Annotated in this window: 47 protein-coding genes and 1 tRNA gene; 35 read left to right on the forward strand and 13 right to left on the reverse strand. The window is 47.5% G+C overall.

What is annotated here, in order from left to right; all coding sequences use genetic code 11:
- The first annotated feature begins 74 nt into the window (after positions 1-74).
- The 6 genes from J7L64_09155 (at position 75) to J7L64_09180 (ending at position 4,260) form a co-directional block, all read left to right on the forward strand.
- The gene (locus tag J7L64_09155) at positions 75-863 is read left to right on the forward strand and encodes a hypothetical protein (protein ID MCD6452509.1); all 789 of its coding nucleotides are present in this window, start codon (positions 75-77) and stop codon (positions 861-863) included.
- Positions 864-889: 26 nt separating this feature from the next.
- Positions 890-1,324, forward strand: a complete 435-nt coding sequence (locus J7L64_09160; GenBank protein MCD6452510.1) for a hypothetical protein — start codon at positions 890-892, stop codon at positions 1,322-1,324.
- A 7-nt stretch (positions 1,325-1,331) separates the two neighbouring features.
- The gene (locus tag J7L64_09165) at positions 1,332-1,823 is read left to right on the forward strand and encodes a carboxypeptidase regulatory-like domain-containing protein (GenBank protein MCD6452511.1); all 492 of its coding nucleotides are present in this window, start codon (positions 1,332-1,334) and stop codon (positions 1,821-1,823) included.
- A 95-nt stretch (positions 1,824-1,918) separates the two neighbouring features.
- Positions 1,919-2,506 (forward strand): hypothetical protein, encoded by a 588-nt coding sequence (locus tag J7L64_09170; protein ID MCD6452512.1) that lies wholly within the window; start codon positions 1,919-1,921, stop codon positions 2,504-2,506.
- A gap of 14 nt (positions 2,507-2,520) precedes the next feature.
- Positions 2,521-3,216, forward strand: a complete 696-nt coding sequence (locus J7L64_09175; protein MCD6452513.1) for a hypothetical protein — start codon at positions 2,521-2,523, stop codon at positions 3,214-3,216.
- Between the two features lie 165 nt (positions 3,217-3,381).
- Entirely contained in the window at positions 3,382-4,260 is an 879-nt protein-coding gene (locus J7L64_09180; GenBank protein ID MCD6452514.1) for a cation transporter, read from the forward strand.
- On the opposite strand, the gene J7L64_09185 is transcribed toward J7L64_09180, so the two are convergent.
- On the reverse strand, positions 4,261-4,752 hold the full coding sequence (locus J7L64_09185; protein ID MCD6452515.1) for a flavin reductase family protein: 492 nt from the start codon (positions 4,750-4,752) through the stop codon (positions 4,261-4,263). It lies immediately after the preceding gene.
- 166 nt (positions 4,753-4,918) lie between these two features.
- On the opposite strand from J7L64_09185, the gene J7L64_09190 reads away from it, so the two are divergent.
- Positions 4,919-5,458, forward strand: a complete 540-nt coding sequence (locus tag J7L64_09190; GenBank protein ID MCD6452516.1) for a macro domain-containing protein — start codon at positions 4,919-4,921, stop codon at positions 5,456-5,458.
- Complete coding sequence (locus J7L64_09195) at positions 5,455-6,498, forward strand: NDP-sugar synthase (protein MCD6452517.1); 1,044 nt, start codon at positions 5,455-5,457, stop codon at positions 6,496-6,498. Before J7L64_09190 ends, J7L64_09195 begins: the two co-directional genes overlap by 4 nt.
- Before the next feature lie 73 nt (positions 6,499-6,571).
- Here J7L64_09195 and J7L64_09200 read toward each other — a convergent pair whose 3' ends face one another.
- The 3 genes from J7L64_09200 to J7L64_09210 form a co-directional block, all read right to left on the reverse strand.
- Positions 6,572-7,684 carry a tetratricopeptide repeat protein gene (locus J7L64_09200; GenBank protein MCD6452518.1) on the reverse strand — a complete coding sequence of 371 codons (1,113 nt, stop codon included), beginning with the start codon at positions 7,682-7,684 and terminating at the stop codon, positions 6,572-6,574.
- Between the two features lie 212 nt (positions 7,685-7,896).
- On the reverse strand, positions 7,897-8,379 hold the full coding sequence (locus J7L64_09205; GenBank protein MCD6452519.1) for a tetratricopeptide repeat protein: 483 nt from the start codon (positions 8,377-8,379) through the stop codon (positions 7,897-7,899).
- 70 nt (positions 8,380-8,449) lie between these two features.
- Positions 8,450-8,845, reverse strand: coding sequence for a hypothetical protein (locus tag J7L64_09210; protein ID MCD6452520.1), 396 nt, complete (start codon positions 8,843-8,845; stop codon positions 8,450-8,452).
- 468 nt (positions 8,846-9,313) lie between these two features.
- Between J7L64_09210 and J7L64_09215 the strand changes: the two genes are divergently transcribed.
- Genes J7L64_09215 through hypE form a run of 10 tightly spaced genes read left to right on the forward strand, consistent with a single transcriptional unit; the run spans position 9,314 to position 18,952 of the window.
- Entirely contained in the window at positions 9,314-10,339 is a 1,026-nt protein-coding gene (locus J7L64_09215; protein ID MCD6452521.1) for a 4Fe-4S dicluster domain-containing protein, read from the forward strand.
- Positions 10,339-11,178 carry an FAD/NAD(P)-binding protein gene (locus J7L64_09220; GenBank protein MCD6452522.1) on the forward strand — a complete coding sequence of 280 codons (840 nt, stop codon included), beginning with the start codon at positions 10,339-10,341 and terminating at the stop codon, positions 11,176-11,178. Before J7L64_09215 ends, J7L64_09220 begins: the two co-directional genes overlap by 1 nt.
- A complete protein-coding gene (locus tag J7L64_09225; GenBank protein ID MCD6452523.1) occupies positions 11,175-11,927 on the forward strand; it encodes an NADH:ubiquinone oxidoreductase in 753 nt (250 codons plus the stop codon). Before J7L64_09220 ends, J7L64_09225 begins: the two co-directional genes overlap by 4 nt.
- Positions 11,911-13,209: a Ni/Fe hydrogenase subunit alpha gene (locus J7L64_09230; protein MCD6452524.1), complete on the forward strand. Its 1,299-nt coding sequence runs from the start codon at positions 11,911-11,913 to the stop codon at positions 13,207-13,209. The genes J7L64_09225 and J7L64_09230 overlap by 17 nt, the downstream gene beginning before the upstream one ends.
- Positions 13,210-13,217: 8 nt before the next feature.
- Positions 13,218-13,712 carry a HyaD/HybD family hydrogenase maturation endopeptidase gene (locus J7L64_09235; GenBank protein ID MCD6452525.1) on the forward strand — a complete coding sequence of 165 codons (495 nt, stop codon included), beginning with the start codon at positions 13,218-13,220 and terminating at the stop codon, positions 13,710-13,712.
- Between the two features lie 3 nt (positions 13,713-13,715).
- On the forward strand, positions 13,716-14,378 hold the full coding sequence (gene hypB, locus J7L64_09240) for a hydrogenase nickel incorporation protein HypB (protein ID MCD6452526.1): 663 nt from the start codon (positions 13,716-13,718) through the stop codon (positions 14,376-14,378).
- Positions 14,375-16,651, forward strand: coding sequence for a carbamoyltransferase HypF (hypF, locus tag J7L64_09245; protein ID MCD6452527.1), 2,277 nt, complete (start codon positions 14,375-14,377; stop codon positions 16,649-16,651). Before hypB ends, hypF begins: the two co-directional genes overlap by 4 nt.
- Complete coding sequence (locus tag J7L64_09250) at positions 16,642-16,854, forward strand: HypC/HybG/HupF family hydrogenase formation chaperone (GenBank protein MCD6452528.1); 213 nt, start codon at positions 16,642-16,644, stop codon at positions 16,852-16,854. The genes hypF and J7L64_09250 overlap by 10 nt, the downstream gene beginning before the upstream one ends.
- The gene (gene hypD, locus J7L64_09255) at positions 16,851-17,945 is read left to right on the forward strand and encodes a hydrogenase formation protein HypD (GenBank protein MCD6452529.1); all 1,095 of its coding nucleotides are present in this window, start codon (positions 16,851-16,853) and stop codon (positions 17,943-17,945) included. The genes J7L64_09250 and hypD overlap by 4 nt, the downstream gene beginning before the upstream one ends.
- On the forward strand, positions 17,942-18,952 hold the full coding sequence (hypE, locus tag J7L64_09260) for a hydrogenase expression/formation protein HypE (protein MCD6452530.1): 1,011 nt from the start codon (positions 17,942-17,944) through the stop codon (positions 18,950-18,952). The genes hypD and hypE overlap by 4 nt, the downstream gene beginning before the upstream one ends.
- Here the strand turns inward: hypE and recN are convergent.
- Together recN and J7L64_09270 are read right to left on the reverse strand one after the other, a co-directional pair.
- Positions 18,949-20,646: a DNA repair protein RecN gene (recN, locus tag J7L64_09265; GenBank protein MCD6452531.1), complete on the reverse strand. Its 1,698-nt coding sequence runs from the start codon at positions 20,644-20,646 to the stop codon at positions 18,949-18,951. The genes hypE and recN overlap by 4 nt on opposite strands.
- The gene (locus J7L64_09270) at positions 20,639-21,733 is read right to left on the reverse strand and encodes a threonine synthase (GenBank protein ID MCD6452532.1); all 1,095 of its coding nucleotides are present in this window, start codon (positions 21,731-21,733) and stop codon (positions 20,639-20,641) included. Before J7L64_09270 ends, recN begins: the two co-directional genes overlap by 8 nt.
- Before the next feature lie 118 nt (positions 21,734-21,851).
- Here J7L64_09270 and J7L64_09275 point away from each other — a divergent pair, with 118 nt between their 5' ends.
- The 3 genes from J7L64_09275 to J7L64_09285 are packed head-to-tail and all read left to right on the forward strand — an operon-like array spanning position 21,852 to position 29,173.
- Positions 21,852-25,151, forward strand: coding sequence for an ATP-dependent helicase (locus tag J7L64_09275; protein ID MCD6452533.1), 3,300 nt, complete (start codon positions 21,852-21,854; stop codon positions 25,149-25,151).
- Between the two features lie 24 nt (positions 25,152-25,175).
- Positions 25,176-28,175: an ATP-dependent helicase gene (locus J7L64_09280; protein ID MCD6452534.1), complete on the forward strand. Its 3,000-nt coding sequence runs from the start codon at positions 25,176-25,178 to the stop codon at positions 28,173-28,175.
- Entirely contained in the window at positions 28,172-29,173 is a 1,002-nt protein-coding gene (locus J7L64_09285; protein MCD6452535.1) for a PD-(D/E)XK nuclease family protein, read from the forward strand. The genes J7L64_09280 and J7L64_09285 overlap by 4 nt, the downstream gene beginning before the upstream one ends.
- A gap of 10 nt (positions 29,174-29,183) precedes the next feature.
- Here J7L64_09285 and J7L64_09290 read toward each other — a convergent pair whose 3' ends face one another.
- The gene (locus J7L64_09290; GenBank protein ID MCD6452536.1) at positions 29,184-30,320 is read right to left on the reverse strand and encodes a TonB family protein; all 1,137 of its coding nucleotides are present in this window, start codon (positions 30,318-30,320) and stop codon (positions 29,184-29,186) included.
- Between the two features lie 54 nt (positions 30,321-30,374).
- Here J7L64_09290 and J7L64_09295 point away from each other — a divergent pair, with 54 nt between their 5' ends.
- On the forward strand, positions 30,375-31,169 hold the full coding sequence (locus J7L64_09295; protein ID MCD6452537.1) for a sugar phosphate isomerase/epimerase: 795 nt from the start codon (positions 30,375-30,377) through the stop codon (positions 31,167-31,169).
- On the opposite strand, the gene J7L64_09300 is transcribed toward J7L64_09295, so the two are convergent.
- The gene (locus J7L64_09300) at positions 31,166-31,810 is read right to left on the reverse strand and encodes a lytic transglycosylase domain-containing protein (protein MCD6452538.1); all 645 of its coding nucleotides are present in this window, start codon (positions 31,808-31,810) and stop codon (positions 31,166-31,168) included. The genes J7L64_09295 and J7L64_09300 overlap by 4 nt on opposite strands.
- A 304-nt stretch (positions 31,811-32,114) precedes the next feature.
- On the opposite strand from J7L64_09300, the gene J7L64_09305 reads away from it, so the two are divergent.
- Positions 32,115-33,680, forward strand: a complete 1,566-nt coding sequence (locus J7L64_09305) for an OmpA family protein (GenBank protein ID MCD6452539.1) — start codon at positions 32,115-32,117, stop codon at positions 33,678-33,680.
- A gap of 43 nt (positions 33,681-33,723) precedes the next feature.
- On the opposite strand, the gene J7L64_09310 is transcribed toward J7L64_09305, so the two are convergent.
- Both J7L64_09310 and J7L64_09315 read right to left on the reverse strand, forming a co-directional pair.
- Positions 33,724-34,194: a DUF192 domain-containing protein gene (locus J7L64_09310; GenBank protein MCD6452540.1), complete on the reverse strand. Its 471-nt coding sequence runs from the start codon at positions 34,192-34,194 to the stop codon at positions 33,724-33,726.
- Complete coding sequence (locus J7L64_09315; GenBank protein MCD6452541.1) at positions 34,191-34,964, reverse strand: tetratricopeptide repeat protein; 774 nt, start codon at positions 34,962-34,964, stop codon at positions 34,191-34,193. The genes J7L64_09310 and J7L64_09315 overlap by 4 nt, the downstream gene beginning before the upstream one ends.
- A gap of 139 nt (positions 34,965-35,103) precedes the next feature.
- Between J7L64_09315 and gap the strand changes: the two genes are divergently transcribed.
- The 5 genes from gap (at position 35,104) to J7L64_09340 (ending at position 38,540) form a co-directional block, all read left to right on the forward strand.
- Positions 35,104-36,108, forward strand: coding sequence for a type I glyceraldehyde-3-phosphate dehydrogenase (gene gap, locus J7L64_09320; protein ID MCD6452542.1), 1,005 nt, complete (start codon positions 35,104-35,106; stop codon positions 36,106-36,108).
- A gap of 2 nt (positions 36,109-36,110) precedes the next feature.
- Entirely contained in the window at positions 36,111-37,295 is a 1,185-nt protein-coding gene (locus J7L64_09325) for a phosphoglycerate kinase (protein ID MCD6452543.1), read from the forward strand.
- On the forward strand, positions 37,295-38,059 hold the full coding sequence (locus tag J7L64_09330) for a triose-phosphate isomerase (protein MCD6452544.1): 765 nt from the start codon (positions 37,295-37,297) through the stop codon (positions 38,057-38,059). The genes J7L64_09325 and J7L64_09330 overlap by 1 nt, the downstream gene beginning before the upstream one ends.
- 55 nt (positions 38,060-38,114) lie before the next feature.
- The gene (secG, locus tag J7L64_09335) at positions 38,115-38,423 is read left to right on the forward strand and encodes a preprotein translocase subunit SecG (GenBank protein MCD6452545.1); all 309 of its coding nucleotides are present in this window, start codon (positions 38,115-38,117) and stop codon (positions 38,421-38,423) included.
- A 29-nt stretch (positions 38,424-38,452) separates the two neighbouring features.
- A tRNA-Leu gene (locus tag J7L64_09340) sits at positions 38,453-38,540 on the forward strand.
- Between the two features lie 35 nt (positions 38,541-38,575).
- On the opposite strand, the gene J7L64_09345 is transcribed toward J7L64_09340, so the two are convergent.
- Genes J7L64_09345 through J7L64_09355 form a run of 3 tightly spaced genes read right to left on the reverse strand, consistent with a single transcriptional unit; the run spans position 38,576 to position 42,523 of the window.
- On the reverse strand, positions 38,576-40,663 hold the full coding sequence (locus tag J7L64_09345; protein MCD6452546.1) for a protein kinase: 2,088 nt from the start codon (positions 40,661-40,663) through the stop codon (positions 38,576-38,578).
- Between the two features lie 14 nt (positions 40,664-40,677).
- Complete coding sequence (locus tag J7L64_09350; GenBank protein MCD6452547.1) at positions 40,678-41,457, reverse strand: Stp1/IreP family PP2C-type Ser/Thr phosphatase; 780 nt, start codon at positions 41,455-41,457, stop codon at positions 40,678-40,680.
- Positions 41,458-41,470: 13 nt separating this feature from the next.
- The gene (locus J7L64_09355; protein ID MCD6452548.1) at positions 41,471-42,523 is read right to left on the reverse strand and encodes an FHA domain-containing protein; all 1,053 of its coding nucleotides are present in this window, start codon (positions 42,521-42,523) and stop codon (positions 41,471-41,473) included.
- Positions 42,524-42,715: 192 nt separating this feature from the next.
- On the opposite strand from J7L64_09355, the gene J7L64_09360 reads away from it, so the two are divergent.
- The 7 genes from J7L64_09360 to J7L64_09390 all read left to right on the forward strand — a co-directional run.
- On the forward strand, positions 42,716-44,416 hold the full coding sequence (locus tag J7L64_09360; protein ID MCD6452549.1) for a D-aminoacylase: 1,701 nt from the start codon (positions 42,716-42,718) through the stop codon (positions 44,414-44,416).
- A 70-nt stretch (positions 44,417-44,486) separates the two neighbouring features.
- Positions 44,487-46,652: a carbohydrate binding family 9 domain-containing protein gene (locus J7L64_09365; GenBank protein ID MCD6452550.1), complete on the forward strand. Its 2,166-nt coding sequence runs from the start codon at positions 44,487-44,489 to the stop codon at positions 46,650-46,652.
- A gap of 134 nt (positions 46,653-46,786) precedes the next feature.
- Positions 46,787-48,370 carry a DEAD/DEAH box helicase gene (locus J7L64_09370; protein ID MCD6452551.1) on the forward strand — a complete coding sequence of 528 codons (1,584 nt, stop codon included), beginning with the start codon at positions 46,787-46,789 and terminating at the stop codon, positions 48,368-48,370.
- A gap of 3 nt (positions 48,371-48,373) precedes the next feature.
- Complete coding sequence (locus J7L64_09375; protein ID MCD6452552.1) at positions 48,374-50,935, forward strand: HD domain-containing protein; 2,562 nt, start codon at positions 48,374-48,376, stop codon at positions 50,933-50,935.
- Positions 50,928-51,728, forward strand: a complete 801-nt coding sequence (cas7d, locus tag J7L64_09380; protein ID MCD6452553.1) for a type I-D CRISPR-associated protein Cas7/Csc2 — start codon at positions 50,928-50,930, stop codon at positions 51,726-51,728. Before J7L64_09375 ends, cas7d begins: the two co-directional genes overlap by 8 nt.
- Positions 51,725-52,465: a type I-D CRISPR-associated protein Cas5/Csc1 gene (gene cas5d / locus J7L64_09385; GenBank protein ID MCD6452554.1), complete on the forward strand. Its 741-nt coding sequence runs from the start codon at positions 51,725-51,727 to the stop codon at positions 52,463-52,465. The genes cas7d and cas5d overlap by 4 nt, the downstream gene beginning before the upstream one ends.
- Positions 52,465-53,002 (forward strand): DNA repair protein (locus J7L64_09390; protein MCD6452555.1); only part of this gene is annotated, 538 nt, incomplete at its 3' end. The genes cas5d and J7L64_09390, both read left to right, overlap by 1 nt.

The following is a 53,002-nucleotide window of genomic DNA, read 5'->3' on the forward strand; positions in this document are numbered from 1 at the left end:
ACAAGAGATATAATATAATCACTCAAAGGGATAAAATTAAGGCTAATCCAATCTAATTAAAAGAAGTATTCAAAGTGAAAAAAGTATTGATTTTAGGAATTGGAGTAGGTATTTCAGTTATCTATTTGCTTATGCTTTCTGTTTCTCTGAAGCCTGCGCCACCTTCCGGAACTCAATATTACTGTGTGATTACCTATATTCTTCGCAACTATAGCAGAAGTATGAACACTTATGCAACCTATAACGGCGAAGAATTTGGCCCTACAAATCGTGAGTGCGGACCAAATATTCCGCCCCATTCACCTATTTGGACAAACTTTGCGGTAGATTCTAATTTGGGTAATTGCATCTCAGGACCTTATCAATTTTGGGGTTGGGTTAATCTTTGGGAGCCTGCCGAAGGATGGAATTGTTGTCATAAAAAGACGATACAGTATCAAGGACAACCTTATAACTACTTCAATAACCCTACCTCAGGACCTAACCCTTTCTCTCGTCAAGTAAGCGACAATTCTCCAGCTTATACCCGTGGTGGATATTGTACATATGCCAGTGGAGAAATCTGGGCATGGCTACATCCAAGCAGAGTTCCTCAAGGTTGCACGAATATAGTTTTTACCATCTCTGGCAACTTTATGGATATTTATGATGACGATTTCCCATTCAGATGGGAGCACATTCAAAGGCTGAACTACCCACCAATTAGTGTTACATTAACCGAGGGTCAATGGACCATTAAAAATCTCAAGGATGGCCCTTCAGCATGGTTGAATCCTGCTGAGCCTGTTGTATTGAATGCTAAGATAGGGTTGAAAGCTACTGTGGAATTGAGAATTGTCGAAGAAGGACATCCTTCGCCATAATCTAAAAACATTTTGGCGGATAAGGGATGGTTAACATGATGAAAGTAGAATCAAAATGTATGCTTGTTTTGGCTTTTGCGATTGTACTTTCCACCGCTCTCTTTTCTACGCCAGTCGGTGAGAAGAAGATAGTCTGGGGTTTTGTAAAGGATAAGGTTAGCCAGAAGTCGATAAAGGGCGCTAAAGTATCTATAATAAAGGGCAGTACCTTCGTTGAAGAAGGAAAGGAAAAACCACCAGTAACCACCGTTACCAAAGATAGCGGTGATTTTTATCTTGAGTACGATTACGATGACGCTATCTTGGTGGTTGATGCCGAAGGGTATGCTATTACGAGGAGGGCGTTAGTTTTTAATAAAGGGGAAGTTTTTAAATACAAAGAGATTGAGCTCTCTCCAGCTTCGACCGTAAGGGGTAGGATAATAGATAAAGATGCTAAAGCCCCGGTTATAAGGAGCTAAGGTTATAGTGGCGTTGATTTCCCCCTGTGAGGTGGAGTTGAAGACGATATTGACAGATATCGATGGTTTATATGAGGCAAGGAGGTTACCCGGGGGGAAGAAGTATGTGGTAGTTATGGCTCAGGGTTACAATATGGCAACCAAGGAATTTGAGTTGGAATGTGGCGAGGTTAGAACAGGGATTGATTTTGAATTGATAAAGGCGGGTAGTATTTCTGGCTATGTAGTTGATGATAATGGGGATCCGGTAAAGGGGGCTCGTGTAGAGATTGTTTATAAGGAGCCACTTCCTCCTTCTCCACTTAAATTCGATTTTTGGCACACTGGAACCATACAGACGCTGGATAAAGGATTTTTCTATGTGGGAAACATTCAGTCAAGAACGCATTTTGTACTCAAGGTGAGCCATAATGAGCATAAAACATTCGTCTCTCCACTCTTTAGTCTTAATCCTGGAGAGGAGGTAAAGGGGTTAAGGGTTGTATTGGAGGCTAAATAATGGGCTCTAGATTAAAGGGGCTGAGGCTTATCACTATCCTCCTTTCCCTTCTTTTGTTTGATGCCTTTACAGCTTTTGCAAAGGAAAAAGACCGGTTGAAACGGTTTGAGATCTCATTCTCTGGTGGTGCTTCTTATGCTACTTCCCGCACTGTATTCTTACTCGGAACCAGCTTTTCTTATTACCTTACTGATAAACTTGCTTTTTCTTTTGATCTTGGTGTAGCTTACCATATCCCTTATTTGGATTTCGCTGAGTTATTAAAAGTTCCCACGGGATATTCTGTCGCTATAACTGTTTATAGCCAATACCGGATATTTTCTTCTCTTGGCGCCGAGTACTCTTTTGATATCTCTCCAGAATTTAAGCCCTTTATTACCATTGGCGTAGGATGGTGCAGGGATTGTTTGAATTTTCACCTTGGAGCTTCCAAGTTGCAAGAAAACGGGACAGGATGGGAGGAGATTAATAGTATTCCCTTTTCACTTAATAAGGCGATAGTCTGTTCCGAAGGGGGAAACTGTAAGTATCGTAAGAGCGGATTTCCTCTTCTCCTTATCGGTGCTGGATTTAGACATCCCCTTGGAAGTAAAACTTCGTTTAAGGTAATGGCCCGAGCGTTGAATCCCGGGGGCGAATTTTCCACCTATCAACTCGTCATTAGTTGGGGTATTAGATTTTAATAAGAGGTGCTTAAATGAAAGAACAAAGCAGGTTATTAAGCAGGAGGTTGACCTCCTGCTCGTTAGGTGGTGTCTTAATAGTTTTTCTTTTTTCTTCGTCCTTGGCTTTTTCCTTTGATAAAGGAAGGAAGAACGAGGTAACCGCTTCTTTTGGACTGTTTTACGATGCGAGTTTAACCTTAAAACTTTTTACTCCCCAGGAAACGCGTCCTTCCTTCAGCGTCGGTTTTGAACGGAGGTTATCCAAACGCTATTCCATAGCGGTTTCGTTTATCTATGCTATTCCTTCGAGATGGCTTGACTATTTTGAAAATTCAATCGAAGCAAGTGAGAAGTTTTATTATGAGCTTGGGGGCTCTCGCGATTCTACTAAAATTTTGGAAGAGAGGAGCGCTTTTATTCTTGATGTTGGGTTTTATACCTACTTTAAATCCAGAAATAAGGGTGAGCTCTTTCTCTATTTTGGTAGTGGTATGATGCGGGTTATAGAACGTTACAGGTTTATCGATCACAAAGCTTCTCTCGATGAAAGGTTTTCCTTTTCAAAGCAGATTGGTACCGTTATAGATTTAGGCTTTGGCTATAAATATGAATTGGACGAGCGGTGTTCCGTGCGAGCAGAATGGCGGATGCATTCTTTTATTGCCCCTTTTGTAGGTGGTGACCCGTGGTATGATAATTTCTTTATCGGCTTAAGTTATCGGTTTTAGAAGGTTGTAAAGTATAATCTTTCTCTAAAAAGGATGAATTTATTCTGTTAACAGTGAAGAATATTCCTTAAATTTACACCTCGCCTATTGCTTCCTTTGAAATGCCGTGAGTTGAGCCAGGGGAGAAAGGATGGTAGTCTCTCTTCTAGTAAGAAGGGTTAAAAGGTGAGCAAACGGTTTACGGAGATAAAAAGGGTTCTTATTCTCATCCTTCTCCTCAACCTGGGTGTTTCTCTGGCTAAGCTCATCTACGGGTTCAGGAACGACATCTTGAGTATGGCTGCTGATGGTTTTCATTCTCTACTCGATGCCTCTTCCAATGTGATCGGGCTCATCGGGGTGACCTTGGCAGCTAAGCCTCCTGATAGCACCCATCCCTATGGACACAGGAAGTTTGAGACCTTCTCCGCTCTCGCCATTGCTTTTCTTATGGTGTTTGCCGGTTATGCAGTTTTAAGGGAGGCAGCTTCTCGATTTTTTAACCACCATCATGATCCCTCGGTTAGCTTAACAGGCTTCCTCGTTATGATAGTCACTTTAGTTATAAATTTCTTCGTCGCTCACTATGAACTTAAAAAAGGAAGAGAGTTAAAGAGTGAACTTCTAATAGCCGACTCCTATCATACCCGGAGTGATATCTATGCTTCCTTCGCGGTTATTGCCTCCCTCATTTCGGTCAAGCTTGGCTTCCCTCTGCTTGATGAGATTGTGGCTTTGTTCATCGTATTTCTCATAGGTAGAGCGGCTTTCAGCATAGTGCGAGAAGGAATTGATGTGCTATCCGATTCTTCTCGGATCGACCCCCAGGAGATTAGAAAGGTAGTGAACTCTACTCCTGGCGTTCTCTCCTGTCACCGAGTAAGAACGAGGGGGACCGCTGATTGCATTCAATTGGACCTTCACCTCGAGCTTGAAGGGGATTTAAATCTTGAAAGGGTGCATAGGATATCCCACCAAGTAGAGGAGAGGCTCCGGAGGCATTTCCCCGCTTTAAAGGATGTGGTGATACATCCCGAGCCCCCTCATGACGAGGCTGAGATCTGATCACGGATAATCGGCGATATATTTGCCGAGGGTGTAATACTTCCTATGGAAGTATACCAAGGGCTGTTTCTTCTCGTTCACCTCAACTCTCACTACCTCCCCGAAGAAGGCGGTATGATCTCCTATCGGTTCGTGGGAGATCATTCGGCACTCAAGAACAGCACGAGCCCCCACGATGATTGGTGCCTTCACCTTTATCCCATCCGCGGTTTCGAAGATATCCATCGTCATCTTATCCTGATCATGCCCGGAGATGGTTCCCGCTTTGGAGGCAAGCTTCTGTTGGTCATCAGCCAGGAGGCTGATGGTGAATTCATTTGCCTCAAGAAGAAGGTTGTGGGTAAATCGCTTGGGTGAGATGGCTACCATCACGATTGGAGGATCGAAAGAAACAGGGCTCATCCAGGCAACGGTCATTAGGTTTGAACGATCACCAGAGGTAACCCCTAATATCCCTACTGCGTCTACAAATTGTTTAAAATATTCCTTCATTTTGCCACTCCTGGTAGCTTTTTTTGTTCTTTTAGCCTATTTTACGGTAGAAGTTTGTGGCTTTGGCTCCTTCTTTAGGCTTCTTTTATTTTATCATATTTATTGGAAAAATGAAGGGATTTGTTAAAATATTTTTCCCCTTAGTTTAAAAATTATGGAGGAAACGATGAGAAAGAGGTTTGGAAGGATAGAGGTAGAGGTGATCAAAGGTGATATCACAGAGGTCAAGGCGGATGCCATCGTCAATGCGGCGAACAATCATCTGTTTATGGGTGCTGGAGTGGCAGGAGCGATCAAGAGAAAGGGGGGGAGGGTGATAGAGAAAGAGGCAGTAGCTCAGGGTCCTATCCCGATTGGGGAGGCGGTGGTGACCACGGCGGGAGACCTTCCCGCAAAGTGGGTCATCCACGCTGCGGGTATGGGGACGGATTTCAAAACCGATGCGGATAAGATATCGGCGAGTACCCGAAATAGCCTCCTTAGAGCCGAGGAGAAGAAGCTTACTTCAGTCGCCTTCCCTGCCATCGGTACTGGTGTTGGTGGCTTTCCTATGGATGAGTGCGCTCGAGTGATGCTTCGCCAGGTGTCGGAACACGGCGAGAGGGACGGTTCGGTTAAGAAGGTTATCTTCGTCCTCTATGATGAGCCGAGCTACCGCACCTTTCTCAGGGTATTTGAGGAAGAGTTCTCTGGAGAGGGCTCGTGAAGGGGATGATCTTGGCTGCGGGAAAGGGGCTTCGTCTCCGCCCGTTAACCCTGATGAAACCCAAGCCCGCCCTTCCCTTAGCCAGCATCCCTTTGATTCGCTATAGCCTTTCCTTTCTCTCCCGAAACGGGGTTTCCCAGGTGATGGTAAACCTGCATCACCTTCCGGAGGGAGTGAGGGAGGCGGTTGCTGGCGTTGATAGCCTTGAGGTTCATTTCTCTTTCGAAGATCAATTGCTGGGAACTGGGGGGGCACTCAAGAAGGTCGCCTCCTTTTTCGATGAGGGGACCTTTATCCTGATGAACGGGGATATCCTTGTCGATCTTGATATGAAGGAGGTTATTGAAGCACACAAAAAGAGAAAAGCCAAGGCGACGATGGTGCTCATTCCTCCGCCTCGGGACCATCGCTATAGCTTGGTCGAGATATCGGAAGATGGGTTTGTTCGTCGATTCCACCGGGGAGAAGGGAATAGGCGAAGGTCCTTTGTCTTTTCCGGAATCCATATCCTCGAGCCGGAGCTTCTTTCGCTTCTCCCCGATGGTCCTTCGGAGATAATTCCTTCCTTGTACCTTCCTCTCATCGAGCGAAAGGAGAGGGTTTTAGGTTATGTGTTGAACTGCTTTTGGCAGGAGATAGGAACCGCTAAACTTTTTCTCGATGCGAACCTTAAGTTGATTAGGTCGAAACTTCCTCCCTACATCAAGGAAATGGTGGATGAGGTGAACGAATTGTGGAAAGGAGGAGAACTCATTAAAGAACGAGAAGTTTATATCCCGCCCTCGGTAACGGTGGAAGGGGGAGCAGTGGTAGGGGGAGAAAGTATAATCGAGGAAGATGTTTTTCTTTCCAGGGTGGTGATAGGACGGGGAGTTCAGATAGGTGCCTCATCCTTTCTTGTTAACTCCGTTGTTTTTGATGGTTCAGTCATTCCTCCTGGGACAAAACTGAAGGATAAGGTTATCTTCCCTCCTCTTCCCCAGTCTTGCTCATACAAAGAAGTGGAGGAAGGGGAAGGTTTCTTTTCATCGCCTCTTTGATTGCGGTGTCAAGAACGGGATAAAAAAAACAAGAGGCATCAGCGATGCCCCTTGTTTAATTTTACCCAGTTTTCTACTTCTCGCCTATCATACTCTTCAGATTATCTATCTTCTGCTGTATCTGTTTTACGGTTGGTGAATTGGGGTTGAGGTCTATGTATTTCTGATAGTATTCTATAGATTTTTTAGCAGCTTCCTTGTCCTTTGATTTTGCGAACTTGTTACTATAAGCATCCCCAAGGGCGATGAAAGCGACGGAGGAATTCTTCTTGTCTGGATTGAGGGTGAGGTATTTCTCAAAATAGGTTATGGCGTTGTCCCAATCCTTAAGTTGGAAATAGGAAGAAGCAAGTTCTCTAACTGCATTAGCGTAATCCGGCTTCAGCTCCATCGCCTTCTTGAATTTTTCTGCCGCCTTATCGTAGATTTTGTTATTGTAGTAAGTAGCGCCGATATAATAGTAGAGTTGGGGATTGTTTGCTTGCATCTCTGCTGCTTTATTGAAATATTCTTCCGCCTTATCCTTGTCCCCCAGTTTTAGGGATACCTCTCCCATTATGAAGTAATCCTGATAGGTTATGTTCTTCGGCTTTAAGGAGAGAAACTTACCGTATGCCTCGTTTGATTCCTTCCACTGTTTTTTCAAATAATAACCTCTCCCGAGGAGGACATACGCCCCAGGATTGTTTGGCACCAATTGGATGTATTGGTTGAGCTTAGCGATAGCGTTATCGACATCCCTATTCCGGAATGCCTGGATCGCCTGTTCGAATAACTGCTTGGCATTGACCTTTTCCGCTTTCTTTAGAACAAAGTTTAAGGTATAGCGTCTTCGCCTTAGTTGTCCCTGGGCATCCATTCCCCCACCATAGATGCGGAGGTTCTGTGCCATTTGAGTCACATATCCTTTTTTGGAGCAAGAGATATTGTAAATCCCGGGGTCGAGGTTTAACCGGCTGTAGTTCCCCTTCTTGTCGCTTTTGGCTTGAAAGGTTACACCGTTATTTTTGTTTACGAAGGAAATTATCGCCCCAGGGATAGGTTTCCCTTTCTCATCGGTTACCTTACCGTGAATCGAAATCCCCGTTTCCTGGGTTTTTGCTGTGGTAGCGGTCCCGAGGATGAAACCGAAGAGAAAGATAAGAGTGACGCCAAAAAGTAGCTTCCTCGAAATCTTTTTACCCATAATTATACACTCCTCCATTCATAAGTTTACCTCGCCAAACACCATTATGTTACCCCTCTTTTTTGAAGAAAGCAACCACTTATTGACCAAAAAGTAAAGGTGTGCTCCCAACCGGAATAGGCTAAGATGAAAGAGAAAAAATCCCCCTCTCAGGGGAAACTCCTCTCCTCCACAGGGAATATCCTTTCCCCCCGGTTTTTTCTAATTGATTCCTACTTCTCTTTCTGGGGTGTAAGGTATTTCTCAAGTCCTTCAAGCTTCTTTTTTATCTCCGCCGCATTTATGGAGTTTTGATTGAGTTCGATATATTTCTGATAGTACTCAACTGCCTTTTCTGCTTCCATCCTGTCCTTAGATCTAAGGAACTTGTTATAATGAGCTTCCCCTAAGCCAAGCAATGCCATGGTGGAATTTGGGTGAGTTTTGAAGTATTTCTCAAAGTAAAGGATGGTGTTGTCCCAATCCCGTAACTGGAGGTAAGAGGAGGCGAGTCCCAAAAGCGCTTCAGGGTAGTTTGGTTTTATGGCAAGTGCCCTTTTGAAGCTTTCCACTGCTCTATTGTAGATCCTGCTGTTGTAGTAAGTGGCGCCGATGTAATAGCAAAATTGGGGATCGTTTGGCTTTGTTTCTACCGCTTTATTGAAGTATTCTTCCGCCCTATCTTTATACCCCAATTTAAGGGACACCTCTCCCATCACGAAGTAATCCTAGTAGGTTACATTTTTTGGTTTTAGGAAGAAGTATCTCTCATACGCTTTATTAGCTTTATCCCATTGTTTTTTTAATGTAGTACCCTCTCCCGAGGAGGAGATAAGCGCCTGGGTTATTCGGCACCAGTTGTTTGTATTGATTGAGTTTGGTAATAGCATCGTTAATATCGCCGTTTCGAAAACTCTGTACCGCCTTTTCGAGCAACCTGCTGGGCTCAACTCCTTCCGCTTTTCTCAAAGTGAAATTTACCTGGTAATTTCTTCTCCTTATCTCGGTATAACTCTTAAACCCTCCTTGTGGGGCATCATAGATCGAGCCATCACAGGCATGACGAGAATTGTCGATGAGCTTTACCCCTTGTTCGGCAAGTGGTGTGAAGTTCTCTCTTATCTCGGTGATATATCCCCTTTTGGAACAATATATATCATAAACGCCGGGTTCAAGGTTCATCAGATGGTATCTTCCCTTTGGATATTTTTTCTTTAACTCTCTCCACTTCCTATACCCTCCTTAGGCTTAGAAGGTTCCTTTGATTTGTATTTTATCTCTTATTAGTGAATAGTTAACCCCTTCTTCCCCTTAAGTGAACCGTAAAGAAGGGGGATATTTTGGGTTGACAGGGGGAGCTAACTCTGATATATTATTGCGTTTGTTAAATTGAAATTGATGAAAAGGTTCATTGAGGAGAGAGATGTTTCTTCGCCCTAAGGAACGAGGAAGACCAATGTTGATACCGTCTTCCTCCTCGTTTCTCGAGTAGGATGTAAGGCCCAAGGAATTTTTCTCCTTGGGTTTTATTATGTTTATAAGAAGCCTTACAGAGAAAGCTGGCTCTTATAGGTTAGGTTGAAGGGGGGTAGAAAGAGTAATTAGACAAAACAAAGCGACAATAGTTGACAACCTAAACGGAGAGGAGAAATGGAGAAGGTTATCGCGAAAAAAGATTGGCTTTCTTTCCTCGCCCACATAGGGAAGAAGCGGACATTGATCGGTCCGGTTAGTAAGGGAAACGATTTCGTCTTCGCCAAGGTCGATGATCCGGCGAAGATCACCCTTCCCTATGTTCCCACCACACTTCCTCCGCAGAAGGCCCTTGTTCCGCAGAAAGAGGCTTTGCTCAAATTCGAGTTGGGGAAGGAGCATAAGGTATTTGCTGAGGTAGAGGCAGAGCCACAGGTTCTGGTGGGGGTTCATCCTTGCGATATAAACGCTCTTTGGGTTATCGACCAGGCGTTCACCAAGGAGTATGTGGATTACAACTACCTCAAGCGGAAGGAGCTGACCACGATAATCGGGCTCAACTGCAACGAACCTTGTGATGATAAGAGCTTCTGCTACGATATGGGGAGTCTCAAGGCGGAGGAAAATTACGACATAATGCTTACCGACATTGGAGATAGCTATTTTATGGAGGTAGCTACTCCTAAGGGTGAGGAGCTTATTTCTGGCTTTTCCGGTGTAAAAGATCCAACCACTGCCGAGAAGGAGAGGCTTTCTGAAGTAGAGGAGGAAAAGAAGAAGAAGTTTAACTATCGGCTCAAGGTGAAGCGGGAAGAGATCCCCAGGCTCCTCGAACGTTCTTATTACAGCCTGATTTGGGACGCGCTCGGTGATAGATGCCTCGGCTGTGGTACTTGTACCCTTGTTTGCCCCACCTGTTATTGCTTCAACATCGAGGATAAGCTCGACATCACCTTGAAGACTGGCGAGAGGATAAGGGTTTGGGATTCCTGTCAGCTTGAGAGCTTTGCCAAGGTGGCTACTGGGGAAAACTTCCGGGAGAGCCGAGCAGCGAGACAGCGCCATCGCGTTTTCCGAAAGGGGAAGTATTTAGTAGAGAGATTCGGCAAATTTGGTTGCGTCGGCTGTGGGCGCTGCGTTCGTCAGTGTGTGGTAAACATCGATATCCGGGACATATTCAACCAACTGAAAGGAGTCAAATAATGGAGGCAAGGGATATCGCCACCAGATCCCTGTATATTCCCCAACCGGCGGAGATAATAAACACTAAAGAGCTTACCGAGTTCGAGAAGCTCTTTGAGATAAGGTTTATCGATGGTCATGAACTTGGCCACAAACCGGGACAATTTGTTCAAGTTTCCATCCTTGGGATAGGGGAGGCGCCGATCTCGATTACCTCCTCCCCTACCAAGAAAGGGAGCTTTGAGCTTTGTGTCCGCCGGGTGGGAAATGTAACCTCTGCACTTCATCGTCTTGATAAGGGGAATATCATTGGGATTCGGGGACCGTTCGGCAATGGGGTGGATGTGGACAAGTTCAAAGGCAAAGAGGTTCTTATAGTGGCTGGTGGTCTCGGGTTGGCACCGGTTCGTTCCTTCATCAATTACATTCTCGACAGAAGGGAGGAGTTCGGTCCCGTTCATATCCTCTACGGCACCAAGAGGCCTAAGGAGATCCTCTTTCGGGATGAGGTTGAAGCCTGGGAGAAAAGAGACGATATCGATTTCAAGATCACCGTCGACTGTGGCGATGAGACTTGGCGCGGTTGTGTCGGAGTGGTGACGGTTCTCTTTAATGACCTTAAGATAGATCCCGAGAACTGTATGGCTATCACCTGTGGTCCTCCGGTTATGTACAAGTTCGTGGTGAAAGAGATGCTCAAAGAGGGGATCCCCAAGGAACAGATATATCTCTCCCTTGAGAGGAGGATGAAGTGTGGTATGGGTGTTTGTGGTCATTGTCAGATCAACAACCGCTATGTCTGTATTGAGGGACCGGTCTTTAATTACGCTGAAATTCAAGGCTTGGAGGAAGCACTATGAAACCGAAGGTTGCCTTTTTCAGCTTCACCAGCTGCGAGGGCTGTCAGCTTCAGGTGTTGAACCTTGAGGATGAGATATTGGACCTGGTAGGTCAGGTTGAAATAACCCAATTCCGGGAGGCGATGGACAAGATATCGGACGAGTACGATATCGCCTTCGTCGAGGGGTCCGTCTCTCAGGAATCGGAGATAGAGCGGCTCAAGAAAATAAGGGAGAAGGCGAAATATGTGGTTGCCTTGGGAGCCTGTGCTGTTCTTGGCTGTGTCAATGCCCTCCGCAACCGGCTGAGCCGTGATGAGGCTCACAAGCTGGTTTACAACAAAGAGGCTAAAGGAGACCCGGAATTTCCGGTAAGGCCCATAGATGAAGTGGTTAAGGTAGATTACAGAGTCTATGGTTGCCCTATCGATAAGGGGGAGTTTCTTGAGGTGATTGCTTCTCTTCTTATAGGGAAGAAGCCGAACATACCCGATTATCCCGTCTGTGTGGAATGCAAGCTGAAGGAGAATGAATGTCTCATTTTGAATGGGAAGTGGTGTCTTGGTCCTATCACCAGAGCGGGTTGCGGAGCCATCTGCCCGAGCAACGGCAATAGCTGTGAGGGTTGCCGTGGTTTCCTTCCCGAAGCCAACATCGCTTCACTCGTTGAGGAGCTTACTGAGCGCGGATTCTCGCCGGAAGAGATAAGGGCAAAAATGGAGTTATTCAACTATTTTCAATTAGAGGCGAAAAATGGCAGAAAATATTAATATAAATGTCCATCATATCACCAGGGTTGAAGGGCACGGAAACATCGTGGTAAATGTCCGCGAGGGTAAGATCGAGGAATTGAAGTTGGAGATAACGGAATCTCCGCGGTTCTTCGAGGCTTTCCTTCGTGGGCGGCATATAAGCGAGGCTCCCCATATTACCTCCCGTATTTGCGGTATCTGTGGGGTAGGGCATACCCTCGCTTCAATTGAGGCAGCGGAAGCAGCGGTTGGAATCACCCCGAGTGAGCAGACAGTCCTTTTGAGAAAGCTTTTGAACCATGGGGAGACCATCCAGAGCCATGTCCTTCACTTCTACTTCCTCGCTGCACCAGACCTCTTTAAGGCAGGGAGTGTCTTTCCTCTCGCTTCCTCTCACCCCGATGTGGTACATCGTGCCCTGAGAATGAAGAAGCTGGCGAATGATCTTTGTATCGTGACTGGAGGGAGACAGGTCCATCCCATCTCAGCGGTAATTGGTGGGTTTACTCGTATCCCTACCGAGGCTGAGCTTAAGGATATGAGGGAGCGGTTGGTGGAGGCTCGGGCTGATGTCGATGCCACGGTAGACCTCTTTGCTGCCAATCCCTTCCCCGAATTCGAGCGGGAGACGGAATTCCTTGCCCTTCGTTCCGATGACGAGTACGCCTTCCTCTACGGGAAGATCGTCTCCACCGATGGGGTTGAGGTGGATGTGCCCGAATATAAGAAGGCGGTCAAGGAAAAGGTGGTTGATCACTCTACCGCGAAGCATGCTTCCTCGAGTCGGGATTCCTATATGGTGGGAGCACTTGCTCGGGTGAGCAACAATTACGACAAGCTTCATCCGCGGGCGAAAGAGGCGGCGGAGAAGCTGGGGTTGAAACTTCCTTGCTACAATCCGTTTATGAATAACGCAGCGCAGGTGGTAGAGGTGGCTCACTGCGTGGAGGATTCGATAAGGATAATCGATGAACTTCTCTCCCGCGGGCTTAAGGATGAAAAGCCAATCCCGATAGAGGAGGGGAAGCCGGGGCAGGGTGTAGGTGCGGTTGAAGTACCTCGGGGTACCCTTTATCACGATTACACGGTGGATGAGAAGGGGTATCTCACCGACATCAACTGCATCATCCCCACCGCTCAGAACCTGGCGAACATCGAGGCTGATATGTACAAGATGGTTCCTGAGGTGCTTGATAAATCGGAAGAGGAGATCACCTTCCTTCTCGAGATGCTCGTTCGCGCTTACGATCCCTGCATCTCCTGCTCCGCCCATATCCTCACGGTGAAGTTCGTAAAGTAGTTCGATTGATGGATGAGGAAAAGACGGTAGTCGTCGGAGTAGGAAACCTTTTATGGCGTGACGAAGGTGTTGGGGTTTATATCCTTTCGGAGCTTGAGAGAAGGTATGAATTTCCTCCTCAAGTAGAGCTGGTTGATGGTGGTACTGGGGGCTTGGTTTGGCTCCCCTTTGTTCTCGAAGCAGAGCGGTTGATCATAATTGATTGTGCCGATTTCGGGGGTACCCCGGGGGAGATGAGGAGGTTTTCCTTCGAGGATATCTCCCCCGGGGTTTCCTTCTCCTCAACCCATGGGATGAAGGTACCCGAGGTTCTGGAGGTTGCCCGCTCCCTTGGTTCTTTGCCCAAAACGATCATCTTCGGCATTCAGCCTAAGGATTGGCAGGAAGCGGGAGATGAGCTTTCTCCTGAGCTCTCAGAGCGTATCCCCCATTATGTAAGCTCTGTTATAGCTGAGCTTCGCTCGTATGGGATAGAGGCTAAGGAGAAGGGTGAAAAGGGTTAGACGATGGAAAAGGAGATAAGGATAGAGCGGAAGGTTTTCTCAAAGAACGAGGAGATAGCTGAGGAAAACCGCCGTTTATTTAAGAAGCACGGGCTTCTCGTTATCAATATGGTAAGCTCACCTGGCTCAGGAAAGACGAGCCTGATCGAGCAGATACTTTCCCGCCTTAAGGATCGGGTGAAGGTTGGGGTTATCGCTGGCGATGTCCACACCGATCGGGATGCGAAAAGGGCAGCCGCTTTCGGTGTTCCGGTGACGAAGATAGAGACCGGCGGTTCCTGCCATCTGGACGCGAAGAGGGTGAAGGAGGCTCTTTCCGATATCGATCTTGCTCAAATCGAACTCCTTATCATTGAGAATGTGGGGAACCTCGTTTGCCCCGCGGGCTACGACCTTGGTGAGGACTTCAAGCTGGTGGTGATGAGCGTTACCGAGGGGGATGATAAACCGCTCAAGTACCCCGCTATGTTTCGTGCTTCCAAGGTATTGGTCATCAACAAGGTTGATCTTCTCCCTCACACCAATTTCGATATCGAACTCGCCAGGAAATACGCTTTGGGGATAAATCCAGAACTCGCGATATTCGAGACCTCCTGCACTAATGGCGATGGAATAGAGGAGTTTATTACCTTTCTTTCGGAGAAGGTGAAAGAGCTTCCTCAATGAGGAAAAGAGCGAGGATAGAGCTTTCCGGCGTCGTTCAAGGGGTGGGTTTTCGTCCTTTCATCTACCGCTTGGCGAAGGAATACTCCCTTGACGGTTTTGTAGCCAATACCACTCGTGGTGTGGAGATAGAGGTGGAAGGGGAGGAAGGCTTGCTCTCTCTTTTTATAAATGATATAAAGACTAAAAAGCCACCCCTTGCTTCCATCGAGCGGATGGAGATAACCTTCCTTCCACCAAATTCTTATCGCAGGTTTGAAATAAAGGAAAGTAGAAGGGAAGAGGAGCGGACTATCCTCCTTCCACCCGATATCGCTATCTGTGATGACTGCCTTCGGGAGCTCTTTTCTCCGGAGGATAGGCGTTACCGTTATCCCTTCATAAACTGCACCAATTGCGGTCCGCGATATACCATCGTTAAAGACCTCCCCTACGATCGAGAGCGGACGGTGATGTCCTGCTTCAAGATGTGCCCGGACTGCTCCTCGGAGTATCATAATCCCGAGGATAGGAGGTTTCATGCCCAACCCAATGCCTGTGAGAGATGTGGTCCCAAGGTCTTTTTGGTGGATAGAGACGGTGATGAGCTTCCTGGAGATCCCATCGCTCTTACATCCTCCCTCCTCAAGCAGGGGGCGATCTTGGCGATAAAAGGGCTCGGAGGGTTTCATTTAGCGGTCGATGCGGTAAATGATGAGGCGGTTCTTAAGCTCAGAGATAGGAAAAAACGTCCGGCAAAACCATTTGCGGTTATGTCCTTCGGGCTTCCCGAGGTAAAGCGTTACGCCTTGGTCTCCACGAAGGAAGAAGCCCTCCTTACTTCGCCTGAGAGACCTATTGTCCTTCTCAGGAAGAGGAAGGAGAGGGTGCTTTCGGAGCTGGTGGCACCTGATACCGCCCTGATTGGGGCGATGCTTCCCTATACCCCACTTCATTATCTTATCCTTTCTTACGGTTTTATCGCTTTGGTGATGACCTCGGGGAATATCTCCGAGGAACCGATTGTGAAGGACAATGAGGAAGCACTCTCTCGCCTCGGTGATATTGCCGATTATTTCCTCCTTCACGATCGAGATATTGCCCGCCGGGCTGACGACTCCGTGGTTCGAGTAATGGATGACGCTCCAATTATTATCCGTCGTTCCCGGGGTTATGTTCCGAAACCGATCGAACTCCCTGTCGCTAACGGAAACATATTGGCTGTCGGGGGAGAGATGAAAAATACCATATGTCTTACCCGAGGGAACATCGCCTTCTTGAGCCAGCATATAGGGGAGCTTGAAAGCCCGAGGACGATCGACTTTTTCACCGCTGCCGTCAAAGACTTAGAGCGACTTTTTGGGATAGAGCCGGAAGCGGTTGCTTATGATCTCCATCCGGGATACCGATCGACCGAGTTCGCCCTGAACCTCGATGGGCTTGAGAAAATCGGGGTACAGCATCATCACGCTCACATCGCCTCGGTAATGGCGGAGCATCGGATAGAGGACCCGGTCCTCGGCTTGGCTTTGGATGGCACGGGCTACGGCAGTGATGGAAGGATTTGGGGCGGTGAACTTCTCCTCGTTGACTATGACAACTTCAGGAGGTTGGGGCACTTTCGTTATTTTCCCCTGCCAGGCGGAGAAAGGGCGATAAAGGAGCCTTACCGCACTGGATTGAGCCTTCTTTACGCCGTTTTCGGGAGAGACCTCTCCTCTCTTCCCCTGAAGATAATCCGGGAAAGAGAGGGGAATGAACTGGACCTCATCATCGAGATGATGGAAAAAGGGGTGAATGCTCCCCTGACCTCGAGTTGTGGCAGGCTTTTTGATGGAGTGGTAGCTATCATTGGTCTTAAGGATAGGGTAAGCTATGAAGCGCAGGCGGCGGTTCGTCTGGAGATGATAACAAGTCTGGAGGAGGGGGAAGGTTATCCTTTTGAGATAGCTGAAGAAGGAGATGAGCTCATCTTCGAGATCAATCCGATAATTGAGGGGGTGGCTTCCGATGCTATTTCCGGGGTTTCTCCCGCGAGGATCGGGGGAAGGTTCCATAAGACGCTGATTTCGCTTTTTACTAAAGCACTCTCCTTGGCGCGGGACAAAACGGGGGTGAATCGGGTGGCGCTTTCCGGTGGCGTGTTTCAAAATGGGATAATTACCCGCGAGCTTCACCGAGCTCTCTCCGGGTTGGGATTTGAGGTGTATCTCAATCGATTGGTGCCGCCGAATGACGGCGGTATCTCCTTAGGTCAGGCGGTGGTAGCCGCTGCAAGGAGGAAGCGATGTGTTTAGGGATACCGATGTTGGTGGTTGAGCGAGAGGGAGATTTCGGCACTTGTGAGGTATCCAAGGTAAAAAGGAAGGTTAACTTTGCCCTTCTCCCTGAGGCAGTAGCAGGTGATTGGGTCATTGTCCACGCTGGCTTCGCCATCGAAAGGGTGAACGAGAAGGAAGCAGAGGAGACGCTTAAGCTTCTTTCAGAGCTTGGACGATGAAGTTCATCGATGAATTCCGGGATAAGTCTCTTTCCTTGAAACTCGCTTCCGAGATAGAACGATTGATGGAGGGTGTTTCCCCCCTCTCCTTTATGGAGGTCTGTGGCACTCACACGATGGCGATATTCCGAAACGGGATAAAAGCACTCCTTCCGGAGGCTATCAAGCTCGTCTCTGGTCCTGGGTGTCCTGTCTGTGTCACTCCTACCTCCTATATCGATTACGCCATCGCCTTATCCCGGCTTCCTCAAGTAGTCATCACCACCTTTGGGGATATGGTGCGGGTACCCGGAAGCGATAGAAGCCTCGATGAGGAAAAGGGGGAGGGGGCTCAGGTTAAGGTGGTCTATTCACCGCTCGATGCGGTGGAATTCGCCGAGAAGAATGAGGGGAAGGAGGTTGTTTTTCTTGGGGTAGGGTTTGAGACCACTGCTCCTACCGTCGCTGCCTCCATTATCGAGGCGAAAAGAAGGGGACTTCCCAATTTCAGCGTTCTTTCAGCACATAAGCTGATGCCGCCAGCTATGAGAGCACTCGTTGCCTCAGGGGAGATCGGACTCGATGGCTTCATCCTCCCCGCCCATGTCACCACCATTATCGGCCTTCGTCCTTACCGCTTCCTTGCTGATGAATTCGGGCTTTCGGCAGTGGTTGCCGGATTTGAACCGATAGACATCCTTGAAGGTATATTGATGCTCGTAAGACAGAGAATAGAGGGGAGAGCGGATATAGAGAACCAGTATCGCCGGGTGGTTCGACCGGAGGGAAACAAGAGGGCGCAGGAGTTGATCGCCGAGGTATTTACGCCCACCGATGCGGAATGGCGAGGCCTTGGGGTTGTTCCCCAAAGTGGGCTTAAGATCAAGGAAAAATACGCCCAATTCGACGCTGAGAGGCGTTTTAAAATAGAACTTCCTCCGGTTAAAGATAACCCTGCCTGCCGTTGTGGGGAGGTGATAAAGGGGTTGATTCCTCCCCTCGATTGCCCCCTTTATCAGAAGGTTTGTACCCCGGAGCATCCAATAGGTCCTTGTATGGTCTCATCCGAAGGAACCTGTGCTGCCTACTATAAGTATGGAGGCTTTGAGTGAAACGGGATAGGGTCGTTCTGGGACACGGAAGCGGGGGAAAGCTGACCTCGGAGTTGATAAGGGAGATATTTCTCCCTCGATTTAGAAATCCCATCCTTTCCTCTCTCTCCGATTCCGCCGTCTTCTCTCATAAAGACATCCGCTTTGCCTTCACCACCGATTCTTATGTCGTCGATCCCATATTCTTCCCCGGAGGAGATATCGGACGGCTGGCTATCTACGGTACGGTCAATGACCTGGCGATGAGTGGGGCTCAGCCGGTTTTCCTTTCCGCTGGTTTCATCCTCGAGGAGGGTTTTCTCATCAGCGATCTTGAGCGGATAGCTGATTCTATGGCGGAGGCAGCTTCTGAATGCGGAATTTCTTTGATCGCTGGTGATACCAAGGTGGTGCCCAAAGGAAAGGGCGATAAGGTCTTCATCAACACCTCTGGAATAGGGATTGTCCCCCAAGGGGTGGATATCTCCCCAACCAAGGTTAAGCCGGGGGATGTGATTATTATAAACGGAGGGATAGGGGAACACGGCATCGCGGTTATCGCAGCGAGGGAAGAACTTTCCCTTTCTTCCGAGATAGAAAGTGATCTTGCTCCCCTTCATCGCCTCGTCTCCCGGATGCTTTCGGAAACGAAGAGGATAAACGCCCTCCGCGACCTTACCCGAGGGGGGCTCGGAACTGCTTTAGCGGAGATCGCTCGTCAGGCGAAAGTGGGAATGGTCGTTGAGGAGGAGAAAATCCCGGTAAGAGATGAGGTCAAGGGCGCTTGCGAGCTTCTTGGTTTCGATCCCCTTTATGTGGCGAACGAAGGGAAATTGATAGCCTTCTGCCCTGAGGAAGAAGCGGAAGGATTGATCACTGCAATGAGGAAAGACCCAAAAGGAAGGGATGCAGTAATAATAGGGAAGGTCGTTTCGGAACATCCGGGAAGGGTGATATTGAGGACGAGGGTTGGTGGGGAACGTCTGGTTGATCTTCTTCCCGGAGAGCAACTCCCCCGGATCTGTTAGCTTTCTTTCGTCCCCTTTATCAACTCTTCGGCGTGTTTTCTTGTGGTTTCGGTTATCCTTTCCCCTCCGAGCATACGGGCTATCTCGCCCACCCTTTCTTCTGGAGAAAGCGGTTTGATCCAGGTCTTTGTTCTACCCCCCTCCACCGATTTTTCCACCAAGAAGTGGGCATCAGCAAAGGCGGCGATCTGAGGAAGGTGGGTGATGCAGATTATCTGATGCGCCCGAGCAAGCCTTTTTAACTTTCTTCCTACTACCTCAGCCACTCTTCCGCCGATACCAATGTCTATTTCGTCGAATATCAGGGTCTTATAGGTCTCCTCTGCTGAGGCTGCCGATTTGATGGCAAGCATAAGTCGGGAAAGCTCACCGCCCGATGCTATCCTGGCAAGCGGTTTTAGCTCCTCCCCCGGGTTAGGGGAGATGAGGAACTCCACCTCATCGATCCCCCTGATGGGAGGAGCAAACTCCTCTGTCTCCGGCGAGAAGTAAGGGGGGGAGATGCTCTTTCTCTTTGCCCTGAACTCTGCCTTCTCCATTGCTAAGAGGGAGAGCTCCTCCATCACCCTTTTTTCGAGCTCGAGAGCATCTTTTCCCCTCTTTTCGGAAAGCCTTTTCGCGAGTTCAAGGTATTCGGAGTATTTCTTTTCTATCTCCGCGATGAGTTCCTTTTTCCGTTCCTCGTTCATCGTTATCTTCTCGAGGTCCCTCTTCGCCTTTTCCTTGAAGGCGAGCACCTCCTCGATGGTATTCCCGTACTTCCTCTTCAGTCGGTTTATATCGAGGAGCCTTTCCTCGATCTCGGATAACCTCTCCTCGTCGAAGGTTATCCGAGAAAGATAACTGGCGAGCTCGGAGGAGAGGTCTTCGATCTTATACCGGGCATCCTCCACTTCCTTTGCGTGTTGTCTCAGGCTTTCATCGATTCCCGCGAGTTCGTCTATATTTCGCTCAAGCTGACTCAGGAGGCTTATTAAGTTCGGTTCGCTCTCGGAAAGGATACCAAGGGAGGAGGCGGTCAGCTGATGTAGTCGTTCTGCATTCTGAAGAAGTTTGCGTTCGGCGGAGAGCTCTTCTTCCTCTCCCGGTTTCAGGTGAGCCTCCTCTATCTCCCTTACCTGGAAAGAAAGGAGGTCGATCTTCTGCATTTTTTCCCGCTCATCCATCCTTAGCGAACGGAGCTCTTCAAAAAGTTCCCTTAGCTCCCTTGCCAAGGATGAGACCTTTTCCCTCAAGGAGTGGTTTCTCCCGAAGTAATCGAGAAGTTCCAAATGGTTGTTCGGATAGAGGAGCTCCTGATGCTGGTGCTGTCCGTGGATATCGATCAGTTTTTCTCCGAGCGCCTTCAGGCTCCTTATTGGGACGAGCACCCCGTTTATGAAGGCTCGGCTCTTTCCTTCACCAACCACCCGCCTTATTATCAGCTCCCCTTCGTAGTCGATATCCAGCTCCTTCAGCCTTTCCTCAATGAAGCCGTCCTCCCCGGGTTCGAATATCCCCTCAACCGATGCTTCTTTCTCACCGCTTCTTATCAATTCGGGGGAGGATTTCTCCCCCAAAAGGAGGTTTACCCCATCGATGATGATCGATTTACCTGCTCCTGTCTCGCCGGTAAGCAGGTTTAACCCCGGGGAAAACTCTACCTCCAGCTCCTCTATGATAGCTAAGTTTTTTATTTTTAGATACTTAAGCATCGAAGCCACCCTTTAATCCAGAGCCGGTAATAGCGATCACTACCCTCCCCGATGGAAGAAGCCCCAGCTCCTTGAAGCGCCAATACCCAGCAAGGGAAACGCAAGAAGTAGGCTCAACAGCTATCCCCAGGGAGAAGAGTTCCTCCTCTGCCTTCTTTATTTCGTCGTCGCTAACCGTTATCACCTCGCCCTTGCTTTGTTTAATCGCTTCAATGATTTCGGCCAAACGTACGGGTTCCTTTATCATTATTCCCTCGGCGAGCCCCTTTTCATTGCCTGGGAGGATGGGTTTTCCCTTTAATTTCTCGTATATCGGAGCACAGGCGGTAGATTGCACGGCAAATAGCCGGGGTAATTTATCGATGATGCCCGATGAGAGGAGTTCCGAGAACCCAATATAGGCGCCCAAAAGGAGGGTGCCATTTCCTACCGGGATTACGATGCCGGCTGGTACCCCCTTCAGCTGTTCCCAGATTTCGTAGGCAAATGTCTTCGTCCCCTGGAAGAAATAGGGGTTATAATAATGGCTTGCGTAGTAGCTTTTTCCCGCCTCGGTGAAGGCTGCCTTCGCCGCCTCAGCCCTCCCGCCGGGGACAAGGATGAGCTCTGCCCCAAATTTCCTTATGAGCTTTAATTTCCCTTTCGAGGTGGATTCTGGAACGAATATCCGCGCTCTGATCCCCGCTCTGGCAGAATAAGCGGCGATGGCAGAGCCAGCATTTCCCGATGAATCCTCAACGAGTTCCGATACCCCAAGCTCCCGCGCCCTGGTTATCAATACCGCTGCCCCCCTATCCTTGAACGAACCGGTGGGGGAAAGCGATTCGAGCTTTAAGAAAACCTCTTTCTCGCCATCGGCGGTGTAGGGGATAAGCGGGGTCATTCCCTCTCCAAGACTTATCATCTCATCCCCCGTAAGGGGGAGAAAATGGCGATAGCGGAAGATGGAAAGATCGTCCTCAACTATCCTCCCCGGGCTAAATTTCCCCTCCATAGCCAAGGAAAGAAGTCCACCACAGGAGCAAAGAAAACCAGTGAAGTTTTGGGGAAGCTCTCTCCCACAGTGATTGCAGGTTAGCTTGAACATTTAGTATCCTCAGGTTTAAGAAGGACCGGGGAAAATTATAGCATAAAGTTAGCCAGCCGAGGAAGCAACACCCCTTTATTTTTTGAGGTGGTATGGTCTATCATCTTGGTAGAAGCGAATGGAGGAAAAGGTGGAAGAGCTAAATATCGATTTTTCCACCCCACTTTTGGTCCTGGGTGGTGCGGGGACCGGTAAGAGCCATCTCTTCTTAAATACGATTGAACGGCTCATCTTCAAGGAGAAGGTTCCTCCTGAAAGGATACTCGCCCTTACCTTTTCTTCAAATACTGCCTCGCGATTGAGGAGAAAGATAGAAGAAAGGATCACCCCCGGCTACCGGGAGCTCAATATAACCACCTTTACCTCGCTTGCTGCTCGTATCCTGCGGGAGAACTGGGAGAGGGGAGGGGTCCCCTTCGATTTCGAGGTGCTCTCCGGCTTCAGGGAGAGGGTGTTGATGCGGGAACTCCTTTCCCGAGAGCGGAATAATCTTCGATCTCCCCTCTTTAAAAAAGGGGCAGATCTTCCCGGTTTTGCTGAAGAGATTCTCAACCTCTTCGGTTTTTTGTGGAGCAGCTTGGCGGGAGGAAGGGAGCTTAAAAATGCGATTAATTCTATTCCTCGTTCTGATCTCAAAGAAAGGCTATCCGATATCCTTTTTCTCCTTTGCCGATTCGAGGAGGAACTTGCGAAGGTAAAAGGTCTCACCTATCGTCAGCTGGTATTTAAGGCAGTGGAGCTTCTTTGCCGGGATGAGGAGGTTCGACGCCATTATCAGGAGAAATTTCACTTCCTACTGGTTGACGAGTTTCAGGATACCGACCGAGCCCAGCTCGAACTCCTCTTTCTCCTTGCCGGTGAGCATAGGAGGATCGTCGCCTTTGGCGATCCCGATGGCATCATCTTCCGTTTTCGGGGCAGTGACCCGAGGAATATTGCCTCGAGGTTTGAGGAGAAATTCCCTGGAGCAAAGAGACTGGTTCTTACAAAGAACTATCGTCTGTTCCCCAAGTTGACCGAGCTGATAGGGAGGCTTGGTTTTACCTCTCCGGAGGCGGTGGCTTCGGAAGGAAGGGTTGCTGTCTCCATAGAACCCACCCGGGTGGATGAGGCTTTCTTCGTCGCTCGGGCGATAAAGAAGCTAACCCTCGAGGGAAAGCTTTGGGGAGAAGGTGATGGGGAACGGTTCAATTATCAGGATGTCGCTATCCTCCTTAGAGACCTGAAGGATGATCTTGCTCCCTTTGAGGAGGCGCTATCCTATTTCGACATCCCCTATCAGGTGGTGGGCTATTCCGATTTTTTCCTTTCCCCGGAGGTTAGGTTCGTTATCTCTTACCTCAAAGCCCTTGCTGGGGATGAAGGAGAATTCCGGAAGGTTCTCGCTTCCCCGGTCTATTCGCTTGACAGGCTTTTTTTGATCAGCCTCATAGAGGAAGGGGAAGGGAAGGGATATTCCCTTTTCCCCTTGATGGAGCTTCTCCTTAAAAGGTTGAGCCTCGATTATCCTGAAGATTTCCCTGGCTGGGGGGAGGCAAATATCCCCCGTTTTCGCCCCAAGCTAATGGCGGAGATGGCGGATGATAGGGTGTTTGGGTTCTTTTCCCGCCTTTTTCCCATCCTTTCCCAGTTTTTCTCCTTGAGGAAGGAGATAGATCAATCTTCGCTTCCCCTCATCTTGAGGAAGATTATAAGAGGAAGTGGCATCGTTCGCTTTGTAAGAGAGAAGGGAAGAGAGGAAGAGGCGCTCATCCATCTCGGTTCGCTTCTCTCATTGGTCGATGAGTATGGCTTCCTTTTCTCAGCGATCCATCATCACCCTCCGGATTTTTCCCTGTTCGTTTCTCAGCTTCCGGAGCTCCTCACCGTTTATGGAGAGGGGATCATCGAGGAAGAAGAGGAGGAGGCTCCCAAGGTCAAGATTATGAGCATTCATCAAGCAAAGGGACGAGAATTTGAAGTGGTCTTTATCCCCCGACTGACTGAGGGAAACTTCCCCAAGAAAGGAGGAGGAAGGACCATTTTTACTCGGGAGGAACTTCTCAGGCTCGTGGCATCAATTCCTGAGTTTTATCATCCTTTGTTAGCCTCACGGACCGAGGAGATCGCTGATGAGAAAAGGCTTTTCCTGGTAGCCGTCACCCGGGCAAAAAAGAGACTCTTTCTGAGCTATCCCCAAACAGTAGAGCGAGCACCTGCTCGTCCCTCTCGTTTCTTGCGGGCAGTGGTGAGTGAAGGTATAGAAGAAGAGGCGGTGAGGAGATTTGGTATGTCGTTCTTCAACGGGATAAGTGCTCGGAGTTTGGTAGAGACTGGAGCTCCGGAGGATATTCTTTCCCATCCTGACCTTGAGGGTTTTCTCAAATTGAGGAAGCTTTCCTCCTCGCCAAGATTGCTTTTAAAGCTCGAAGAGTTGAGGAAGAGGTTTCCCGGAAAGTATATTCCTGATAGCAACTATTTTGAGGAAGGAGAAGTTCTTTTAGGAAGAAAGCGGAAGAGGGAACTTCTCCTTGAACCTTCCGAGATCGTTTTCACCCCAAGGCTTATCTCCGACTTCGTCGTTTGTCCGAGGAGGGCTTTTTTCTCTTCTATCTTGAACCTCCATACTCCGAGAAGAGCGAAGTTTAATTGGCGCAGGTTAATAAGGGAAGCGCTCCTCATTATAAATCAGCCACACCGACGAAGGATTTATCTCTCGGAGAAGAGCAGGGATAAAGCGCTGGATGAGCTTTTTCCCGGCTTGTTCAACGAATCACTCCCTCTCATCCGTAGTGGGGAGAAGTGGCGCTTCATTTGGGGGAGTAAGGAGGTTGAAAGGGCGGTTAAGGCATATGTCAGCGAGATCCTGCCCGCCGATAGAGATTATCAGGTGATCGCTTCTGGCGAGGAGATTTCTTTCTCCTTTTTTGATTTTTCTTTCCGCATTGGGCTCGATCTTTTGAAGATTCACCCCGAGAAAGCGCCGATCCTGGAGGTGTTTGAATTTGGGAAGGATAAGAAGACGAAGACTACAGTGGCGATAAACAAGGTATGGGATATGACCCAGCCGAGGAGGGAGTTAGATCTATCACCCCTTCTTTTCTACCTTGCTGCCAAATCCCGGCTAAAGGAAGAGGGAATAGAGGAGGAGCCGGCCATTTTATACCGCTTTCTAAGGGGGAAGGGGGAAGAAGAATATTCCTTTCCTCAAGCTATTATAGCTCCTGATCCTTTAACAGAGAGGGAGAAAGAGGAGTGGACAAAAGGAGGAGATTTCCATTTTATAACGCCCAGCGATTGGGTGATGGCAGAAGAAGCTCTTCGCGAGATCTGCGAGCGGGTAGTTAGAGGTGATTTTCCTCCTGAGCCGGTTGAAGGTTCATCCCATTCCTGCTTGGGTTATTTCGGTTGTCCCTATGAGAAGATGTGTTGGGAATGAATTGTGGGGATTAAGGGGTTAAAGATGGAAATAGAAGGTCCGGATGAGAGCCAAAAGGAGGCTATCTTCGCCTCTCCGTCCCTGGCGCTCAAGATAGTAGCAGGTCCGGGCACGGGTAAGACCTTTACTTTGGTCGAGCGCTTTCTCGCCCTTACCAAATATTTTCCTCCAGAGAGGATCCTCGTCCTCACCTTCACCAACAAGGCGGCAGAGGAGATGGCGAGGAGACTCGAAAGAAAAAACATCCCTCCGGAGAAGGTTTTTTCCTTCACCTTTCATTCCTTTGCGGTTCATATCCTCAGGGATTACCCCCTTCAAGCAGGGCTCGCGCCGGGATTCAGGGTATTGGAGGAAGCAGAGGGAGAGCTTCTTCTTTCCAAGGTATTCGCCAAATTCAAGGATGAAAGGGCGGAGGAGATAGTGGAATTGTTTTCTCTCCTCGGGGAAGAGGCGAGGTTGGTCCTCAATGAGTTTCCCCGTATTCTCAAGAGGATAAGGCTTCATCTTCTCTCTCCGAAGGAGTTCGAACAGCGTTATTTTTCCCCTTTATCCCGCCGTGCTTCTTTCGAAAAGAAGGTTGAGAATAAGGTGGTGGGTCTTGTTGCCTCGTTCTTCCGCCGGTATGAGGAGGAGCTGGAGAAGAACCACCTGCTTGACTTTTCCGGACTTCTCACCAAACTCTACCGACTTCTTTCCCATCAGGATATTAAAAGGGAGATATCCTCCCGCTTTTCCTACATTATGGTCGATGAGTTTCAGGACACGAACATCGCTCAATTCAGGATCGTAGAGCGTCTCTCCTCTGCCAGTCTTTCCAATGTGACCGTGGTTGGAGATCATAACCAGAGCATTTACGGCTTTCGCGACGCCGATCCGGGAAACCTTACTACGAGATTTCCCGTGGAGGCTCGTAAGGTAATGTTGGGGATAAATTATCGGTCGTATCAACCGATAATTGACTTGGCGTCGAAGGTTATTGAGAAAGAGATCAAAGAAACTCCTCCTCAGCTCAGAGCCAAAAATAGGGGAGGAAAGCTTTACCCGTTAGGCGTCTACTTAGCCAAAGATAGGGAGGAGGAAGCGGAATTTATCGCCCGAAAAATAAAGGAGCTTATCGGAAAACCCCTCTCCTCACCCAACAAACGCCTTGGGAAAAAGCCGGGGGATCCAATAAGCTTCGGCGACTTTGCCATCCTCCTCAGGGCAATGAAGCCGAGGAAAAGGATCATCCCTTACGAAGAGGCACTTCTTAGATATGATATCCCCTTTACCCTGGGCGGAGGCGGGGGGTTTCTCCAGTCGGACGAGGTATCGCTTCTCATCTCTCTACTTAAGCTCATCGAAACCCCCGAGGATGAGTTATCTTTCTTCTCCCTCCTCACCCATCCTGTGGTTGATCTTCCAGATAAGGCTCTCTTGAAGCTTAGATTCCTTCGGGAGTTCTCTCCGGAGACATCTCTTTTTCCCGACATCCTCAAAGATGAGCGGATGTTCTCCCTTCTTAACGACGAGGAGCTTGATCGGCTCAAACGACTTCGTCTTTTTCTCCTCGAGATGGAGAAGGAGAAGCCGTTCCTTTCCATATCGTCCTTGGTTTCTTGGGTGATAGAGAGAAGTGGTTTTCTGAAATATTTGAGGCAGGGAGGAGGATTAAGAGATCGTCTCAGGCAGGAGAATGTGAGGCGTTTTCATCGGTTTGCTAAGGAGTTCGAAGAGCGGAATATCTTTCCCTCTCTTTCCGATTTCATCGATTATGTGGAGACGATAAGGGAGATGGGTCTTGATGAGGGAGAGCTTGAGGAAAGGGAGGAGGATGCGGTTTCGATCCTCACCGTTCATAAGGCTAAGGGGCTTGAGTTTCCCATCGTATTTGTTAGTGACTTTTCTACCCCTTCTTCTAAAGAGTTTCGACATAAACCGCTATATTTCGATGAGGAATATGGGGTGGTGGTTCGGGGGAAGAACAAGGATAAGTTCAAGAAGTTCAAAGAGTTTGATGAAAAGAAGGAGCCGAAGTCGAAGGAGTTAAAAGAGGAGTGGAGGATAAGATATGTCGCCTTCACCCGGGCAGAGGAATTGCTTATAATCACTACCAACGCCGAAGATAAGCTTCAAGGCTTTCTTCAGGAGTGGTTTGAAAGGGAAAAGGACAAGGTGCTTCTTTCTATGCCGCCCAAGCCGGCGATACCTTTACCTCCTTCTCCTTCTTCTCTTACCAAAGATGAAGAGAGGAGGCTCATTGAAAGGCTTGAGCTTCTCTTTCCCCCTCATTCCGTTGAGGTGAAAGGTGATCAGCCTATCCGGTTGAGCTTTACCTCTCTTTCTACCTATCTCGCCTGTCCCCGGAGGTATTATCTCAGCTATGTAGCCCGCCTTCCCGAGGAGAGAAAGGAGGAGAAGCTGGGGTTGCTTCTGGGCTCGTTGGTTCATCGCGCTTTATTCGAATATCATCGGGGGAGGAGGGACTCGCTTTTCTCCCTTTTTAAGAAGGAAGTCAAGGTGGCGCTCGGGAAGAGAAAGGGGGAGAAGAAGCTCCTTGCTATGGGGCGAAGGCTTCTTAAGAACTACTTGGTTCATCCTGTCTCTCGTGATAATCCCTTCCTTCTTGAGCAGGCTTTTACCCTGCATCTCGCAGATGATGATGGGGATGTCTTCTTCTCCGGGGTCCTCGATCGGGTGGACCTTAAGGATGGAAAGGCGTTTCTCATAGATTATAAGACCGATGCTAAGGTCGATAAGGAGCTTTTAGATAGATACCGGCTTCAGCTTTTCCTCTACCTGCTCGCTATGTGGAGGGGAGCTCTGGGGAAGGAATTCTCTTCACCCGAGGGGGCAGGTTGCTTTTTCCTTTCTTCGGGGGAGCTGGTGAGCTTTCCTTTTACGGAGAAGGAGGTTTTGTCGGTAGAAGAACTTATTCTTTCTACCGCTCGGAGAATAAGAAAGGGAGAATTTCCAGAAAGAACGGGAGTTCATTGCGATAGCTGTCCTTATCGTTGGCTTGATCTCTGTGTTTTGGAGGGATGAGGATGGAAGATAATGCGGTGATGGTTGAAGCAACTGGATCTCCTTTGGAAAGAGAAAAAGGGATCTGGCTTAAGGTGAGAGCTGATTTTGGAGAAGGTGAACTTATCCTTTCTCCTCGCTGGCGTGAATCGGCGGTCGTGATAAGGGAAGGGGTGAAACTTCTTCTTCTTTACCCCCGAAAAGATGGTTCTACCTTATTCCTTGATGGGGAGGGTCTTTTGGTTCTTGAGCCGGGATATCTGGTAGAGCCAACCAGGATTTCCTCTTTCGCCATCTGTCCTCTTCTTCCTCGTCTTGAGGATCAATTCTCCTCTCCCCTTACCTATCATCAGGTATTGGGAAGGCTCGTTCATCTTCTGTTTAGCAAGGTTGTTCTTAGTAAAAAGAGGATAGACATTGTTCAGGAGGCGCGGAAGATCATCGTGAAGGAAAAGAGGGGAATGACTCAGCTTCCCCGCCTTCCCTCGGATGAAGGGCTCCTCCTCGATATCCTTGATACTATAGAGCCGATCATCCCCTGGGTCTCCGAAATGAAGGTTAAGTATGCTCGTTTGAAGAGAGGGGTGGAGTTTAGCCTTTCTTCATCGAGGCTGGGGATTAAAGGGAGGATAGACGCCATTTTCTTAGATGAGGCCCGGAAGAAAGCGGTGGTAATGGAGCTCAAAAGCGGAGGCGCCAAGGGTTTCTCCTCTTATGAGGAGCATCGGATACAACTCCTCTCATACCTTCTGCTTGTACAGGAGGAGATGTTCCAAGGTCAGGGTGAACTTGAGGGTTTCGTCCTTTATTGCGGTGAGAGGGAGATCTTTCCCGAACGCCGGGTGATACTGAGTAGAGAGAGGGCTTCCGAGATAATGAACCTCAGAAATAGGTTCGTTGCCAGCCGTCTATCCCTTTACCGTCCAGAGGCTCATCTTCGTTGGCATCGCTGTTTTAAATGTTCTTATCTTGCTTATTGTGAGATTGGGGAAAGGAGATTGGGTGGGATCAAAAGGTGAGGATCAGTCCTTATCCTCCTTCATATTGGAACCTTATGGCGATTTCCTTCCACACCATTACCCGCTTTCCCTTTTTGATCGCAGGAGTAAAATGCCATCTCTTCACCGCCTTTAGTGCTTCTTTCTCGAAACCATAGCCCGGATGGGAGAGGCGAACGACCTTTGCCTTTAAAACCTCTCCATCCTCTGATATGAGAACTCGTAGGTAGACCGTATCATTGAGCTTTTTATCCGCCGCTTTTGATGGATAGTTGGGGGCGGGCGTTCTTATCGGTTTTGGGGGGATTACATCCTTGGTTAGCCTTACCAGATCGCCCTCTTCCACCCTTTCCATTTTTGCTTTGAGGGCTTTAAGTTGTGCTCTGAGCATTTTTAGCTCTTTCTCCTGCTTTCTTACCTTGGCTTCGGCTTTCTCCGCTCGAGCAGAAAGTCTCTTTGCGTCTTTAAGGATCGCCGCTACCGCCTCTTCATCCTCTTTGCTTTTCCTCTGGAAGATCTCTTCCCTTCGTTTGAGTTCGGCGGTGATTTCGTTTACCTTGTTCTCCGCTTTCTTGAGATCGGTAAGAAGCGAGTTTATCCTTTTTTCCTTAATAGATATTTCTTTCTTTAAATTGAGTATCTCCTCTTCCTGTGAGGAGAGCTCCGACCTTAACTGGGAGACTTCAGCCAGTAGGTTTTTCTTTTCCTTTTGATAATTTTCTCTCTCCCTTTCAAGAGAGGCTATCTTCTTTTCCCTTTCCTTGAGTTGGTTTCTTAATGAGAGTACTATTCCCCTTAGTTCTACGATGTTGTTGCTTAGGGCAGAGCTTTCTTCCTTCTTTTTAATGAGGGATGCTCTCAACTCATTTGCCTGGGCAAGATTGGCTTTTAAAACCTCTATCTCTTTATTTGCTTTTGTAAGCTCCTTTTTGAGCGCTTCTTCCCCAGGGAGGGGAAGGTAATTCCTGCCCGGGAAGGTGGGGATCATAACCGCTGCAATAAAAAGGAGGGAAAGAGAAAGGAGAAGGGTAAGGATTATAATAACTCCTTTCCCGCCGGTTGATTTTTTTTCTTCCTCCTCCTCTTCTTCAATCCAATCCTCGATCGGGTGATATCTATCTATGGGGAACTCATTTTTTGGATTTTTCCCCTCTTCTTCCATCTCCATTTCACCCCCTGACTATGCAATAATAATATCATCAAGGAAGGAGGCTGACAAGCAGTGGAAGAAAGAGAGAGTTGGAGAAGGAGACTTTTTATCCATCTACCTTATCCCCATCTCTTGAAGCACTGGGATGAGGTAGAGAGGGAAGACTTTAACCTAGAAATCTGTTTCTTCCCCGAAGATTTGGGGTTACTTAGGGAGGAAGAGGCAAGAAGAAGACTTATAACCCTTCTTTCCTCCCGTCGTTTCACCGTCCATGCCCCCTACGAGGGGATATTCCCTGCCTCTAACGACCCTGGGGAGAGGAAGAGGGCGTTTGAAATATTCCGCCTACTTCTGGAGAGGATAGCTGATCTCCGTCCCGAGGTGATCGTCTTCCACCCTTACTATCGGAGAGGCGGAGAGGGGCTTGCCCTCGACGAATGGTTGAAGAGAAGCGAAGAGTTCTGGGGGAGGATGGCGACGGAGGTGGCGGAGTGTGGAGCGAGGATCGCTTTAGAGAACATTTATGAGGAGGAGCCAGAGCCACTTCGTCTTCTTCTTGACCGTCTTCCCGAAGAGGAGGTAGGCTTATGTTTCGATACCGGGCATTTCAACGCCTTTTCTCGTGCATCGCTTTCTCAGTGGATCAACGCTTTTGGCAAAAGGATATTTGAGCTTCACCTCCACGATAATCACGGAGCCTCGGATGAGCACTTGGGGATAGGAAGGGGAACCTTTCCCTTTGATGAGTTGTTCCTCCTTTTAAAGGAGAACGCCTCCTCTCCCTTCCTTACCATCGAGGGGAAAGATGAGGAGGCGATCAGACAAAGCCTTGAATTTCTTTCGCGGAAGAGGCAAATTCTCCCTTAGTTATTCATAAGCTCCTGATAGTTCCTTTTCACCCGTTCCGAATATTTTTTCGGCAGGCGGTAAAGACCTTGGGTTTCCAGGGTGCCTGGTCCCATATTATAAGCGGTGAGCACCGCTTCGAGGTTTTTATACTGTTTCATCAGCTCCTTGAGGTAATAAGAGCCGATAAGCACATTTATCACGGGATCAAAGAGAGAATCCTTTTCCGAAAGATTTAGCTTTAACTCTTTAGCCACATGGAGCCCAGTAGCGGGAATGACCTGCATCAAGCCGATCGCTCCCTTGTTAGATATAGCGTCTATCTTGAAGGCGCTTTCGGTCTCGATTACCGCAAGAATTAGCTTGGGATCTATTTGATAACGCTCGCTTGCCTCGGCAATGGACGAGGCGATGACGCCTTTCTTTTCCGGAGGGATGTAGGGATAACAACGGTCGAGGACATCGCGGATGCTCATCGCCACCTCGAGAGTCCTCACTTTTTTTGTGAGTTCCTCTATTTTTCTATCTTTAAATAGTAGCGCTTCGCTTTCCTTTTTTGGCTGAGTTTCGGGTATCTTTTTCGCATTGAATATATGGTCAAAGTTGAAGTTTATCAGAATGAGGAGCAGGATCAAGAAGGCCCCTTTTATTATCTTATCCATTGTTCTACCCTCAGTTCTCCTTTGTTTCTCCGGAGTTTACCCTCTGACTATAATTTATAATCAATATATTGGGTAATGTCAAGAATAAAATGCAATATATAGAGCTTTTTCCCAAAAACCTTCAACCTCCTTTTTAACATCCATAAAGCACCTAATCATAGTCAAGGAAGGAGGGGAATATTTGTGAGCTTGATTACATTTTTGGTAAATAAAGGGGCATTTTTCTTGACAGCAGGCTAACGAAACGATATGATTTTGAAAAATGGGGGGAGAAATTAAATTTGATCTTGAGTAAGGAGGAGATATGAACAGAAAAATTGTTTCTTTGGTGGTTTTACTTCTCCTCTTCACTTCTTTTCTTCTTGTAGCTTTGCCGCAGGAGAAGAAGAAAGAGACGAAGTCCAATGAATACCTCCTTTTTGACCTCAACACTGCGCGGGTGTTAGAGAAGGGGAAATTTTATTTCTCTCTTTTCTACAACAACTTCGATAGGGAGAAGACCGACTTCGATTGTAATACAGTTAACATCAGCTTCGGCTATGGTATTAGCGATCGCCTTCAGTTGATAGGTACTTTTACCCCCTGGACCCAGGTTGATTTCGATATGCCGATCTCCTCTCCAGTGGGTCCTAATAGCCATCCACTCTGGCAGAACACGATAGAGGAGGGGGTTGGTGATTTAACCGTGGGAGCTATTTATAATCTCATCGCTGAAAAGGAAGGGAAGCCAGCTCTTTCGCTTGGTGGTTTGGTAAAGATCCCTATTGCTAATGAGGAAAAGGGCTTGGGGAGTGGCGCAGTCGATTTTGAGGCAGCGGTGTACCTTACTAAAGAACTGAACGAGATGGTCGACCTAAGTGGTAAGGTGGGTTTCGCCTATATCGGCACCCCCAGTGCGATATCCGACTTAGGGTTAGGGAAACTCAGCCACGAACTTCGCTACGCTGTTGGTGTAAAACTTCCTACGAAGAAGAGCCTCCGCGCTATAGCGGAGCTTGCCGGGGTTTACTATCTGAATGACAGTGATTTTCCCCAGGAAGCACCGCTTGATCTTACGGTAGGTATCGAGTATAAGCTTTCCTCGGGACTGCGTTTCGCTCTTGGAGTTAGGAGGAACCTTACCTTTGAAACCCAGATAGGTGAACACTATACCCGTCCCGACGGTGGTATATTTATGATTTCCTACATTCCAGAGAGAAAAGCGCCACCTCCACCTCCGCCGAAGCCGGTTATTCCACCTGCTCCGGTTAAGCCGGTTAACCATCCTCCTAAGGTGAAAGTAAATGCTATTCCTGCTCAGGTGGAGGAGGGTGATGTTTCGATGGTTACTGCTCTTGCCTCCGATCCTGATAATGATCCCCTCACCTATCACTGGAGTGCTACCGGTGGTAAAATAGAGGGAGAAGGGAAGAAGGTGAAATGGATCGCTCCCTTACCTGGAGTTGGCGAGTATAAGGTAACCTGCCGGGTTGAGGATGGCAAAGGTGGCACTGGGGAAGATTCCGCGACCATTAAGGTGATAGCCAAGAAGTTTGGGTTTGTCGATGTTTACTTCGAGTTTGATAAGTACGAGCTCACCGAAGCAGCCAAGAACGCCCTTGACAAGGCAGCAGAGATCCTGAAGAAATATCCTACCTTGAAGGTAGAGATCGAAGGACATTGCTGTTATATTGGCACTGAGGAGTACAATATGGCTCTTGGTGAGCATCGCGCTCAGGCGATAAAGAAGTATTTGGTTGAGGTTAAAGGTATATCCTCTAATAGGATTACCACCGTGAGTTACGGGGAAACAAGACCAGCCTTTGATAACTCGAAGGAGGAGACAAGAAGGTTCAACCGTAGGGGACACTTCCGAGTGGTTATTTATTAAATTAAGAGAAAGAATATTTTAAGGAGGGGGTAAATTCCCCTCCTTATTTTTTATTGGGTAAGAAAATTATTTCTACTCTATCGCCTCGTTTGAGTTTTTCCCTTTCGGCGAAGCCAGCGGGTACTTCTATTACATAGAGGGCTTTTGAATATGGTTGATAGGTGGGACAGGGTTCTCTCTTACAGGGGGGTACGCGGGAGGCGATATATACGATCCTCTTTTCTTCGCTGAGCCAGATGATATCAATGGGAAATTTCATATTCTTCATCCAGAAGGAGTAGAAATCTGGCTCCTCGAAAATAAATAACATCCCTTCGTTCTCACCCAGTCTATCCCGGAACATTAACCCCCGGGCGCGTTCTTCCTCTGTTTTTGCTATCTCCGCCGTTACCACTCTTCCATTTGGAAAGATCAGTTTGGCATAAGATTTCTTTTGGGGAGAGCTTACTGCTAGGGCTAAAATAGAGCAAATGATGGCTACAGTTAATGATAAAGCCTTTTTTGAGCTGATCATTCCTCCTCCTCCGCAGAGCGATGTTTCCTAATAAAGCTTTTTATGCGGGGATCGTCCTTTACCTTTTGGAACTCCTCTTCTTGCTCGATCCTATCCCAATCCTTAAAACCTGCCTTATCCGCCTTCTTCAAGTATTCTATCGTTTTTTCCAGATTACCGGAAGCAGCGTATATCTTAGCGTAGAGGAAGTAGGCCTCAGGTGTGTTAAGGCTGGCGGAGGAAAACCGGGTGACGAAGGCTTTGTTCCTGGTAAGAAACTCAGGGTCAAGTTCAATCCCCTTCGAGAGGTAGGTAGCTGCCTCTTTCACTCTTCCTTGGGCGATAAGAAGGGTTCCCAAACTGTAATAGGGGGCGACCAGTCTTGGAGAAATAGCTAAGGATTTTTTGAACATCTCCTCCGCTTTATCCAGCTTTCGGGTTATGAAATAGAGGCTTCCTAAATTGTTAAAAGCCTCGGCATAGGATGGGGTTATTTTTATTGCTTTCTCAAACTGTTCTTTAGCTAGATCGTAATCCTTTCGCTGGAAATAAGCGATTCCCAAGAGATTATGAGCTTTTGCTGAATTCGGCTTTAGGGCTATCGCTTTATTGAATTGAATTATCGCCTTTCCGTAGTCCTTATGTCTTAAGAACCAGTTTCCTTGCCTTAGATAAAAATTGAAGTCCTTCAGCGGAGGGTTTACCGAGACGGGTGGAGACGGTGCTTTATGGGTAGCACAGGCAGAAAGGAGGAGAATTAATCCTATTCCGAAAAGGGTATTTTTGAGCATTTTCTTCCTCCTTGGTTGTTATATTAAGGTATATACCAGAGGGTGATTTTTGTGTCAATATTTAGCTCGTTATCGAAATTGACTCCGATGGTAATCTAAGCTATATTAAAGAAACATTGATGAGTGAAGGAGGAGTGAGATGGCGAAGATAGGGATTAATGGGTTTGGTAGGATAGGAAGAACCCTTTTAAGGACGGCTTTATCCCATTCTGAGCTTGAATTCATAGCCATAAACGATATTACCGATGCTAAGACCTTAGCCCATCTTCTTAAGTACGATTCAGTTCACGGGGTCCTTAAGGCAGATGTGAAGGCGGAGGAAGAAGCGATAATAGTTAATGGAAGGAGGATAAAGGTTCTCAAGGTGAAGGATCCTGCGGAGCTTCCCTGGGGCGAGTTGGGGGTGGAGATAGTGGTAGAAGCAACGGGGCTATTCCGCGATCGGGCGAATGCAGGGAAGCACCTGAAGCAGGGAGCGAAGAAGGTGGTCATCACCGCGCCGGCAAAGGAACCGGATATAACGGTGGTTTTGGGAGTAAATGAGGGTTCTTATGATCCAGCGAAACACCACATCATCTCCAACGCTTCTTGCACCACCAACTGCTTGGCTCCGGTGGTTAAGGTGCTCGATGAGAACTTTGGTGTAGAGTATGGCTGGATGACCACGGTTCACTCTTATACCAATGATCAACGGATCCTCGATCTGCCTCACAAGGATTTGAGGAGGGCAAGGGCAGCAGCCCTCTCGATGATACCGACGACCACAGGGGCTGCTATAGCCACTACCTTAGTACTACCGCACTTGAAGGGAAAGCTCAACGGGATCTCTCTCAGGGTGCCTACCGCCGATGTCTCCCTTGTTGATCTGGTTGCTCTCACCAAGAAAAAGGCAACTGCCGATGAAATAAACGAAGCCTTTAAAAAAGCCGCCTCCTCAGAGTTGAAGGGCATCCTCGAGGTGACCGAAGAACCGCTTGTCTCTTGTGATCTGGTGGGTAACCCTCATTCAGCTATCGTAGATGCTCTTTCTACCGCTGTTATCGGTGATAGGTTCATCAAGGTGCTCGCCTGGTACGATAATGAGTGGGGTTATGCCTGTCGTGTTCGAGATCTTCTCTCTTACCTCATTGATCAGGGGATTTGATGATGGGGTTCAGCAAGTTGACCATCAGGGATATTGAGATCAAAGAAAAGCCCGTTTTCATCCGGGTTGATTTCAATGTTTCAGTGGAAGGAGGAGAGGTGGTCGACGATTCTCGGATCGTCTCTTCCCTTCCTACCATCAAATATGCTTTACGGCATAAAGCGAGGATTATCCTCGCTTCTCATATGGGGAGGCCCAAGGGGAAGGTTGTTCCTGAACTCTCCCTTGCCCCAGCGGGGAAGAGGCTTTCGGAGCTGTTAAGCCTTCCGGTTAGGATGGTGTCCAATTGTGTAGGAGAGGAGGTGAAACAGGAGGTCTCCCTTCTTGAACCAGGGGAGGTACTTCTCTTGGAGAACCTTCGGTTTCATCCGGGGGAGACGGCTAACGATCCCGATTTTGCCCGGGAGCTTGCCTCCTGTTCCGATATCTACATAAACGATGCATTTGGCGCTGCTCATAGAGCCCATGCCTCCACCGTGGGGATAGTGAACTATGTAAAGAGGGCGGTGGCGGGTTTCCTTCTCGAGAAGGAGGTTCTTACCTTAGGGAAGGTACTGGAACACCCCGAGCGTCCCTTCATCGCTATCCTCGGAGGCGCCAAGGTTTCCACCAAGATCGATGTTATCTTGAACCTCATCAATAAGGTGGATGCCCTTCTCATAGGTGGGGGTATGGCTTTTACCTTCATCAAGGCAGAAGGCGGCTCTGTCGGTTCCTCTCTTCTTGAGGAGGACAAGCTTGAGGTAGCGGTAGAGGCGGTTAAACGGGCAAAAGAGAAGGGGATTAAGCTCCTCCTTCCCCTTGACGCTGTGGCGATGAAGGGGGAAGAGGTAAAGGTGTTCGACGCCTTTGCCATCGAAGAGGGGTATTCCGGGTTTGATATCGGTCCCGCTACCATCTCCCTTTTTGGTAAGATTATCTCAGAAGCGAAGACTATCCTCTGGAATGGTCCCTTGGGCAAGTTCGAGGATGAGCGCTTTTCCCGAGGGACGAGGGAGATAGCGAGGCTGGTGGCGAAGGCTCCCCTTTCGGTAGTTGGAGGGGGAGATACGGTTTCCGCCGTTAAGAAGGCAGGAGTGGAGGATAAGATAAGTCATATATCTACCGGAGGTGGTGCTTCACTTGAGTTCCTCGCAGGGAAGAAGCTCCCCGCAATCGAGGTTCTAAATGATAAGGAGGGAAGATGATGAGAAAGCCCCTTATTGTTGCTAACTGGAAGATGAATAAGACGGTTGCTGAGGCGGAAAGTTTTATCGCCCAATTTCTCTCTCTTCTCCCTTCGGAATTAAAGGATATCGAGGTGGCGATCGCTCCTCCTTTTACTGCGCTTCATCCCCTTGCCAAACGGCTTGAAGGGTCTGGGATAAAGCTGGCGGCACAGAATGTATTCTACGAGGAGAAGGGGGCTTTTACCGGAGAGATCTCTCCCAAGATGCTCGCGGAGCTTGGTTGTAGCTATGTAATCGTGGGTCATTCTGAGCGTAGGCGTTATTTCGGAGAAACAGATGAGATGGTTAATCGGAAGGTGAGGGCGGCTCTTTCTTGTTCCCTTACCCCCATCATCTGCATCGGGGAGACACTTGAGGAGCGGGAGAATGAGAAGACGATGGAGGTGGTTGGTAGCGGATTGTCGGAGGCACTTAAAGGAGTGGAGCTGGAGGATCCCCTTTCCGTGGTTATTGCTTACGAACCCATCTGGGCTATAGGAACGGGCCATACCGCTACTCCAGACCAGGCTAACGAGGTTCACGAGTTTATAAGAAAGAAGCTGATGGAGGGGTTCGGCGAAAAGATTGGCGAGGGCATAAGGATCATCTATGGAGGAAGCGTTAACGCGGTCAATGTCTCTAATCTCTTCAAGGAAAGGGAGATCGATGGTGCCTTAGTGGGAGGTGCCAGCCTCAAGCCCGATTCTTTTGCCACTATTATCCGCCTCTCGCCGAAGGAGTGAATTAAGGGTTGACTAAGCAGAAAGAAGGATTATAATGAAAATCTGAGGGCAGACAATGTATGGGTTAGTGGTGGCACTTCATATTTTGGTTTGTGTTATCTTGATCTTGGTAGTCCTTCTCCAGCGAGGCGAGGCAGCCGATTTGGCAGGAGCTTTTGGTGGAGGGGGTAGCCAGACCGCCTTTGGTCCCCGGGGCGCTGCCACCTTCCTTTCAAAGCTCACCACAGTGGCGGCGATCATATTTATGCTTACCTCCCTTGGATTGGCTATATTAGCCAGTAAACCTAAGTCAGCTATAGGAAAGGGAGCAAAGGCGCCAGTTACTGCGCCGGAGAAGAGCAGAACGAAACTGCCAAAGAAGTAAAAACCTCATTAAGAGGTTTGGTATTAATAGCCGAGGTGGTGGAACAGGTAGACACGCTGCTTTGAGGGGGCAGTGGGAGAAATTCCCGTGGGGGTTCGAGTCCCCCCCTCGGCACCATTTTTTATTTTTGCCTTTTGAGGTAAAGGGAGGTGCTACTCCTTTTGAAGGGTGAGGGAGAGGAATGTGGTTTCAAATTTGGTAATAGTCACCCTCTTAGTTTCGATGACATAGCCAGGAAGAAGTACTTTTACCGTGTGTTCTCCAATAGGCACTTTCATTAGCCTGAGAGGTGTTTTTCCTACCCTTTCGCCGTCTAATATTACCTCTGCCCCTTGAGGAAATGAATTTATCACCAGGGTCCCGAAGAGAGGAAACTCGTGATGTACTCGTTTTCTATCCCCAGGTTTGATGGTTAAGATTTCCTCATAGGGTTGGTAATCCTCCATTGTTAATCTTATCCTATGGGTTCCCGGGGTGAGGTTTATATCCCTCGGTGGAGGCACTCTTCCTATCTCTTTTCCGTCGATCGTAACCAGTGCGTAGGGAACGGCGGTGATTCTAACCCAGCCTTGCCCGGAGGTAAGTTCCCTCAATCTTCGACGGGCGTAGGGTGCCCTGGGACTTAGGGGAAATCTCTTTAAGAACTCCTGCCAAGCCTTTGGGGTATCTACCTTTTTAGCTAAATAAAAGGCACGCTCCTGAAGAGGGAGACGGCGTAGCATCGCCCTTTCTTTCGGGGAAAGTAGCTCGAAAGCCCTCCTTACTTCTAAGTCTCCTTTTTCTCTGGTTTGTAGAGGTCTTTCCAGGGGGGAGACGGGCTTTACTCCCTCTCTTTTTGCGGAGGGCTTATTATAGGGAAGCGGAGGCTTCCTTTTCCCTTTGGGAGCTGGGGTGATATTTGGTCTTTTGTTTTCTTTCCGAGGAGGAGCTATCTCTTCTTTTATTTCCTTCTTAAAGGAAGAAGAGGGGAGATGAGTTTCTCCTTTTTCCTTAGTTGTTAGGGAAGCCATAGGCTTTCCTTCGTTTTCCCCTTTTGTCGTCCCTTTAGGTTTAGCAAGTGAACCCTCTTTTTTCGCCGCCAATTGAGAGGATTTTCCTCGAGTTTTTTGAAGTAAGGGGAACTTTCCTGAGGCTGCCAGATAGGCTAAGGAGCCAGCTATAATTAGCCCTAAGCTTATGAGGATGAGCCTCTTTTTAGAAGAATGTTTTCTCAGCGGTTCAGTAGGGATTTGGGGAATTATTTCAGCGGTTACAGTCTTGGTAAGTTCAGCCCTTTCTTTCCTTACTGGATGGGTGATTTTCCCCTCCGAGGTTAGAGCAGTGATGAGGTCATCTGCAGTTTGGAACCTGGCATCCGGATCCTTTGCGAGAAGATGAAGGATTATCCTCTCCAGCCATTCGGGCAGATCCTTATTCATCTTTCGCGGTGGGTCCGGTGTCTCATGGACATGCTGATACATTATTGAGGTAATATCCACCCCTTCGAAGGGGACCCTACCTGTAACCATCTCATACATCACTATACCAAGGGAGTAAAGGTCGCTTCGCTTATCGATGGGCTTTCCCCTTGCCTGTTCCGGACTCATATAATGAGGAGTGCCGAGGGAGACCCCGGTTCTCGTGGCGAGAGTGGTTCCGTAGGCCGCTTTTGCTATCCCGAAATCAGTTACCTTAATCCTTCCCTCCTGGTCGAGAAGGATGTTCTCCGGTTTGATATCCCGATGGATAATTCCCCTTTTATGGGCATAGGATAAAGCGGAAGCGATATCCTTGGTTATCCTTATCGCCTCGCTGGTGGGAATGGGTCCCGTCCTTTTTATGTAATCCGCCAAGGTCTCACCGTCAATATAGCTCATAGCGAAATAGGTGAGGCCATCCGCCTCTCCTACTTCGTAGATGGAGATGATATTAGGGTGATCGAGCTTTGCCGCTATCTTCGCTTCATGATGGAACCGCCTCAAGAACTCGATATCGTAGGCGAATTCAGGAGGGAGAACCTTTATCGCCACCAACCGGTCGAGCTTTAGGTCGCGAGCCTTGAACACGATTGCCATTCCCCCTCTTCCCAGCTCAGATATGACCTCGTACTTCCCTTTGAGGGCGTTCTTCACCAAAGAGAAGGTGTCTTTGCCCAAAACCTGGGTAGGGGGAGGCGTCTCCTTTTCTTTTAGGGGATGACCACAATTGATACAGAACTTGGCGTCATCCCGGTTATACGCCCCACATTGTTGACAATACATTCCTTTCTCCTCAGCTATTTCCTTGAGTTAATTTTTCCCCCACCAAGCCCATTCACCCTCACCACCAACGCAGTGATGTTATCCGTCCCCCCCTTCTTCTTCGCTTTCTCCACCAATATCTCTGAGATAGTTTGGAGGTCTTTCTTTCTCTTGAGGATTTTCTCTATCTCTCTTTCCTCGAGCAAGCCCCATAACCCGTCGGTGCAAAGGAGAAAAGTATCCCCTTCTTTTAAATCTCCATAATAGAAATCCGGTTTTACCCTCTCTTCTACCCCAAGGCATCTGGTGATTATATGGACACGTTCATCGTCTTTAGCCTCTTTTTCCGTTATCATCCCTTTATCTATCAGCTCCTGTATCTGGGAGTGGTCTTTGGTAAGCCTGGTAAGGGTTCCTCCTCGGAAGAGGTATGCTCGACTGTCTCCTATTTGGGCGATGTAATATTTCAATCTTCGCAGGAGGAGGAGAGTGATGGTGGAACCCATCCCCTTCACCTTGGGATCTTTTTTGCCCACCTTTCTTATCTCTCGATTTGTCCAGTTCAATATCCGTTGGATACGAAGGAGGATATCCCTAGGGCTGTTTCCAACCAGTTCCTTTATTAGGGCTTCTTTTATCAGATTGCAGGCGAGAAAACTAGCTACTTCTCCCCCTAAGTGGCCCCCCATCCCATCAGCTACTGCGAAGATCCCGTTTTCTACATTGATTATGAAATCGTCCTCATTGTTTTTTCTTAAAAGTCCGATATCGGTTTTTACCCCTACCTCTATCGTCATAGCCTTCTCTTTAGCCAAACTCCCTCTCATTCTATAGGTGAGAAAGGAGAATAAACATAAGGATTGAAGCGATCGTTAAAAACAGAGAAAACAGCCCCCATCTTCCAAAAAGTTTTTTCCCCTTCTTCTTTCCGATAGATCTGAATGCCAGCTTCACCCTCCCCAATTCGATCTTTGCTCGCTTAGGAAGAGGCATCCTTTTCACCAATCTCCCATTGAGCAGGGTTCCGTTAGTGCTTGCCAAATCCTCTATATAGAAGACGCCGTCCTTCTCTTCTATAAGTGAATGGGTTATGGATACTGAAGGGTCAGGAAGGGGGATATCACATTTGGGTGATCTCCCAAGGATCACCCTCTTCTGGTCGATTGAGTAGCGTTTTCCCTTTAATGGTCCATTTTTTATCGTAATTATCGCTTTCCCCCTTTTCTCTCGAATCTCGGTTATTCTTCGTCTCTCTCTTATTAAGGTGTGGCGGGGGAAAGGGTTAAAAAAACTGAAGGGAAAGATGTCGAAAGAGATCCTTTCTCCCCCTTTAAGCTCCGCTATCTTTACCCTTCTCCCGTTTAGAAAGGTACCGTTGTCGCTATCAAGGTCTATTAGGATGAACTTCTCACCCCTCTTTCTTATCTCCGCATGATGTGCTGAGACGGTTGGCTCTGGGATGATGATGTCGTTCTCCTCATTTCTTCCTATTCTTATGGTGCTTTTGTCCAACGCGTATCTTTCCCCGCTTTTCTCGTCAATGAGGTAGATCTTTCCCCTCTCTCTTCTCGGCACCGTTTTTGGAGTAAGCCTTTCTCCTTCCACTTTAAGCTCTGCCTCCTCTATTTGGATCAGATCCCCGCAAGAGAGGATATGTACCTCCGCCTTTTTCCCATTGACCAGGGTTCCATTGGTACTTTTTAGGTCTATAAGGAGAAATTTATCCCCCTTTTTTCTTATCTCGGCGTGTTCTTTAGAGGCTCCTTCTTCGGAAAGGATTATGTCACAATTTCGAGAGCGTCCTATTAGGATTCTCTCTCTATCTTCGGGAAAGATAAATTCCTTTCCGTAAAAACTCCCCTTTTTCCCTTTTAACCTCAAGCTTCCCGGAGACAAATCTACTCTTTCCCCGAAAGTAAAAAACCTTAATCTTCTTAATTTTAGCTTAGATCCCTTCCAAAAGTCAAGAATCAGGTTAGGGAGTCTAAAGGTGTGTATCATTGTTTTATTATTTATCTTCGCTTTTTAAGGGGTATTCGATAAAATTAAATTTGAGCAACAAGGAGAAGTAAGATGGGAAGGAAGGTAAGCCGTCGAGAGTTTATCAAGGAAGGGGGGAGACTTGGAGCTGGGTTTTACCTCTTTTCGAATTTCCCCTTCTTTGGTGCAAGTGATGAGCCAATCTACGATATCCTCATTGTAAATGGCACGGTGGTCGATGGAATACAGGATAAAACCTATCAGGCGGATATTGCCATCGCTCAGGAGAGGATCGTCGCTGTTGGTAACTTGAGGGGGAGGAAGGCAAAGTTGGTTATCAATGCCCAGGGTAAGATAGTCTCTCCGGGCTTTATCGATATTCACTCCCATTCCGATATGGCGCATATAGTAAACCCGGAAGCCCATTCCAAGGTGAGGCAGGGGATAACAACCGAGTTGGTGGGCAATTGCGGGAGCTCAATCTTCCCAAGGAAACCACTGACCGACGAAGAGAAAAGAAGGATGGAGGAAAGATACGGAGTGGTGGTGGAGGTGACCGATCTTGCTCAATATCGAAAGCTATTGAAAAGCCAGGGGATATCAGTGAATAATGCCACTTTGATCGGGCAAGGTACTCTGAGGGAGTATGTGATGGGTATGCGTCCCGATCCTCCTACCGAGAAGGAGCTCTCCCTGATGAAGGAGGAGGTGGAGAAGGCGATGAGGGAGGGAGCGTTTGGCATCTCTACCGGGCTCGAATATACCCCAAGCGGATTTGCCCGTATAGATGAGTTGATCGCCCTTGCTGAAAGCGCTGCTGGTTATGGTGGGATCTATGCCACCCATATGAGAAGCGAGGATCGGCGATTGATCGAGGCGGTGAAGGAAGCGATCACCATCTCCCACCGTTCCGGAGCGAGCTTGGAGATATCCCACTTGAAAGCGGTGGGGCGGGATAATTACTGGAAGTTGGATAAAGTGCTCGAGATAATCCATCGAGCTTCTCAGGTTGGGATACCAGTGAATGCTGATCGGTATCCTTATACCGCTTATAGCACCGGTCTTACTATAAACTTTCCCCAATGGGCGTTTGAAGGTGGGCTGGAGGAGTTCATAAAAAGGTTAAAGAATAGAGCTACTCGGGAGAGGATGCGGAAGGAGGCGGAGGCGAAGGTGAAGGCTGGCAACGGTTGGGATAGCTTGATGATAGTTGACGTGCAAAATGAAGATAATAAATACCTGATAGGAAAGAGGCTGGGAAAAGCGGCTAAGGAGAAGGGGGTTGATCCCTACGAGTTCGCCTGTGATCTTCTCATTTCGGAAGAGGGGGATGTAGCTATTGTCGGTTTCGGGATGAGCGAGAAGAATACGGAGAAGGTCCTTGCCGATCCTTTAGTGATGCTCTGTACCGATGGTTCCGCCTTAGCTACCACCGGTTCCTTAAGCCGAGGGATGCCTCATCCCCGAAATTTTGGTTCTTTCCCCCGGTTTCTCAAGCGTTATGTGCGGGAGAAAAAACTGGTCTCCCTTCCTACCGCTATAAAGAAGATGGCAGCGATGCCGGCAGCAAAAATGGATCTTATGGATAGAGGAAGAATTGAGAAAGGGTGTTACGCCGATATCGTCATATTCGACCTCGATCGCATCGATGACCGGGCGACTTATACTGACCCTAAGAGATATCCAGTGGGAATAGATTATGTCATCGTAAACGGAGTAATAGTGATTAAGAAGGGCGAGCATACCGGAGCGAGGCCGGGGAAGGTCTTAAACGGTCCCGCTATTAAAGGATAGTAGTCTTTTTGACGGATCAGAGAGTCTAAAAAAAGGGGGATATTTTGTCCTTTAACGGAGGAGAACGAAAATGCGTAAGTTGTTTTTACTGCTCTTCATTATATTTGCTCTAGTTGTATATCCTCTGATGGCGAGCGAGGAAAAGGGTGATAACCCTGCTCCGGCAATTACCGCGGTAAAGATAGAGAGGAACATCAAGGTAGACGGTTATCTAACGGAAAAGGAATGGGAGAAAGCAAGGGAATTCTCTCACTTTATTCAACGGGAGCCTAAAGAGTACGCTCCTCCCACCGAGAAGACGGTTGTTAAGGTATTGTATAACCGAAATTTTCTTTACTTTGGGATCATTTGCTACGATTCCGAGCCGAATAAGATCGTAGCGGTGAATATGCAGCGTGATGGGGATCTTCATTCCGATGATAGGATTACCATATTGCTCGACACATTTCACGACAAGAGAAACGCCTATATTTTTCAGATAAACCCAGTTGGAGCGAGGGTCGATGGACTGGTAACCAACAATGCAGAGCATTTCAGTAGGGATTGGGACGGTATCTGGTACGGGAGGGCTCACATAACCAAGTATGGTTGGGTAGCGGAGATAGCCATTCCCTTTAAGACCCTTTCTTTTAATCCTCATATATCCACTTGGGGGTTAAATATAAATAGATACATAAGGAGAAAGCAGGAAGAGGACCGGTTTGCCAGCCCCAGTTTTGATACCTACTTCACTTCAGTGGCGAGGGCGGGAGAGTTGAGGGGGCTTCAAGGTATTGTTCAAGGGCTTGGTCTCGATGTTCGTCCCTACTTCCTCATTGGGAATAAGAGAGAAGAGGATTCAGGTTATGCCAACACCTTGGACAAGAACGCCGGGGTGGATGTCTTCTATAATTTAGCAGCTAATCTCAAATCCTGCACCACGATAAACACCGACTTCGCTGAAACCGAGGTGGATACGAGACAGATCAACCTTACCCGGTTTCCCCTCTTCTTTCCAGAAAAGAGGGCTTTTTTCCTCGAGGGTTCGGGTGTTTTTGAGTTTGGCAATTTGAGGCGCGATCTCATCCCCTTTTTCTCCCGGCGGATCGGTCTTACCGAAGGGGGTGAGCAGATCCCAATAGCGGGTGGCGAGAAGTTGACGGGAAGGGTAGGGGATTATAACATCGGTCTCCTCGCTATAAGGACCAAAAGAAAAGGAGACATCGACCCGAAGACCTTCTTGGTAACCCGGGTGAGTAAGAATATATTTGGGGAATCGCTTATAGGTTTTATCTATACCCAGGGCAATCCAACCGAACCGGTGAGCAACCGTGTGTTCGGTGTCGATTTCAAGTATGGCACCTCTCATTTCCGGGGGAATAAGAACTTGATTATAAGCGGATACTTCCTTAGGAGTTTTACTGAGGGGATGTCAGGGAACCAGCATTCATATGGATTTATGGTTGACTACCCCAATGACCTCTGGGACATCAACATTGGGGCGAAAGAGATAGGAGATGAGTTCAACCCAGCCCTCGGCTTCGTTCCCCGGATTGGGATAAGGAGATATCATTCCTATGTTTCCTATCGTCCTCGCCCTCGTGCTTGGGGCATCAGGCAGTTCTTTTTCCAATTCAGGTATCGTGCTGATTACGATCTTTCCGGTAGGCTTCTTACCCGGAGTATATTTACCGCCCCGATAAATCTGCGGACCGAGTCTGGGGAGCATCTCGAGTTTAATGTAATGCCTCAATATGAATATCTTGATGCTCCTTTCGAGATCCACGAGGGGATAGTGATTCCGGTTGGGGAGTACTCTTTCCGTCGCTACCGGGTGGAGGTGAATACGGCGGACAATCGTCCCATCGTGTTCGATTTCAAGATCCTTTGGGGTGGGTTTTTCTCGGGCACAAGGACTGAGCTTGAGACTGGCCTCACCTTCAAGCCCAACCCTCACCTTTATGTCTCGGTGACCCTCAATCAGAATAATGTGGACCTGAAGGAAGGTTCCTTCGTAACCAGGATCATCCGAACGAGAGTAAATTACAGCTTCAATCCCAATGTCTCCTGGACGAATTACATCCAGTATGACAATATCACCAAGGAACTGGGGATAAATTCTCGTTTCCGCTACATTTTCCACGACGGAAACGAGTTCTTCCTTGTGTTCAACCAGGGATGGCAGGGCGAATTCAGCCGCTACCTCCCGGTTTACCAGAAGGGAACCTTCAAGTTTAACTACACCTTCCGCTTCTAATATTGGACTTTTGTGTGGCTAAGTTTTTACAAGAAACCCCTTGACAAAAGGGGTTTCTTATTTTTATTAATAAAACGACTTCCCTTTAAAAGTAGCTTCCCCGAAGGAAGAAAAGAGAGTGAGGGAGTATTTTGATGAATATAAAGTCCCTTTCCTTTTCCCTTTCTCCAAGATATGTAAAACAAAAAGGTTCGCTCCGTCCTTTCCAAGAGGAGACGATAAAGGCAATAAAAGAATCGCAAGAAAGGCTTATATTTGTTGAAGCACCAGTAGGCTCAGGGAAAAGTCATATTTTCCCCACTTTGTTGAACGATCCCTTTTTTGAACGAAGACCGCTCATATTTACTTATCCCACCAAGATCCTGATGGAGGCTCAAATTGGCTCAATGAAGCGAGGCACACCAAATCTCTCAATTTATCCACCTGATGATTTTTCTCCTCAGGGGATAAATCTTTTTTTCTATTCTTCTTCCTCTTTGGTAAGAATTCTCAAAGAGCAGGGGTTGAATTCCCAAATAAATAGGGGTGAGCTCCTTAATAATTTATTTAGGAACCTTGGTCTTTACGGCAAGCGTTCAGCGATCGTTACTTCTCCCGATGTTTTATTTCTTATGGTCAATAAAGAGGCCTACCGAGGCTCGAAGAGGTTGCAGAACTTACTTCAGGGGGCGTTCGTTTTCTTCGATGAGTTCCATCTTTATGCCAATCTTGGCCATTTCTATGAATTGCTGGAAGCGCTTCTTGATGGTATTGCAAGTAAGGTGGTTTTTCTTTCCGCAACCCCCTATGTGAGGGGAGAGGTGGAGAAATTAATCTCTAAATATGGAGCGGTTGATATTCCGTTCGATAGTTCTCGGGGAGATAAGAGGGATGTAATCTTCAACTATCCCCTTGAGGTGAAGGTTTGCGCCTATAAATACACAAAAAGAGAGGATACACTTTCCCTTCTCAGGGAGCTTATTCCCAAGCTGGCGAAGCCATTAGCGATAATTTTTGATTCTGTGTTCCGGTTGAGACATCTTGAGCGAAGGATACGGAAGGAATTTGGGCAGTCGTTTGATATCGTTGAATGGAGTGGCATAAAGAAGGATAAAGCTCCGCTCACTGAAAGAACGGTGGTTCTCGGCACCTCAGCAATAGAGGTAGGCATCGATATGGATTTTAAAACCCTTATCACGGAGGTTTCCTATTGGACTTCGGCCATTCAAAGGATTGGAAGGGTGGGTAGGAAATCGGAGGGGAAGGTGATCATCTTAACTAATCGCGATTTCATCCCTTATGTTGATGAGAAGAATAGTTTGAGTCGGGATGAATTTGAGAAGGAGATTTTAATGAAGGTACTGCGTGATCCAGTTGGGATCCGGGTGGCAGGTGAGATGTTCCGTGGAGATAGCTATAACTTCATACTCATTGATAAAGATACAGGGGAGGCATTCCCCTATTCTCAATCCATTTTTGCTATGTACGAGGTTGAGAATGTTATTGATGATTGGAAGATTATGCCTTACTCAGAGAAGGTAAAGACATTGAGAAACTGCGGTATTCGTAATCGAGAGAAACTTGAGGAGTTGTTACTTTACGATAAACTTTTCCCTTTCTGGGGTGTAGTTGAAGGACGACTAGGAGATTATTACTATCGCGTTACCACTTCTTATGACCCTGAGACAGAGGAACTCATAGTTTCGGGGAAAGAAGAATTTATCTTTTATGGAGGATAATCAATGGTGCAATTTTCAGAGATAAAGGAAATTTTAGAGCCCCAGCTTGGCTATCTGGCTAAATCAAATGGGGAGCAACTTCTCTCACATCACTATACCGTGTGGAGTGTTCTTTCCAAGATAGCTAAATTCATTCCCTCGTTGGATGAACGGGAGAGGTATTTACTTGAACTTTCAGCATTGCTCCATGATGTGGGTAAGATGAGCGAGGAAAACCAACAGAAACTGAGAAAGGGTTTCGAGGAGCCGGGATCTTTTAAGATAGTCCATAAGATGACTCAAGAAGAACTCAATAAATACTTCGAGAAAGTTGAGCTATTGAAAAGGCTTAGCGAGGAAGAAAGGAAGTTTATCTACGATGTTATTCTGACGCATCATAGTGTTTCCCGGGATGATCTTAGGGATATTTCCACCCCCTCGGCTGGGATCTTTACCGAACTCTTGCGTTATGCTGACCATTTGGGCTCGATGGAGCGAGTAAATCCAAACACAATAGCTCGAGTTAGAGAAGCTTTGCGTGGTTTTCTTGATATTACCTATTTTCAGATTTCCCGTTTCCCCTCACCAACCACCTATTTATTTTTGGAAGAGGGAATAAAGGCTTATCGAGAAAAAGGATGGGACCTTCTTCTCGTTTTCGATAACGCTGCTGTTTTCATCGGCGAGAAAGGACTGGGTTTTCCTAATAGGGAAGATGTGGTGTGGGTGATCGAAGATGTTTTCTTCAATAGTTCTTTAAAGTTTCAGTCGGTCTATAATGTTTTCACTAAATGTGTTCTTGGGGGGCTTTCTTGTACCCTGCCCGCCAAATTTATGGAAGCCAATAAGGATAGAATCGTCAGTAATTTGGGAAATGTTACCAAGAAAGGAGGACAATTTTTTAGATTATTGCAGGATCTCTATGCACTTGACGAAAGAGAATACAAAACCATAAAGAATAGACTACCTTTTTGCGATCTTATCCAGGCACTTTGTGGTTCTTCCGGTCACCCCCGAGCAAAAGGATTATGGAAGAACCTTTTTAAGGAAGAGCCACCGGACAGCTTCAACGAGAATGCTTTGACTTCATTGCTTTCTAAAATTTCCCCATCAGATATCATTCCTGACGAATATCTATCAGAGCTTCCCGGTGATAGGAGGAAGAAACTTGATCGTTTCACGCCTGAAGAGCTTTTTCAACTTCTTTACCATATTGCTCGGAGGAGGGAGGAAAAGGTTGGAGATTATTCAGATATCACTCGATATGTAGAAACCATAATGGCTTTAGAGGAAAAGGCGAATTTTAGGGAGTTGGCTAAAGATATTTTCGATCGGTATAAAAGCTATAAAAGAACAAAGACTGCTACTAAAGGAGCCTGTGAGCGTTGTGGTTGCCCCGTGGCTTCGGAAGCACGGCCTGTTTTGGGCTACGGGCGAGGGGAAGGGTATGGCTTTTCCCAGATAAAGGCAGACCCAAGTTCTTCTCAAGCTACTTGCCTCTTCTGTGCTTACGACAATATGGTAGCTAAAGGGGAAGGAAAAGGGGGTAGCCAGAAGGTATTAGTTCGTGTAGAAACAAAGGTTCCTGAACTATGGAAGCATTATAGAGAGCTCGATAGATTAATTAAGGCTATAAGCCAGGGGGTAAGATATCCTCATTCTATAGTAAAGATTGAAGAAAAAGAGGAGCTTCGTCATTTGCCTTTTGGTAAAAGATTGCGTATCCCCCTCTCTCGAAAGGAATACGAGGAGGAATATAGACAGATTTTCCGAAGTGAGCACGGGGTTTTGTTTAGTATAGGAAATGTTGGGCGGAAGGAAGGAGTTAAGAACCTCCGAGCGAAGTATGAACCCCTCTATCATGCACTGAACCTACTTGGTTTTACCACCAGTATAGGACTGAAGGAGCAGATAGGGTTATTTGGCGAATCAGTAGTTACTACCACCGAGGCATACTACAATTCGTTAGCGGTGATACTCCTTGCCCGAGCAGTTAAGAAAGGAAATGAGAGTAAGTTCCTCTTCGCAAAGGAATTGATAGAGAAGTCTCCCAGTGTGGCTCTCCGTTGCGCTTCCGAAGAAGATAAGAAGGGGGCAAGCTTACTTAATAAAGATCAGCTTATGAGGTTTTATCAGTTTCTGTATAAAGGTAATATCAAGGTTTTTGAAGTAAATAGGGAGGTATATTCAATGAGAAATCTTTTAAAAGATGCTGCGTTCTTCGCAGATAAAGAAAAAGGAATACCCCATTTCTGTATAGAGCCGGAGAATAGGGGTGATTTTTGGGGGAAGTTGACTCGGCATTCAGCGACGAAGCCGATAGCTCAGGCGCTTGATGAGATAATGATGGGAAGGGAGTTTGATTTTGCAATGGAGCGATTTCTACGCAACATCGCTACTAAGATCCCCAAAGAGGAGCAAGATGAGCTTAAGAAATTTGTGGCTAAAACTAAAGAGGTATTAAGTAAGTACCATCAATTGAGACAGGAGGATATATCCAAGTTTATAAGAGCAAGAAATGCTTTGACTTCTGCTATCTATGTTTTCACCCGCTATTCAAATTTGAAGGAGGTTATAAATGAATAAGATGGACTTCTTAAAGGAAGTTAGTGCACTTCCTAAGGGTGTTTACCTTCAGTTGGTTACCAAGCTTACTTTACTCGATGAGACGATTATCCGTAGTAACGATCCCGAGGAGGTACTCACCTTCCGGTATCAGAAGTTGGGCAACAGGTTCATAATACCTTGGAGAAAGATCAAGGGGAAGCTACGCCGAATGACTTTAGAGAAACAGCGCTCTCTTGGGATAAGTCCTGACTGTCATCTGAAAGATGATCTTTGTATGAGATGCCCCAGTTGTTTTATCTTTGGCGGTACTGGTGAAACGAGTAGCGCTAAGGTGGCATATAACATATTAGGCAGAATACTCGGTGAGACCTTTATCTCAACGACAGAGGTCGGAGAGGTGGAGCCCTATACCCAGAATGCGGTCGATGAGCTAACCCATACCACGGGACAGGCTTTGATGAATATCGTTACCGTCCCGCCAGAAACCGAATTTTATGGGGTGATTACTGTCAAGGATCCGACTAAAGAGATGGCATCAGTGGTGATAGATAACCTAAAACGGCTTACCAGGATTGGGGCGAGAAGTGTAGAATGGGGAAGGGCTACTCTCGAGATCTTGGGGTATAAACTTACCGATCGAGAGGACCTTAGCGCCTATTTCATTGTTAATGATAATGGTGACCTCCTTTCTGAGCTGGAGAAGGTAGATTCGCTTTCCCTCCCTGAGGTTGAAAGCTCTTACAGAATATTAGATGAGCAGGTTGCTACTATTGTTGAAAGCATCAATAAAAAAGCGACTAAAAGGAAATGAAGATCTATAAATACACCATAACATTGCTTGATTCCCTCTTCTATTCTCGGGAGGGTTTAGGAAGTGCTTTCTCGCCTCCTTATCTCCATGCCACAGCGGTTAACTGTGCGGTAAATTATGCTCTTTCACTTAATCCCGAGCTCCAACCGTATGTTATTTCCGAAGCAAATGGTGGCAGAAATACACCTCGATATAAGAATTCGCTCGTTAATGATGCTTTCTACTTTACCCCAGCTCGGCTAAAAGGGGTATTAAGGTATCAACCTCAGACAGTAAAAGGTGATCAGGATGGTTTTTTAATAACCGGCTATGGTAGCAGTGGAGGAAAGGCAGAGGTACTTAAAGCTTATCAGATATTCGAGATACCTCCTGAAGCAGTGTTCGAAGGTTATCTCTTCCTGAGGCAGGATGATCTTGTTCTCCCCCAGCTTATTCGTTTAGGGAGCTTTCGGGGAAAAGCGAGGCTTGAGGTGGCTACAGTTTTTATCAAGGAAGTAGAAGAGGAACTAGTCCTTGTTGAGCATCCTGTAGATCCTCTTGTTTCCGAGGTTGAACGGGGGGTTATGGTGAATCTTTTCCCTTACCCTGTGGTAGAAAGTGCTAGCTGTCCCTTTGCGGTTAGAGTGATAGAGGAGGGGGAGAAATTTCCTAAGTTTGTTACGCCTCCGGATGAATTTAAGAAATATTTCGGAAGAAGGGAGGAAAAAGGACATCCTAAAAGAGGGATGATTGTGTGATGAAGGTAAGATTCGCTCTCCTCAGGTTCGGGGTGGGGAGGGAGGTGAAGGTTTCTGCTGCCAAGCTGAGGGGATACATCGTCTCCCGGTTTCCCGATGAGGTTCTCCTACACCAACATTTAGGGGGGCGGTTTATCTACTCTTATCCCAAGGTCCAATATAAGATCATAGGTGGGGTTCCTTTCATTGTGGGGCTCGAGGAGGGTGCAGAGCTTCTCCCCCGTATTGCTTCCGAGGTGAAGGAGTTGGTTCTCGGTACCGAGGTTTTTCCCCTATTGGGGAAGGAGATTGTTGAAGAGGAGGTTGAACTTAAGGAGGCAAATCCTCCGCTTCGTTATCGTTTCTTCACCCCTTGGCTCGCCCTGAATGAGGAAAACTACGAGAAGTATCTCAAGCTATCGCCTAAAGAGCGCCGGAGAGAGCTTTCCCGGATCCTTGTGGGCAATCTCATCACGATGGCTAAAGGGCTTGAGTATGTGGTCCTTTTTGATGTTTGGGCAAAGGTGTTCGTTCATCCAGTCCCAACATCGTTTAAGC

The sequence above is a fragment of the Acidobacteriota bacterium genome (assembly GCA_021161905.1).
GTDB lineage: Bacteria > Acidobacteriota > B3-B38 > Guanabaribacteriales > JAGGZT01 > JAGGZT01.

Coding starts and splice junctions, on each gene's coding strand:
- J7L64_09205 (MCD6452519.1), bottom strand. CDS start 8,379: ATGGGAGAGGTGTCCCTTAAATTGGGGTATAAAGATAGGGCGGAAGAA.
- hypD (MCD6452529.1), top strand. CDS start 16,851: ATGAAGTTCATCGATGAATTCCGGGATAAGTCTCTTTCCTTGAAACTC.
- J7L64_09365 (MCD6452550.1), top strand. CDS start 44,487: ATGCGTAAGTTGTTTTTACTGCTCTTCATTATATTTGCTCTAGTTGTA.
- J7L64_09220 (MCD6452522.1), top strand. CDS start 10,339: ATGGAGGCAAGGGATATCGCCACCAGATCCCTGTATATTCCCCAACCG.
- J7L64_09345 (MCD6452546.1), bottom strand. CDS start 40,663: ATGTATTGTCAACAATGTGGGGCGTATAACCGGGATGACGCCAAGTTC.
- J7L64_09310 (MCD6452540.1), bottom strand. CDS start 34,194: ATGATCAGCTCAAAAAAGGCTTTATCATTAACTGTAGCCATCATTTGC.
- J7L64_09275 (MCD6452533.1), top strand. CDS start 21,852: ATGGAGGAAAAGGTGGAAGAGCTAAATATCGATTTTTCCACCCCACTT.
- J7L64_09160 (MCD6452510.1), top strand. CDS start 890: ATGGTTAACATGATGAAAGTAGAATCAAAATGTATGCTTGTTTTGGCT.
- J7L64_09375 (MCD6452552.1), top strand. CDS start 48,374: ATGGTGCAATTTTCAGAGATAAAGGAAATTTTAGAGCCCCAGCTTGGC.
- hypF (MCD6452527.1), top strand. CDS start 14,375: ATGAGGAAAAGAGCGAGGATAGAGCTTTCCGGCGTCGTTCAAGGGGTG.
- J7L64_09235 (MCD6452525.1), top strand. CDS start 13,218: ATGGATGAGGAAAAGACGGTAGTCGTCGGAGTAGGAAACCTTTTATGG.
- J7L64_09190 (MCD6452516.1), top strand. CDS start 4,919: ATGAGAAAGAGGTTTGGAAGGATAGAGGTAGAGGTGATCAAAGGTGAT.
- J7L64_09370 (MCD6452551.1), top strand. CDS start 46,787: ATGAATATAAAGTCCCTTTCCTTTTCCCTTTCTCCAAGATATGTAAAA.
- gap (MCD6452542.1), top strand. CDS start 35,104: ATGGCGAAGATAGGGATTAATGGGTTTGGTAGGATAGGAAGAACCCTT.
- J7L64_09330 (MCD6452544.1), top strand. CDS start 37,295: ATGAGAAAGCCCCTTATTGTTGCTAACTGGAAGATGAATAAGACGGTT.
- J7L64_09270 (MCD6452532.1), bottom strand. CDS start 21,733: ATGTTCAAGCTAACCTGCAATCACTGTGGGAGAGAGCTTCCCCAAAAC.
- secG (MCD6452545.1), top strand. CDS start 38,115: ATGTATGGGTTAGTGGTGGCACTTCATATTTTGGTTTGTGTTATCTTG.
- J7L64_09250 (MCD6452528.1), top strand. CDS start 16,642: ATGTGTTTAGGGATACCGATGTTGGTGGTTGAGCGAGAGGGAGATTTC.
- cas7d (MCD6452553.1), top strand. CDS start 50,928: ATGAATAAGATGGACTTCTTAAAGGAAGTTAGTGCACTTCCTAAGGGT.
- J7L64_09185 (MCD6452515.1), bottom strand. CDS start 4,752: ATGAAGGAATATTTTAAACAATTTGTAGACGCAGTAGGGATATTAGGG.
- J7L64_09280 (MCD6452534.1), top strand. CDS start 25,176: ATGGAAATAGAAGGTCCGGATGAGAGCCAAAAGGAGGCTATCTTCGCC.
- J7L64_09305 (MCD6452539.1), top strand. CDS start 32,115: ATGAACAGAAAAATTGTTTCTTTGGTGGTTTTACTTCTCCTCTTCACT.
- J7L64_09230 (MCD6452524.1), top strand. CDS start 11,911: ATGGCAGAAAATATTAATATAAATGTCCATCATATCACCAGGGTTGAA.
- hypB (MCD6452526.1), top strand. CDS start 13,716: ATGGAAAAGGAGATAAGGATAGAGCGGAAGGTTTTCTCAAAGAACGAG.
- J7L64_09325 (MCD6452543.1), top strand. CDS start 36,111: ATGGGGTTCAGCAAGTTGACCATCAGGGATATTGAGATCAAAGAAAAG.
- J7L64_09315 (MCD6452541.1), bottom strand. CDS start 34,964: ATGCTCAAAAATACCCTTTTCGGAATAGGATTAATTCTCCTCCTTTCT.
- cas5d (MCD6452554.1), top strand. CDS start 51,725: ATGAAGATCTATAAATACACCATAACATTGCTTGATTCCCTCTTCTAT.
- J7L64_09300 (MCD6452538.1), bottom strand. CDS start 31,810: ATGGATAAGATAATAAAAGGGGCCTTCTTGATCCTGCTCCTCATTCTG.
- J7L64_09285 (MCD6452535.1), top strand. CDS start 28,172: ATGAGGATGGAAGATAATGCGGTGATGGTTGAAGCAACTGGATCTCCT.
- J7L64_09225 (MCD6452523.1), top strand. CDS start 11,175: ATGAAACCGAAGGTTGCCTTTTTCAGCTTCACCAGCTGCGAGGGCTGT.
- J7L64_09210 (MCD6452520.1), bottom strand. CDS start 8,845: ATGAACCTTGAACCCGGCGTTTATGATATATATTGTTCCAAAAGGGGA.
- recN (MCD6452531.1), bottom strand. CDS start 20,646: ATGCTTAAGTATCTAAAAATAAAAAACTTAGCTATCATAGAGGAGCTG.
- J7L64_09200 (MCD6452518.1), bottom strand. CDS start 7,684: ATGGGTAAAAAGATTTCGAGGAAGCTACTTTTTGGCGTCACTCTTATC.
- J7L64_09215 (MCD6452521.1), top strand. CDS start 9,314: ATGGAGAAGGTTATCGCGAAAAAAGATTGGCTTTCTTTCCTCGCCCAC.
- J7L64_09175 (MCD6452513.1), top strand. CDS start 2,521: ATGAAAGAACAAAGCAGGTTATTAAGCAGGAGGTTGACCTCCTGCTCG.
- J7L64_09290 (MCD6452536.1), bottom strand. CDS start 30,320: ATGGAGATGGAAGAAGAGGGGAAAAATCCAAAAAATGAGTTCCCCATA.
- J7L64_09360 (MCD6452549.1), top strand. CDS start 42,716: ATGGGAAGGAAGGTAAGCCGTCGAGAGTTTATCAAGGAAGGGGGGAGA.